This window comes from Pseudomonas quebecensis, from assembly GCF_026410085.1.
Lineage (GTDB): Bacteria > Pseudomonadota > Gammaproteobacteria > Pseudomonadales > Pseudomonadaceae > Aquipseudomonas > Aquipseudomonas quebecensis.
Map to the genome: position 1 here is coordinate 227,237 of NZ_CP112866.1, position 56,728 is coordinate 283,964.

The following is a 56,728-nucleotide window of genomic DNA, read 5'->3' on the forward strand; positions in this document are numbered from 1 at the left end:
GGTGATCAGCCTGGACGACGCGCCACGTGGGTACGGCGAGTTCGATGCGGGCGTGCCGAAGAAGTTTGTGATTGATCCGCACAAGTTGTTCAGCGCGGCGTAAGGCCCAATCACACGAAGACCCGAATGTGGGAGGGGGCAAGCCTCTCCCACATCGGGTTGTGGTATTTGGGATATCAGCGGTTGGCCAGGGCGCCCTGATAGACGGTGGGGCCGGTGGGTTGCTTGCTCACCGAACCGCCTTTGGTCTCCGAACTCACCATCAACTCCACCGGTTTGCTGATGGACGCTTGCTGACGTGGGTTCAGGCCAATGATGCCTTTGCCGTCCTCCGGCAACAGGCCCAGGGAGATCGGGGTGCCGTCTTTGGGGATCGCCCACAGTTCCAGGCTCTTATCCGGCTCCGCCGCGGCGGCGGCGATGGGTTGCACTTCAAGGTAATCCTTGTGCGCCATGATCTGCGCGGCCGGCTGCTGGGTGGTGGTCACCAGGGTGGCGGCGGATTTGACGCTGTCGTGGGTGTAGATCGCGCCGCCGATGCCGGCAACCACCACGACACAGGCGCCGACGAACAGGCGAGGGCGGCTCCAGAATGCAGGCTTGTGCTCAATCACTGGGGGTTGGATCGCAGTCATAAGTCTCTTCCTGACAAATTTTGTAGTCAGTTCATGGACCCGCTTTGGCTGGATCGGTTCCTCCCAGGGCTTGGAACAACCGACCGGTTACCCAGTCCAACGCCTGCTTTTGCCCTTATATCCCGAGGTTGGTCCAATGAAGATTTCACGCGGTTTCGCCCTTTCCTGCCTGATGACGCTGGCTGCCGGGCCCGCATTCGCCGCAGGCTTCAGCCTGGGCGACGCGGCCAATGCGATTTCCGGTATGCAGGGTGGCAACAACAAAGCCGCCGCTGCCGCACCGTCGTCCGAGACGGCCGACCTGCTGAGCGCGTTGACCTCGCAACTGAACGTCACGCCGGAGCAAGCCATCGGCGGCACCGGCGCCATGCTTGGCCTGGCGCGCAACCAGTTGAGCGGCAAAGACTACTCACAGTTGGGCCAGAGCGTGCCCGGGCTTGACCAGTTGTCGGGCAACAATGCTCTGGGCAGCCTCGGAGCCTTGAGCGGGATGCTCGGCCAGACCGGCGGCAGCAAGACCAGCGGCCTCGACGGCCTCTTGGGTAGCGTGAAGAACACCAACGACCTCAACACCGCGTTCAGCGCCCTGGGCATGGACAGCGGCATGGTCGGCCAGTTTGCCCCGGTGATCCTGCAGTTCCTGGGCAGCCAGGGCGCCAACAGCTCGGTGCTGGGCAAACTGGCTCAGGCCTGGGGTACCGGCAGCTGATTACCCCTGCGCGCGCAGGTGTTCGATGCGCGCGTCTTTCTCTTCCCAGAGCTGGTTGACCCAGCTCTGTACGGTCTGGCGAAACGCCGGATCGTTCTCGTAATCTCCCTGCCACAACGCCGGGTCCAGCTCGCGGGTCTGGATATCGATGATCACCTTCGGCACCGCGCCGCTGATCAAGTCCCAGAACCCCGGAGTGTGCTGCGACGGGTAGACCACGGTGACGTCGAGAACCGCATCCAGCTGTTCACCCATCGCCGCCAGCACAAACGCCACACCGCCCGCCTTGGGCTTGAGCAACCGCTTGAACGGTGACGCCTGCTGCGCGTGCTTGGCCTGGCTGAAGCGCGTGCCTTCCAGGTAATTGACCACCGTTACCGGCTGGCGCTTGAACAGCTCACAGGCCTGTTTGGTGATCTTCAAGTCCTGGCCCGCCAGCTCCGGGTGCCTGGCCAGGAACGCCTTGGTGTAGCGCTTCATGAACGGGTAATCCAGCGCCCACCAGGCCAGCCCCAGGAAGGGCACCCAGATCAGCTCTTTTTTCAGGAAGAACTTGAAGAACGGCGTACGCCGGTTGAGGGCCTGGACCAGCGCCGGGATGTCCACCCAGGACTGGTGGTTGCCGATGACCAGGTACGACGTGTCGCTGCGCAAATCCTCCCCGCCACGAATGTCCCACTGCGTTGGAATGCACAGGGCGAAGATCAGCTTGTCGATCTCGGCCCAGGTCTCGGCGATCCACATCACCGCCCAGGACATGTAGTCCCGATAACGACCGGGCGCCACCAGCTTGAGCAGGGCAAACACCATCAGCGGCCCGATCAGGACCAACGTATTGAGTAACAGCAGCAATGTAACCAGACAGCCGGTGAGCAGGCGGCGCATAAGCAACTCTTGGCAGGGTGTGGGCGGGCCATGATAAGCAGCTTGAGTCTAGAGGCCAAATCACAAAACGCCGGGGGATCTAACTAAGTAGCGCTTATGCGGTCTAGAATCCGCCTACTTCTTTTCCAAGGAATCACTTCGTGAAACTGCTCCTTGCCTCCCTCGCCCTGGTTGCCCTGCCGGTCATGGCCGCCGAACCGACCCTTTACGGTCGCTACGAATACATCCAGTTGCCGGAGATCGGCGAAACCTTCAAGGCCAAGATGGACACCGGCGCGCTGACCGCCTCGCTGTCGGCCCGTGACATCCAGACCTTTACCCGCGATGGCGACGACTGGGTGCGCTTCCGCCTCGGCGGCACGGGCGCATCCGACAAGGTCTACGAACACAAAGTCTCGCGCATCAGCAAGATCAAGAGCCGTGCCGACGAAGATGACGACAAGGACGAAGCCACCGTGGCCAAACGCCCGGTCATCGACCTGGAAATGTGCCTGGGCAACGTCAAGCGCACCGTCGAGGTCAACCTCACCGACCGCAGCAGTTTCAATTACCCGCTGCTGATCGGTGCCAAGGCCCTGCGTGAATTCGGCGCTGCGGTAAATCCGGCCCGTCGGTACACTGCTGACAAACCGGACTGCTGACGGACCGCCATGCCCCACATCCTGATTGTCGAAGACGAAGCCGCGATTGCCGACACGTTGATATTCGCCCTGCAAGGCGAGGGCTTCGGCACTACTTGGCTGAGCCTGGGCCAGGCGGCGCTGGAGCATCAACGCAAGACGCCGGCCGACCTGATCATTCTCGACATCGGTCTGCCGGATATCAGTGGCTTTGAGACCTGCAAGCAGTTGCGCCGTTTCAGCGAAGTGCCTGTCATGTTCCTCAGTGCCCGCGACGGCGAGATCGACCGCGTGGTGGGGCTGGAGATCGGCGCCGACGATTACGTGGTCAAGCCGTTCAGCCCAAGGGAAGTGGCGGCGCGGGTCAAGGCGATCCTCAAGCGCGTCGGCCCCGGCGTGGCGCCGGCGTTGTTCCAGGTGGACCTGGAGCGCATGCAGATCGCCTATCGCGGTCAGCCCTTGAGCCTGACGCGCCATGAATTTCGTCTGCTGCAGAGCCTGCTGGAACAACCTGAGCGGGTGTTCAGCCGCGAACAGCTGCTGGACGCCGTGGGCGTGCCCGCCGATGCCGGCTACGAGCGCAACATCGACAGCCATATCAAAAGCCTGCGCAGCAAACTGCGCGGCGTTGCCGCCGAAGCCGAACCGATCCAGACCCATCGCGGCCTCGGCTACAGCTACAGTCCGAGCCACGGCTGATGCGCCTGGGGCTGCGGATTTTCCTGGTGTACGCGCTGTTTATCGGCCTGACCGGCTATTTCGTGCTCAGCACCGTAATGAAGGAAATCCGCCCCGGCGTGCGCCAGTCCACCGAAGAAACCCTGGTGGACACTGCCAACCTGTTGGCCGAGATCCTGCGCGATGATGTGAAAAATGGCACCCTCGGCCAAAGCCACTGGCCCGAATTGCTCAAGGCCTACGGCAACCGCCAGCCGGGCGCGACCATTTGGGGGTTGCCGAAAAACCAGGTCAACCACCGTATCTACGTGACCGACGCCAACGGCACCGTGCTGCTCGATTCCAGCGGCGTGGCGGTGGGCCAGGACTATTCGAAATGGAACGACGTTTACCTGACCCTGCGTGGCGAATACGGCGCGCGCTCCACCCGCAGCAACCCGGAGGACGCCACCTCGTCGGTGATGCACGTGGGCGCGCCGATCCGCGATAACGGCCAGATCATCGGCGTGGTCACCGTGGCCAAGCCGAACAGCTCGTTGCAGCCTTACGTCGACCGTACCGAGCGGCGCCTGCTGTGGTACGGCGCCGGCCTGGTGACCCTTGGTTTGCTGTTGGGCGCCTTGTTGTCGTGGTGGTTAAGCGTTGCGTTAAGACGACTGACCGCCTATGCCGAAGCGGTCAGCGAGGGCCGGCGTGCCGAGTTGCCGCATTACCGCGGCGGCGAGTTGAAGCAGTTATCCACCGCGGTGGAGCACATGCGCACGCAGTTGGAGGGCAAGGCCTACGTCGAACATTATGTGCACACCCTGACCCACGAGCTGAAAAGCCCGCTGGCGGCCATTCGCGGCGCGGCGGAGCTGTTGCAGGGCGATATGAGCCGTGAGCAGCAGCAGCGCTTCGTCGGCAATATCGACAGCGAAAGCGCGCGCTTGCAGCAGTTGATCGAACGCCTGCTCAACCTGGCGCAGGTGGAGCAGCGCCAGGGGTTGGAAGAACAGTTGAGTATCCCGCTGGCGGCCCTGGTAGACGATGTGCTCAATGCCCAATGTGCGCGCATCGAAGGCGCCGGGTTACACGTCGAACAAGCGATTGCGGCGGATGTGAAAGTGTTTGGCGAACCCTTCCTGTTGCGTCAGGCGTTGGGCAATCTGCTGGACAACGCCCTGGATTTCACCCCGCCGGGTGGCACGTTGCGCTTCAGTGCGAGCAGCCGGCACAACGATGTGCAGGTGAGCCTGTTCAACCAGGCCGCGCCGATTCCCGACTATGCCTTGCCCCGCTTGAGTGAGCGGTTCTATTCATTGCCGCGTCCGGTCAGTGGGCGCAAGAGCACGGGCCTGGGTTTGAACTTCGTCGAGGAGGTGATGAAGCTGCACGGTGGCGCCCTGCAGATCGGCAACACGTCGGGCGGCGTGCAGGTGGTGCTGCATCTCCACACAGTCTCCACAATGCCCACATAAAACACCCACGCACGCGGCTCACGCTCTGCCCATCAAAACAGGGAGAGCCCCATGAACCGCAGCCTGCTTTTCAAACTTGGCGCCATTGCGCTACTGATCCTGCTGTTGCTGATTCCGTTGTTGATGATCAACGGCATCATCAGTGACCGCCAGCAACTGCGCGACGGTGTCGTGATGGACATCGCCCGCAGCTCCAGCTACGCCCAGCGCCTGACCGGGCCGGTGATGGTGGTGCCGTATCGCAAGACCGTGCGTGAGTGGAAGCTCAACGAGAAGCTCAACAAGCGCTACGAGGAAACCCGTGAAGAGCGCGGCCGCTTGTATTTCCTGCCGGACCGTTTTGAACTCGATGGCAAGGTGCAGACCGAGTTGCGCGCGCGGGGTATTTACCAGGCGCGGCTGTTCCATGCCGACACCCGTATCAGCGGGCGTTTTGAGCTGCCTGCGCAGTTGGGCATCACCGAACACTTTGAGGATTACCGTTTTGAGCCGGCTTTTCTGGCGGTGGGTATCAGCGATATTCGCGGCATCGAAAATGCGCTGAAGCTGGAGCTGGGCAGCCAGCGCCTGGAATTCGAACCAGGCTCACAAGTGGACTGGCTGGGGGAGGGCGTGCATGTGGCGCTACCGGAACAGGACAGCAAAAAGCCGGCGATGGTGGACTTCGCCTTCGACCTGCGCCTGCAAGGCACCGAACAACTGCAAGTGGTGCCGGTGGGCAAGACCAGTCAGGTTTCCCTCGCGTCCAACTGGCCGCACCCCAGCTTTATCGGCAACTTCCTGCCGGCCCAGCGTGACATCACCGACAAAGGCTTCACCGCCAGCTGGCAAACCTCGTTCTTCTCCACCAACCTCGAACAGGCCCTGCAAGCCTGCCTGGATCGCCAGGGCTGTGAGGACTTCAACAACCGCAGCTTCGGCGTGAACTTCATCGATCCGGTGGACCAGTACCTCAAGAGCGACCGTGCGATCAAATATGCGCTGCTGTTCATCGCCCTGACCTTTGCCGGCTTCTTCCTGTTCGAAGTGCTCAAGAGCCTGGCGGTGCACCCGATTCAATATGCCTTGGTGGGCGTGGCGCTGGCGTTCTTTTATCTGCTGCTGTTGTCGCTGTCCGAGCACCTGGGGTTTGCCCTGGCGTACCTGATTTCCGCAAGCGCATGCGTGATGTTGATCGGTTTCTATGTGTGCCATGTGCTGCGAAGCGTCGCCCATGGCCTGGGGTTCTCAGCGGGGCTCGCGGCGTTGTATGGCTTGTTGTATGGGCTGCTGAGTGCGGAGGATTACGCACTGCTGATGGGCTCGCTGCTGCTGTTCGGCCTGCTCGGGACGGTGATGGTGCTGACGCGCAACCTGGACTGGTACGGCGTGGGCAAGCGCAAGGCGACCGAGCCGCTGCAGTTTGATCTGGAGGCGGTGCAATGATCGGCTTGCGCGAGGATCGACAAGTAGGGGCGCAGTTAGCCACAAGGATCGCCACATTCCTTGCTGTCACCACCGTCCAAGGTGGGGGTGGGCTTGCCCGCGATAGCGGTGGTTCACAAACAGATGTACTGAATGACATACCGCAGTCGCGGGCAAGCCCGCTCCCACATCGGGTCGGTGTGCAGGTCAGGCCGGCGGCTGGGTTTCCAGCATCGAAGGCCGCTGGCTGACGTCGGCGTACCAGGCGGCAAGCTGCGGGTTGTCCACGCGCCATTGCATATCCGGATGGCGAAAATCCAGATAGCCCAAGGCACAGGCCACGCTGATCGCGGCGATGTCGAAATGGCTGGCCAATTCGGCGATGGCATTCTGTTCCAGCTCGGCGAGGGTGCGGCGGATTTTGTTGCGCTGTTCGTCGAGCCACTGATCCCAGTGTTTCTCCACCGGGCGCAGGGCGGTTTCATAGCGCACCAGCACGGCGGCATCCAGGATGCCGTCGGCCATCGAGGCCAGGGTCAGGCGACGCCAGCGCGCCGAGCCGTCGCGGGGGATCAGCGGGTTGCCGACGTGCTGGTGGTCGAAGTAATCGAGGATCACCCGGCTGTCGTGCAGCACGCTGCCATCGGCCAGGCGCAGGGCCGGGATCTTGCCCACGGGATTGCCGTCGACCAACTGCGCATCGGGGTTGACCGGCGTCGGCATGCAGGCGTGCAGGGCCACGCGGTCCTGCTGGCCGGTTTCGAGCAGCAGCACGCGGACTTTGCGTACGAACGGCGATGCAGGGTTGTGGAACAAGGTCATGTTGGGCGTGGACATGGGCATTCCTCTGGATTGACTGTGGCTAGCCTAGAGGGTCGCGCGGTGGCTGGCGAGGGGCAGGTTGAGGGCCTCATCGGGGGCAAGCCCCCCCACACTTTGAATGTGTTCACAAATCAAAAATGTGGGAGGGGGCTTGCCCCCGATGAGGCCCTCAGCCACGACGCTTGAACAACCCCCAACTACCAATGGCCGCCGGTATGCCCAACCCCACCCAGCTCAACGAATCCCATAGCCCATCCCCCAGCAACGCCGCAAACAACCCCGCGGCGCTGAGCACGCCAATCCCCAGCGGAATGCCAAATACCTTCCAGAAACTCGACTGGCGTGGCCTCATGCCTTGCCCGCCCTGCGCTTGGCGATCCACAAGTAGATCCCGCTGATCAGCACGACGATGGTCAGCCCGTCCAACAGCGCCCACAGGACTTTCATCGGCATGCCGCCATAGTCGCCAAAGTGCAGCGGCTGGGACAGGCCCATGGCGTCCATGTACCAGGGCCGCTCGGCGATGGCCGTGACCTGCAGGGTGCTGGCGTCGATCAGCACCGGGGTGAGCAGGTGCGAGGTCAGGTGGGTGCTGCCTTTCATGAACACCGCGTAGTGATGCTCGCTGGAAAAGCGCGTACCGGGGAAGGCGATAAAGTCCGGCTGCATGCCGGGTGCGGCGCGTGCGGCGATGTTCAGCAACTCGCTGGCCGGGGCGCGTGAGGTCAGCGGCGGCGCGTCCTTGTACGGTTCGATCAGGGCCGTCAGGCTGTCCTGGCGCCAGGCGGCGATGATCAGGTCGGCGCAGGCGCTGATCACGCCGGTCACGCCCACCACCAGCGCCCAGGTCAACGTGACTACGCCGATCAGATTATGCAGGTCGAGCCAGCGCAGGCGAGTGGTTTTGTCCCGGCGCACGCTGGCGAATTTCAGACGACGCATGAACGGCAGGTACAGCACCGTGCCGGAAATGATCGCCAGCACAAACAGCACGCCCATGAACGCCAGCAGCAGCTTGCCCGGCAGACCGGCGAACATATCCACATGCAGGCGCAGCAAAAACAAGGTGAAACCGCCATTGGCCGAGGGCATCTCCAGCGCTTCGCCGGTGCGTGCATCGAGCATGAAGGTGTGGGACGCGTTCGGCTCCGTGCCGGCGGTGGCGGCCATAATCGCGATCACACCGTTCGGGTCGTCTTCATCCCAGGCCAGGTATTGCAGGGCCTCTGCGGGGCGATGGGCCAGGGCCTTGTTCGCCAGTTGTTCCAGGTTCAATCGCGGCGTATCGGCCGGCATCTGCTGGAGCTGGGGTTCGTTGCCCAGCAGATGGTCGATCTCATGGTGAAACACCAGCGGCAGGCCGGTGAGGGCGAGCAGCAGCAGGAACACCGTGCAGATCAGGCTGGTCCAGGTGTGGACGAAGGACCAGCGTCGGATGGTTGTGCTTTTCATGCTTCAGCCTGCTGCCTGTGCGCCGATCACCATTGGTACGTGGCGCTGGCGACGACGCTGCGCTGGTCGCCGAAGTAGCAGTAAAAGCCATCGCAGGTCGAAATGTAGTCTTTGTCGAACAGGTTGGTGGCGTTCAATTTTACCGATGCGCCTTTGAGGCTGTTATCCAGGCGACCCAGGTCGTAATGCACTGCGGCATCGAACACCGTGTAGGCGTCGGCCTTGCCAAGCCAGGTATTGCCTTGGTCACCGTAAGTGTTGCCGGTGTAGCGCGCACCAAAGCCAACGCCGAAACCGTCGAGTACACCGGTATGCCAGGTGTAGTCCGTCCATAGGGAGGCTTGCTGGTTTGGCATCAGTTGCAGACGATTGCCTTTGTAGTCACCTTTTTGCACTTCGGATTTTGCCAGGGTGTAGGAGGCGATGACTTTGAGGTTTTCAGTCACATCTGACACTGCCTCCAATTCCAGGCCTTTTACTTTCACTTCACCGGACTGGTTAGTGACGGGGATACTGCCTGCCGTGGTTGTGGTCACCAGCACATTTTTCTGGGTCAGGTCGTAAATGGCGGCAGTCAGCAGCGTGTTCGAACCCGCAGGCTGGTATTTGATACCCAGTTCCCATTGTTTGCCTTCGGTGGGTTTATACGACTCAGTGGCGGAGACGCTGGCATTACTCGCAGGCTGAAAGGACTCGGCGTAGGAGATGTAGGGTACAAAGCCGGAGTCAAACACATAGCTGAGTGCCGCATTGCCACTGAAATGCTTAATGCGGTCGGTATTGGTCGCGTCGTTCTGGTTGAAATATGTGGTGCCTTGATGCACCCAGTCTTCACGGCCGCCCACGGTCAGGCGCCATTTATCCAGTGCCAATTGATCCTGGATATAGAGACCCGTCTGCACGGTTTTCTGGTTGTAGTCGTAATACGCACCCGAACGTGCGGGGCGCACGATAGGCTGGCCGTATATTGGATTGTTGACGTTAGTCTTCAGCCCGTCGCCGTAAATCGACAGGTAGGAGGTGTCGGTGCGTTGGTGATCCAGGCCCAGCAGAAGGGTATGAGTGAGGTCGCCAGTGCTGAAGTCGGCCTGAAAGTTATTGTCGAGGGCCAATTGGCCGATATTTTCATCCACATTGGTCGAGGTGCGGCCCACGTCGCCATTGGCCTCTACCTGCGTGAACGGATAGGCACCTACGGTCAGCGTCTGGAACGACAACTCGGATTTGGTATAGCGCAGGTTCTGCTTGAACTGCCACGTATCGTTAAAGCGATGCTCGAAGGCATAGCCCAGCGCGTAATAGGTGCGGTCGTAGAACTCATAGTCCGGATCGCCGAGGTTCTTGTGGTGAGACACCTCCCCCAGCGGCGATTTGATCTTGGTGCCCTGGATCGGCAGGAACTGGCTGGTGGCGCCGGTATCGTCGCGGGTGAACTGCGACAGCAAGGTCAGCCGGGTGTCGGGGTCGATGTTCCAGGTCAGGCTGGGTGCGATGTTGTAGCGCTTGTTGTCGATGTGATCGACCTGGGTGCCGGAGTCGCGCACCACGCCGCTCAGGCCGTAGAGAAACTGGCCATCGTCGTCGATCTTGCCGGTGCTGGAGAAGTTGATCTGGCGGTGGTTGTCGCTGCCGTACTGCACTTGCACCGCATGGCTGGTCTGCTCGCTGGGACGGCTGCTGACCATGTCCAGCAGGCCACCCGGCGGGGTCTGGCCGTACACCGACGAGGCCGGCCCGCGCAGCAGGGCCAGGCGGTCGAGGTTCCAGGTCTCGGCTTTTGGGTTGGCATACACGCCGCGTGGCAGGGGCAGGCCGTCGAGGAATTGGGTGGGTTCGAAGCCGCGTACCCGCATCCAGTCGTAGCGTGTGTCGCTGCCGTAGCTGGCGGACACGATGCCGGGCATGTATTTGACCGCATCATCGAGGGTGTGAACGCTGCGGTCCTGCATTTGCTGGCGGGTGGCGACGGAGATCGAGCGTGGCGCTTCCACCAGGGCGGTGTCGGTCTTGGTGCCGGCGGCGGTGCGTGTCGCCAGGTAGCCTTGGGCCGGGCCCCAGGCACTTTCATAGCTGCCTTGCCCGGTGATGTTGGTTTCCGGCAATGCCACCACGCCGTCCGGAATCGCCACCAGGGTAAACGTCCCGGCGCTGCTCTGTTCCAACTGCAATCCCGTGCCGCGCAGGGCCTGGCGCAGTGCGCTCTGGGCATCGAACTGGCCGTTTACGGGGGCGGAGGTTTTACCGGCGGCCAGGGCCGGGTCGAGGGTCAACGCCAGGCCGGCCTGGCTGGCGATCTGGTTGAGCGTGCTGGCCAAAGGCGCCGCCGGCAGGTTGTAGGCACGCACGCTGGAGGCCTGTTCGGCGGCCAACAGCTGAGGCGTAATCAGCGGTGTGCTGAGGGCAATGGCCACGGCCAACAGACTGGGGCGCAGCAGGGTATCTAGCGTGCGGGACATAAGGCGGCTCCTGAATGGAAGTAATTCGCAATTGCCTATGTGCCGAGCGAGATTCGAAAAGTGATAGGGCGAGATGAAAATATTTTTTGCCGGGGATTTCTCGGTGTGTTTGAAGGCCTATCGGGGGCAAGCCCCCTCCCACAGTTAATCGGGTTTTGTTCAGGTAAATGTGGGAGGGGCTCGCCCCCGATAGCCTCAGCCCAGGCATTAATGATGCCTAAGGCCTGGCACCCACCGTCACCCACCACGGCGTGCGCTGCCTGATCTGCACCGGCAATGTCGGCAGCAGCGCATTGAGCGCCAGTGTGGTGTCGTGCAGCGGGAAGCTGCCGGTGATGCGCAGGTCGGCCACGGTTTTATCCACACCCAGGTAACCGGGCCGGTAGCGGCTCAATTCCTCGATCACGTCGCCCAGGCGCGCGTTGTCCACCACCAGCATGCCGCGTGTCCACGCATCGGTGGCAGGGCTCACCGCCAGCAGTGGGCCGAGGCCGTCGCTGCGCATCAGCACCTGCTGGCCTTCTTTGAAGATCTGTTCCTGATGCAGTGCCTGCGGCTGCGCCGCCACGGCTGACTGCAGCACGCTCAGGCGCGTGGCGTCGTCTTCGCGCTTGACGATAAACCGCGTGCCCAGCGCCCGCAGGCGGCCGTCGCGGGTTTGCACGTAGAACGGGCGAGCGTCGTTGTGGCCGGTTTCGACGAGGATTTCACCGTCCTGCAACACGATCAATCGGCGCTTTTCATCGAAGCGCACGTCGATGGCGCTGTGCGTGTTGAGGTTGATCTGCGTGCCGTCCGACAGTTTCAGGGTGCGCTGCTCGCCGGTGGCGGTGCGTTGATCGGCCAGCCAGTAGTGGATCGGCACATAGCGCTCGCCCGCAAACAAAGCCAGGCCGCAGATGAGCGCGATGCTCGCCAGGCCGCTGCCGAGCTTGCGCACCCGTTGGCGAATGGCCTGGCGCGACTGCAACAGCGCCGCCCGCGCCGGGCCCGAGGCGACGCTGAAACGTTGGTCGAGCATGCCCAGCTGCCGCCAGGCGCGGGCGTGTTCTTCATCGCTGGCCAGCCATTTGCTGAACTCTTCCCGTTCCAGGGCACTGCCATCGCCCGAATCCAGGGACAACTGCCAGGCAATGGCGGCATCGAGCACGCGGGCCGAGACCGGTCGGGTGCCGATCGCACTCATGTCGGCTCGCCATACAGCGCGACGTAGCACTGGCGAATGCCCTGGGCCAGGTACTGGCGCACGCGCGGCACCGACACGCCGAGGCGCTGGGCGATCTGCGCATGGCCGAGACCGTCGAGGCGGCTGTAGAGAAACGCCGCGCGAGCCTTGCTCGACAGTGTGCCAAGCAGACGGTCGATGGCCTTGAGGTCTTCGAGGATCAGGTGCTGGGCTTCGGGTGAGGGGTGTTCGCTTTCCGGGATCAGCATCAACTCGGCCAGGTAAGCCTGCTCCAGCGCCGTGCGCCGGAAATAGTCGAACAGCAGGCCCTTGGCGATGGCCACCAGAAATGCCCTTGGCTCGCGCGGTTCCGGCAACGTGTCGCGACCCAGCAGGCGCATGAACGTGTCCTGGCTCAGGTCTTCGGCGCGGCTCGGGCAGGCCACGTTGCGCCGCAACCAGGCCAGCAGCCAGCCGCGATGGTCGCGATACAACGCACCAACCCGCTCACTGTGTGGGGTCTGGATCGACGACAAGGCATCACCGAATAAACAAGAGGTTTAAACTAACGAGAATTATTCGCGATTGTGTCAGAGGCGGTGGGTGGGCGCAATTGGCGTCTGTCGGGAGATGAGATTAAAACGATGGCGCCTGTTGGCGCCGTTTCCATTGGCTTACGCGCCCGTGCAATGCGTGCGGCGTGTCGATGAACTGCCGACGCGCACGGCTGAACAGGATCAGCATCAATTCCGCCGTGGCCAGGGCGTCAGCACTGGCGTGGTGGCGTTCGCCGACCTCCAGGTGGAAATACTTGACCCAATCGTCCAGCCCAGCCTCGCGAATAGGTGCTTCGGGGCATAGCAGCGGGGCGATGTCGGCCACATCCAGAAACGGGTGTACCAGGCGATACCCCAGGCTGTCCTTGAGCGCGCGGCCCAGCATGTGTTGATCGAACGGCGCATGGAACGCCAGCAACGGGCTGTCACCGAGGAACTCCATGAAGTCCAGCAGGGCCTCCACCGGGTCGCTGCCGGCGGCAATCGCACTGGGCCCCAGGCCGTGGATCAGCACACTGGGGCTGAGTCGGGTGTGGGCGCGGTGCAGGGTGCGTTCGAACAACTGGGAAAAATCCACCGCGCCATCCTCGATCACCACTGCGCCAATGGACAGCACCTGGTCACGGTTGAGGTTCAGGCCGCTGGTTTCCAGGTCCAGCACCACCCAGCGTTGGCTGCGCAAGGCGTCTTCACTCAGCGGCGCGGGTTTGCGCAGTTGCGCCAAGCGTCGTTGCTGCGTCGCATCAAGCTGGGGTTTGGCCGTGCGCAGCCAGCCGAACAGGCTCACAGCTGATACCGCAAGGTCAGGCTGCTTTGCAGGCGCTGGGCCTGGCGCAGGGATTCGCGCAGGATGCGCCGGTCCAGGTGGTTGAGACTGTCGGGGTCGACGCGGTTCGAATAGGGCTGGTTTTCGCGACTTTGCCGTTGATGCTGCTGCATGCGGGTTTGCTGGATAAAGTGGTAGGCCTCTTCGTACGCGGCGCCGTCCAACGCTTCGATGACCTCCCTGACCACCAATTGGCGCAGCCGCTCCAGCGTGTTGTTGGCGTGAATGCCATTGGCCAGGGCCAGCAGACGCGCGCCATCCACGAACGGGGTGAGGCCCTGCACCTTGAGATCCAGGGTGGCTTTTTCGCCGGCTTTGCGGCTCAGCACAAAGTCACGGAAACGCCCGACCGGAGGGCGCTGGCGCAGCGCGTTCTCGGCCAGCATGCGTTGGAACAGGCGGTTATCCGCGACCTGATCGAGAACGCCCTGGCGCAACAGCTCGCAGCCTTGCTCGTCGCCCCACACCACGCGCAAGTCAAAATAGATACTCGAACCCAGCAGGTTTTCCGGCGTCGCCTCGCGAATGAACGCCGCAAAGCGCCGTGCCCATTCGGCCCGCGACAGGCACAACTCCGGGTTGCCGGCCATGATATTGCCCTTGCACAGGCTGAAACCGCATAGCGCCAGGCTCTGGTTGATCTGCTGGGCCAGCGGCAGCAGGCGAGCACGGATCGCAGCCGCGTCGGCGGCGTCCCTGGCCTCGAACAGAATGCCGTTGTCCTGGTCGGTGTACAGCGTCTGCTCGCGACGGCCTTCGCTGCCGAAGCACAGCCAGCTGAAAGGCACGCCCGGGTCGCCCTTTTCAGCGAGGGTCAGCTCGATCACCCGGCAAACGGTGTGATCGTTGAGCAGGGTAATGATGTGGGTGATCTGGGTGGATGACGCGCCGTGGGCCAGCATGCGCTCGACCAATTGGCCGATCTCGCCGCGAATCGCCACCAGGTTGTCGATACGCGGGGCGTTGCGGATGGTGCGCGCCAGGTGCACGAGATCCACGCGTTGCAGGGAAAACAGATCGCGCTCGGACACCACGCCGCACAGGCGCTGGTCCTTGACCAGGCACACATGGGCAATATGCCGTTCGGTCATGGCGATGGCGGCGTCGAAGGCGCTGTGGTCCGGCGTCAGGAAGAACGGTGCCTGGGTCATGTGCGCGTCGATGGCCTGGCTGAAATCGCTGACGCCGTCGGCCACCACATGGCGTAGGTCGCGCAGGGTAAAGATCCCCAGGGGCGCCTTGTTATCGTCGACGATGACAATGCTGCCCACTTGCTGCTCGTGCATCAGTGTCACTGCTTCGCGCAATGGCGTGTGCGGGCTGCAGGTGACCGGATGGCGCATGGCCAAATCGCCCAGGCGGGTATTGAGCGAGTATTGGGTGCCGAGGGTTTCCACCGCTTTTTGCTGCACTTGCTGGTTAACCTGATCCAGCAGGCTGCTGACGCCGCGCAGGGCAAAGTCGCGAAATGGGCTGGAGAGGGCGAACAACTTGATAAAGGCTGGCTTGTTCAGTTGCAGGCAAAAGGTGTCTTCGGCGGCCTTGTGCTCGGTGCGCGTGGCGCGTTCGCCCAACAGGGCGGCCAGGGGGAAGCATTCGCCGGTGGTGATTTCGAAGGTGGTCTCGGTGGTGTCCGGCCGTTCGCCGATCACGCGGCCTTGTTTGACAATGTAGAAATGTTCGACCGGCCCGCCGGAGGGTTTGAGGATGCTGTCACCGGGAGCATAAAAGCGTAATTGGCATTGTTCCACCAGGTACGCCAGGTGCGCGTTTTCCATCTGGTTGAACGGCGGGAAGCGTTGCAGGAACTGCAGCGTGCCCTGGATATTTTGCAACACCGCAGTTTTCCCCGCCTGGGCGAAGGCATCAGCTTTACTCATTACAGTAACCGCGTTTTTTTGTCGTTATCGAGGTGCATGGTCGGCTCCTGCGCCACGGGTGCCCATTGGACGTAAGTCTAGGTCTATGAAAACGCAGCGGGACTAGGGAAAAACCTTACATGGTTATCGTCCAAACTCCGTAGAACGCCCACTAGGCAAACTTTCCGACGAAGTGCACATTGTTCGACCTTCCGCAGATGTCTGACGAGTGCTGGGAGATTGATTAGAACCGCTGAGAACCGTATGTCCGACCACGATATTTTGAGTGATGCCGAGCGCGAGGCGCTCAACGCCGTGATGCTGGAACCCGATCTACCGCCACAACGCGTGTTGATTGTCGACGACGACAAGGACGCGCGCGAACTGCTGGCGGAGATCCTGGGCCTGGACGGCATTCGCTGCATGACCGCCGACAGTGGTGAGCGGGCGTGGGACTTGTTGAAATCCAGCAGCTCCATCGGCTTGTTGATTACCGACCTGCGCATGCAACCCAGCAACGGGTTGGAGCTGATCAAACAGGTGCGCGAATCCACCCGCGCGGCGCTGCCGATCATCATCATGTCGGGGGATGCCGAAGCGCCCGATGTCATTGATGCCATGCATTTGAGTGTGGTGGATTTTCTGCTCAAGCCGATTGATAGCGTGAAACTGGCGAAGTTGGTGAAGCGGGAGCTGGGGATGGCTTCCTGATTTTGCAGTGAATGTGCGGGGCTCAACGGCGGCAGGCTTCTCACACTGTTGACCGCGTACTTCCTGTAGGAATGCGTTCACCGTTTGCTCGTTCACCCTCAAAGAAAAAGCCCTGATCTTTCGATCAGGGCTTTTTCATTTACAGGCCGTTTTTAGCCTTGAATTCCCGACGCCGACGGTGCAACACCGGCTCGGTATACCCATTAGGCTGCTTGGTCCCTTCAATCACCAGTTCCACCGCCGCCTGGAACGCGATGTTGCTGTCGAAATCCGGTGCCAAAGGGCGATACAGCGCGTCCCCGGCGTTCTGGCGGTCCACCACCGGCGCCATGCGCTTGAGGCTTTCCATCACTTGCGCTTGATTGACGATGCCATGGCGCAGCCAGTTGGCGATGTGCTGGCTGGAAATACGCAGGGTGGCACGGTCTTCCATCAGGCCGACGTCGTTGATGTCCGGCACTTTCGAGCAGCCGACGCCCTGGTCGATCCAGCGCACCACATAACCGAGGATGCCCTGGGCGTTGTTGTCCAGCTCGTTGCGGATTTCTTCCTCGGTCCAAGCGGTGTTCTGCGCCAGCGGGATGGTCAGGATATCGTCCACCGAGGCGCGCTCGCGCTTGGCCAGCTCGGCCTGGCGCGCGAACACGTCGACCTTGTGGTAGTGCAGCGCGTGCAATGCGGCCGCCGTGGGCGAAGGCACCCAGGCGGTGTTGGCGCCGGCCAGGGGGTGGGCGATTTTCTGTTCGAGCATCGCCGCCATCAGGTCGGGCATTGCCCACATGCCTTTACCGATCTGTGCACGCCCTTGCAGGCCGGTGCTCAAGCCGATATCGACGTTCCAGTTTTCATACGCCGCGATCCACTTTTCCGACTTCATCGCTGCCTTGCGCACCATCGCGCCGGCTTCCATGGAGGTGTGGATTTCATCGCCGGTGCGGTCGAGGAAGCCGGTGTTGATAAACACCACACGCTCGCTGGCGGCCTTGATGCAGGCTTTGAGGTTGACCGTGGTGCGGCGCTCCTCGTCCATGATCCCGACTTTGAGGGTATTGCGCGGCAGGTTCAGCACGTCTTCGATGCGGCCGAACAGCTCGTTGGTGAACGCGACTTCTTCCGGGCCGTGCATCTTCGGTTTCACGATGTACACCGAACCGGTACGGCTGTTCTTGCGGCTGGTATTGCCGTTGAGGCTATGGATCGCCGTCAGGCTGGTGATCAGGCCGTCGAGAATACCTTCGGGCACTTCGTTGCCGTCTTTATCCAGGATCGCGTCGATGGTCATCAGGTGGCCAACGTTGCGCACGAACAGCAGCGAGCGGCCATGCAGCGTCACGTCCTGGCCATCCACGCCGGTGTAGACGCGGTCGGGGTTCATGGTGCGGGTGAAGGTCTTGCCACCCTTGGCCACGTCTTCGGCCAGGTCGCCCTTCATCAGGCCGAGCCAGTTGCGGTAGATCACCACTTTGTCGTCGGCATCCACGGCGGCGACGGAATCCTCGCAGTCCATGATGGTGGTCAGCGCGGCTTCCATCAGCACGTCTTTGACGCCGGCGGCGTCGGTCTGGCCGACCGGGGTGCTGGCATCGATCTGGATTTCGAAGTGCAGGCCGTTGTGCTTGAGCAGGATCGCGATCGGTTGGGCGCTGTCGCCCTGGAAGCCGATCAATTGACTGTCGTCGCGCAGGCCGCTGTTGCTGCCGCCTTTGAGGCTGACGATCAGTTTGCCGTCGGCAATCTTGTAGCCGGTGGAATCGACATGGCTGCCGGCGCTGAGCGGTGCGGCTTCGTCGAGGAAGGCGCGGGCGAAGGCGATGACCTTGTCGCCGCGCACCTTGTTGTAGCCTTTGCCCTTCTCGGCGCCATCGGCTTCGCTGATGGCGTCGGTGCCGTAGAGCGCGTCGTACAGCGAACCCCAGCGAGCGTTGGATGCGTTGAGGGCGAAGCGGGCATTCATTACCGGCACCACCAACTGCGGGCCGGCCATGCGCGCGATTTCGTCATCGACGTTTTGGGTCGAGGCCTGGAAATCCGCGGCTTCTGGCAGCAGGTATCCAATGTCTTGCAGGAAGGCTTTGTAGGCCACCGGGTCGTGGGCCTGGCCGGCATGGGTCTGGTGCCAGGTATCGATCCGCGCTTGGAAATCATCGCGTTTGGCGAGTAGGGCTTTGTTCTTCGGCGCCAGGTCGTGGATGACCTTGTCGGCACCGGCCCAGAACTGGTCGGCAGTGATGCCGGTACCGGGAATGGCTTCGTGGTTCACGAAGTCGAACAGGACTTTGGCGACCTGCAGGCCACCGACTTGAACGTGTTCAGTCATTGCTTGCCTCACTCTGCGGAGCTTATGCGCTGTTTCAGATTTTCATTATGTAGTGCACGGTTGGGCATACTACATGATGACTTGCGGTTGTGAAAATTAGACTAAATACGTCGTTTAGCGACCCACTTTGGTCGTACGGTCACAGCGGAGAACGGTATGTTCTCAAAAACCTATTGGATTGTTCCAGATAAATATAAAAATGGTACACGATTTGTTTTCGAGGGCCCTCGGGTCCACCTTGTAGATTGATTTCCAGAGGGCTTCGCTATGGACCATCTTGTACTCACTATTATTGCCGCCGACAAACCCGGCCTGGTGGAACGCATCGCGCAGAACATCGCTGCCCACAGCGGCAACTGGCTGGACAGCCGCATGGCCCACATGGCGGGGCAGTTTGCCGGCATCCTGCGGGTGAGTGTGCCGACGGAGAATCGTCAGGCCCTGGTGGGGGCGTTGGAGGACTTATCCACCCACGGCATTCGCGTGCTGGTGGGCGAGGGCAGCACCGGGCAGGCACCGGCTTCCAAGCCCATCGTGATGACGTTGGTGGGCAATGATCGCGCGGGCATCGTGCGAGAGATCACGGCGCTGTTGAGCCGGCAGGGCGTCAACCTTGAGAGCCTGAGTACGGGCGTAAGCCCGGCGCCGATGAGTGGGGACCTGCTGTTCAAGGCCGAGGCGCTGTTGCAGGTGCCGTCGACGTTGCCCCTGGATGCGTTGCAAGCCTCGCTGGAAACACTGGCCGATGACCTGATGGTGGAACTGCACCACGAAGAGTAATCACAGGGTTATGCATGGAAATCTTGCATGGGCCTGTGGATAACCTGTAGAGACTGCTCGGCAGGCCACGTGGGCCGAGGCTCTTCGTCAACTGAGCAAAAAACGAGCAGTTTCAATGGCTTGTGCACAAATGGCGGGGATCAGGTTGTGGATAACCTTGGGGTGAATGTCTGCAAGCCACACAGACCGTGGCTTGCAGAGTTTTGTACATTATTTGATCAGCGTTTACGTACGCTCAGCCAGGCGTCCACGCTGTACACCAGCAGCCCGGCCCAGATGAACGCGAAGGCCAGCAGCGTGCTCGGCGCCAAATGTTCGCCGAACAGCAGCACCGCTTCCAGCAACACCAACGTGGGCGCCACGTACTGCAAAAAGCCCAATGCGGTGTAAGGCAAATGCCGCGCGGCGGCGTTGAAACACACCAGCGGGATCAGCGTCACCGGGCCCGCGGCCACCAGCCACCAGGCTTCGGAGGTGCTCCAGAATGCCAGTTGCGCACTGTGTGCGCTGGGGTTGAACAGCAGCCACGCCACCGCAATCGGCACCAGCATCCAGGTTTCCACCACCAGCCCCGGCAACGCCTTGACCGGTGCCTGCTTGCGGATCAATCCGTAGAAACCGAAGGTCAACGCCAGCGCCAGCGACACCCATGGCAAGCTGCCGACCTGCCACACCTGTTGCGCCACGCCCACGGCGGCCAATATCACCGCCACCCATTGCAAGCGGCGCAGACGCTCGCCCAACAGCAGCATGCCCAGCAGCACGTTCACCAGCGGGTTGATGTAGTAACCCAGGCTCGCTTCGAGCATGCGCCCGCTGTTGACCGACCACACATAGGTCAGCCAGTTGGCCGCAATCAGCGAACCGCTCAGTGCCAAAATCGCCAGTCGCTTGGGGTTGTCGTGCAGCTCGCGAAACCAGCCGGGATGTTTCCACACCATCAGCAGCAAGCCCCCGAACAGCGCCGACCACAGCACCCGATGCACGATGATCTCGGCGGCGGGTACGCTGGCGATGGCTTTGAAGTAGAGCGGGAACAGGCCCCAGATGACGTAGGCGCTCAGGCCCAGGATGTACCCCTTGCGGGGGTTGGCGGCGTGCATGCGGAATCCTTGCTTAGGCAGCTAACAAAGCGCGATTGTAAGGATATTTCTCAACCAATGGGACTGCTTGGTAATGAGTTGTGCTTTGTGTGGGAGGGGCAAGGCCCTCCCACCTTAAAAGCAATCAGAAGAGTTTCAGCGGCTCTTCGTTGAGGGCTGCGAGTTGCTCACGCAACGCCAGGACCTGATCGCCCCAATACCGCTCCGTGCCGAACCACGGGAAGCTGTGGGGGAACGCCGGATCATCCCAACGCCGCGCCAGCCAGGCGCTGTAGTGCATCAAACGCAAGGCGCGCAGCGGTTCGATCAGCGCCAGTTCTCGCGGGTCAAAATCGTGAAACTCCTGGTAGCCGTCCATTAATTCCGACAGCTGGCCCAGGCATTCCTGGCGATCACCGGCGAGCATCATCCACAGGTCCTGCACCGCCGGGCCCATGCGGCAGTCGTCCAGGTCAACGATATGGAACATCTCGTCGCGGCACATCATGTTGCCGGGGTGGCAATCGCCGTGCATGCGGATGTTCTTGTGCGGGGTGGCCTTGTACACCTCCTCCACGCGTTTGAGCAGGTCGCGCGCCACCGATTCGTAGGCCGGCAGCAGGCTTTTGGGAATGAAATTGCCCTCCAGCAGCGTGGTCAGCGAATCGTGCCCGAAGTTCTTCACTCCCAATGCTTCGCGGTGTTCGAACGGCCGCGTGGAGCCCACGGCGTGCAAGCGCCCCAGCAGTTGCCCCAGGCGATAGAGTTGGTCCAGATTGCCCGGTTCCGGCGCACGGCCGCCGCGCCGGGGGAACAGGGTAAAGCGGAATCCCGCATGCTCGAACAGGCTTTCGCCGTTGTGGATAAGCGGCGCCACCACCGGTACATCGCACTCGGCCAGCTCAAAGGTGAAACGGTGTTCTTCCAGAATCGCTTCGTTGGTCCAGCGCTGCGGCCGGTAGAACTTGGCGATCAGCGGCTCGGCGTCTTCGATGCCCACTTGGTACACGCGGTTTTCGTAGCTGTTGAGCGCCAATACGCGGGCATCGCTTAAAAAACCGATGCTTTCGACGGCGTCGAGTACCAGGTCGGGGGTGAGTGTTTCAAACGGGTGGGCCATGCGAACTCCTGCGCGCAGCAGGGCGCCGCGTCCGGCCGGGTATGGTAACGCACACGGCTTGAGATAGGGGGCGACTGTGCCATTGTCATCGGGGGCAAGCTCCCCCCACCTTTGAAGGTAATCACCGGTCAAAATGTGGGAGGGGGCTTGCCCCCGATAAGGCCGTGTCAGGCGCCGACGATCCCGCCGTCATCCCGCCGAATGGCCAGCACCGACGAGCGCGGTTTGCCGTTGGGCAAGTGCTCCGGCCAAGTCGAACCGCCGGTTTCGCCCGGGTGCTGGATGCCCACAAACAGCGTCTTCTGATCCGGCGCGAAGCTGATGCCGGTCACCTCGCACGCCACCGGTCCGACCATGAAACGGCGGATTTCGCCGGTGCTCGGGTCGGCGCAGAGCATTTGATTGTTGCCCATGCCGGCGAAGTCGCCGCTGTTGCTGTAGTCGCCGTCGGTGAGAATCCACAGACGCCCGGCCTTATCGAAGCCCAGGCCGTCGGGGCTGTTGAACATGTTCTGCGGGTTGATGTTCGACGAGCCGCCCTTGGGGGCGCCGGCATGCACCTGCGGGTTGCCGGCCACCACGAACAGGTCCCAGCTGAAATCGTCGGCACCATGGTCGTCGGCGTTGGCCTTCCAGCGCAGGATCTGGCCGTAGACGTTCTTCTCGCGTGGGTTGGGCCCGCCCACTGGCTGGCCGTCCTCGCCGCGCTTGGCGTTGTTGGTCAGGGTGCAATAGACCTGGCCGTCGGTGGGGCTGACCACGATCCATTCCGGGCGGTCCATGCGCGTGGCCTTGACCACGCTGGCGGCCAGGCGCGCGTGAATGAGCACTTCGGCCTGGCTGGCGAAACCGCTGCCGGCGTCGATGCCGTTTTTGCCATGGGTCAACTCCACCCACTGACCCTTGCCACGCGGATGGTCGGCGTTGCCATCGCCGGCATCGAAGATCGCCACGTACAAGGTGCCGTGGTCGAGCAGGTCTTTGTTGGCTTTGGGGTTCTTGTGGTTGATCTTGTCGCGGCTGACGAACTTGTAAATGAACTCACCGCGCTCGTCATCGCCCATGTACACCACGGCGCGGCCATCACGGGTTTGCGCCAGTGCCGCGTTCTCGTGTTTGAAACGGCCCAGTGCCGTGCGTTTGGCCGGGGTGGACTGCGGATCGAACGGGTCGATTTCCACTACCCAGCCATGGCGGTTGAGTTCGTTGGGGTTCTTGGCCATGTCGAAACGCGGGTCGTGCAGGTGCCAGTTGATCTCTTTGCTGGCCGCCACCACGCCGTAGCGTTTCTGCCCGGCGTCGAAGGCTTGCTGCGGGTTGCTGCTGCCGAAGCAGTCGGTGAAGTTTTCTTCGCAGGTCAGGTAGGTGCCCCAGGGGGTCATGCCGTTGGCGCAGTTCTGGAAGGTGCCGAGGGCTTTCTTGCCGGACTTGTCGGCGCTGGTCTTCAACCACTCATGGCCGGCGGCGGGGCCACTGAGGCGGATCGGCGTGTTGCCGTGAATGCGACGGTTGTAGCGTGAGTCCTGAACGAAGTGCCAGGTGTCACCCTTACGCCGAATTTCGATGACCGATACGCCTTCGCTGGCCTGGGCCTTGCGCACCTCTTCGGCCGATTGCGGCGCACCGCCGTGGGCATAGAGATAACGGTAGTTGGTGTATTCGTTGTTGATCGCCATCAGCGCGCGATTGTCGTCGCCGGGGAACGGGAACAGGCTCATGCCGTCGTTGTGATCACCGAACTGCTGCTCCTGCGCGATCGCCGTGCCGTTGCCGGACGGGTCGAAGGCCGGCGCGTTCTGGTGCAGCGGCTGGCCCCAACTGATCAGCACCGAGGCGCTGTAGCCTGGCGGCAGGCTGATGGTGTCGCTGGTGGCGGCGGCGATGCTGTCGAACCCCAGCAACGGGCTGGCGTTGGCGGCATTGACCGCCAGGGCGCTGCGGCTGAGCAGATTGCCGCCCAGGAACATCGCGGCGCCGCACAGGGCGCCGGCGCCGATAAAGCGGCGGCGGGTCAGGCCGACCATCTGTTCGAGGTCGGTGGCTTGGTTCTCTTCTAACAGGCTCATCTCAGGCTCCTTGAGTGCTTTTTGCCAACACCTTAAGCAGCGGCCGTGACGAAATTGTTGCAGTTTGAAGAAACGCCTCCCTTATACCGGCGTTCCCAGCAATACCTGGCTCGGCGCGAATTGCACCTGGATCGGCTGGCCGGTTGCCGCGCCCAGTGCTTCAAATGCATTGGCCTGGGCCAAAGCGCAGAGGACCAGGCCATTTGGCAAGATGATGCGCACTTCGGCGGGGCCATCGTCGGCGTGGAGAATTGTCTCGATTACGCCGTCCAGGCAATTGTTTCCAGGTGTTGCGGTTTGCCCTGGGCCCAGCAGCTCCAGCCACCCGGCCTTGATCAGCGCCACGGTTTCCACGCCCGGTTCCAGTTCCAGCCGTTGCGTGCTGTCGTGGGTGATCTGCGCCTTGAGCGTCAGGCCACCGGCCAACTGCAGATGGATCAGGTCATTGCGGCCCTGAGACTCGATGGCGTGGACCCGGCCATGCAACTGGTTGCGGGCGCTGGTGCGCAGCATCAGGCGGCCGAGCAGGTTGAAATCACTGGCCGCTTCGTCGGACGCCAGCACCTCGGCCTGCAGTAGTTGCAGGCGCTGATACAGGCGCAATACCCGCTCGCCCTCGTGGGTCAGCCGTGCACCGCCGCCGCCTTTGCCGCCCACACTGCGCTCGACCAAGGGCTGTTGCGCGAGGTTGTTAAGCTCATCGATGGCGTCCCACGCGGCTTTGTAACTCAGGCCCGCGCTCTTGGCCGCGCGGGTGATCGAGCCTTGTTCGGCAATATGGGCCAGCAGCGCAATACGCTGCGGGCGGCGGATGATGTGTTGGCTGAGGGGCGTCGGCAGAGGCATGGCAATACGCTTGAATGGGCTCGACCGAACGTTGCGGGCAAGACGGACCGCCGTCAAGTCACGCGCCGGGCCTGGGCGTGCGGGCCAGGCAATACACATCGACCTGGCGCGCGCCGGCACTGATCAGCAGGTGGCTCAGGCTGTGGGCGGTGGCGCCCGTGGTGAGCACATCGTCCACCAGCGCAAAGTGGCGGCCTTGCACCTGCGCATCGGGCGCCAGGGCAAAGGCGTTGAGCAGGTTGCGTCGGCGTGTCCGGGCGTCGAGGGCCTGTTGCGCGACGGTTTCGTGGGGACGCAGCAGCAGCTGTGCATCGCAGGCAATGTTCAGGTCCTGGCTGAGCCAGCGCGCAACCATCAGCGCCTGGTTGTAGCCGCGCTCGCGCAGGCGCTTGCGGGCCAGAGGCACCGGCAGCAGGCAGTCGGGACGCGCCAGGTCGGTGTTGTCGAAGCGATGCTGCACGTGCTGCGCGAGCAGTCGCGCAAGCATCTGCCCCAACGGCCAGCGCGCCTGATGCTTGAAGCGGCTGATCAGGCTGTCGACCGGAAAGCTGTAGGACCAGGGCGCGATCACCTGTTTAAACGCAGGCGGCTTTTTCTGGCATTGGCCACAGGTCAGTCCGTCCATCGGCAAGGGCAGTGCGCACACGTCGCACTGGTCCAGCAGCCACGGCAGCTCGGTTTCGCAGACGTTGCACACACACTGCGCCGATTCGGTGGTTTCATCGCAGATTAAACAGATTTGTTCGTTTTTTAACCAGTTGTAAACTTGGTGTTTGTGTCCAGGTTGACAGTGCATGAATCTTCCTTAAATATGCCGAGCATCCGTGTCGTGCCTGTGGGTATTGCCTGCCCGTAGCGCCTGCCGAAGCATAATCAAGGAATCGCCCATGAGCGCCAGCACCACCGCCACCTTGCGTCACGATTGGTCGTTAGCCGAAGTCAAAGCGTTGTTCGTGCAACCGTTCAATGACCTGTTGTTCCAGGCGCAGACCGTGCACCGCGCGCATTTCGACGCCAACCGCGTACAGGTGTCGACCCTGCTGTCGATCAAAACCGGTGCTTGCCCGGAAGATTGCAAATATTGTCCGCAGTCGGGTCACTACAACACCGGCCTGGAAAAAGAAAAGCTGATGGAAGTGCAGAAGGTGCTCGAAGAGGCCGCGCGCGCCAAGGCCATCGGTTCGACCCGTTTCTGCATGGGCGCCGCGTGGAAACACCCGTCGGCCAAAGACATGCCCTACGTGCTGCAGATGGTCAAAGGCGTCAAGGCCATGGGCCTGGAGACCTGCATGACCCTCGGTCGCCTCGATCAGGACCAGACCGCAGCCCTGGCCGAGGCTGGCCTCGACTATTACAACCACAACCTCGACACCTCGCCGGAGTTCTACGGCTCGATCATCACCACCCGCACCTATAGCGAGCGCCTGCAGACCCTGGCCTATGTGCGTGAGTCGGGAATGAAGATCTGTTCCGGCGGCATCCTCGGCATGGGCGAGTCCCTCGACGACCGCGCCAACCTGCTGATCCAACTGGCCAATCTGCCGGAGCATCCCGAGTCGGTGCCGATCAACATGCTGGTGAAGGTGGCCGGTACGCCGCTGGAAAATGCCGATGACATCGACCCGTTCGACTTTATTCGCATGCTGGCGGTGGCGCGCATCCTGATGCCCACCTCCCATGTGCGCCTGTCGGCCGGTCGCGAAGCCATGAACGAGCAGATGCAGGCACTGGCCTTTTTTGCCGGCGCCAACTCGATCTTCTACGGCGACAAACTGCTGACCACCGCCAACCCGCAGGCGGACAAGGACATGCAGCTGTTCGCCCGTCTGGGCATCCAGCCGGAGGCGCGCGAAGAGCACGCCGATGAGGTGCACCAGGCGGCGATCGAACAGGCCTTGGTGGAGCAGAAAAGCAGCGAGCAGTTCTACAACGCCGTCGTTTAATTGAAGTGCGATCCCAATGTGGGAGGGGGCTTGCCCCCGATAGCGGTGGGTCAGTCAACACATGCGCTGGCACACCCTCATCGGGAGCCAGCTCCCTCCCCTATGTTTGACCGAGTTAAACCTGCCAATCCGAGGCCTGCATGTCTTTCGATCTCGCCGCGCGCCTCGCTGCCCGTCGTGCCGAACACCTTTATCGCCAACGGCCGTTGCTTGCCAGTCCTCAAGGCCCGCAGGTAGTCGTCGACGGCCAGTCATTGCTCGCATTCTGCAACAACGATTACCTGGGCCTGGCCAATCATCCACAGGTGATCGAAGCCTGGCGCGCCGGTGCGTCCCGCTGGGGCGTGGGCGGCGGCGCTTCGCACCTGGTGGTCGGCCATTCGACGCCACACCATGAACTGGAAGAAGCCTTGGCAGACCTCACCGGTCGCCCACGCGCTCTGCTGTTCACCACTGGCTACATGGCCAACCTCGGTGCGGTCACGGCGCTGGTAGGCCAGGGCGATACCGTGCTCGAAGACCGCCTCAACCATGCGTCATTGCTGGACGCGGGGCTGCTGTCCGGGGCGCGTTTCAATCGCTACCTGCATAACGACGCCGCCAGCCTGGCCAGGCGCCTGGAGAAGGCCACCGGCAACACCCTGGTGGTCACCGACGGCGTGTTCAGCATGGACGGCGATCTCGCGGACCTGCCCGCGCTGGCTCGGGAAGCCCGCGCAAAAGGCGCCTGGCTGATGGTGGATGACGCGCACGGCTTCGGCCCCCTGGGCGCCAACGGCGGCGGGATTGTCGAGCATTTCGGCCTTAGCCAGGAGGACGTGCCGGTGCTGGTCGGGACCTTAGGAAAGGCGTTCGGCACCGCCGGTGCGTTTGTGGCGGGCAGTGAAGACCTGATCGAGAGCCTGATCCAGTTCGCCCGGCCGTACATCTACACCACCAGCCAACCGCCCGCGCTGGCCTGTGCCACTTTGAAAAGCCTGGAGCTGCTGCGCACCGAACACTGGCGCCGCGAACACCTCAATGCGCTCATTCGCCAGTTCCGCCACGGCGCCGAACAGATCGGTCTGGACTTGATGCCCAGCTTTACGCCGATCCAACCGATCCTGGTCGGCGACAGTGCCCGGGCGATGCGCCTGTCCCGGATGCTGCGCGAGCGTGGCCTGATGGTCAGCGCAATCCGCCCGCCGACCGTGCCCGCCGGCAGTGCGCGTTTGCGTGTGACGCTGACGGCCGCCCATACCGAAGCACAGGTGCAGTTGTTGTTAGACGCGTTGCAAGTGTGTTGGGAGCGCGACCATGCGTGATCGACTGATTCTGTTGCCGGGCTGGGGCCTGGGTATCTCACCGCTGGAGCCGTTGGCCGCGGCCTTGCGTGGCGTGGATGAACACCTGCAGGTGCACATCGAGCCGCTGCCCGCGCTGGACTCCAGCGACCTGAATGAATGGCTCGACGAACTCGACGCCACCCTGCCGGACAACGCGTGGCTGGGCGGCTGGTCCCTCGGCGGGATGCTGGCCAGCGAGCTGGCGGCACGCCGCGGCGCACGCTGCTGCGGCCTGGTGACACTGGCAAGCAACCCGTGTTTTGTCGGCCATGACGGCTGGCCCAACGCGATGCCCGCCGAGACGTTCGATGCCTTCCTCGCCGGTTGCCGCGCCGATTCCCAAGTCACGCTCAAGCGCTTCGGCCTGCTGTGTGCCAAGGGCGCCGCCGACCCGCGCGGTCTGGCGCGTTTGTTGGTTGGCGGCGCACCGAATACGCCTTCTGAGGGGTTGATGAACGGCCTCGAACTGCTCGCGCAACTGGACACCCGCGATGCGTTGCTGGCCTATCGCGGGCCGCAATTGCACCTGTTTGGCGGCATGGATGAGCTGGTGCCCGCCGAAGCCGCCAGTGAATTGCTGGCCCTGCTGCCCGAGGTTGAAATCGGCCTGATTGAGCAGGCCGGTCACGCTTTTCTTCTGGAGGACCCCCACGGTGTTGCGGCGGCCATCCAGGCTTTTTTGCATGAGTGCGTTGATGACTGACTTATCCCATCCCCCGCTGCCCGGCGCCTTGCCGGATAAACGCCAGGTCGCGGCGTCGTTCTCCCGCGCGGCGGCCAGCTATGACAGCGTTGCCGAGTTGCAACGGGCAGTGGGTGGTGAATTGCTGGCGCGTTTGCCGGCGGGCATCGCACCCGCGCGCTGGCTGGATATGGGCTGCGGTACCGGTTATTTCAGTCGGGCGTTGCGCGAGCGGCTGCCCCACAGCCACGGCGTGGCGCTGGATATCGCCGAAGGCATGCTCAATCACGCGCGGCCGTTGGGCGGCGCGGCGCACTTTATTGCCGGGGACGCGGAGCGTCTGCCGCTCAAAGACGACAGCTGCGGTCTGATTTTCTCCAGCCTGGCGGTGCAGTGGTGCGCCCATTTCGAGTCGGTGCTCAGCGAAGCCCGTCGCGTGCTGCAGCCGGGCGGTGTGCTGGCGTTCGCCAGCCTGTGCGTGGGCACGCTGGAGGAACTGCGTGAAAGTTGGCGCGCGGCCGATGGCCTGGTGCACGTCAACCGCTTCCGCACCTTCGACACGTACCAGCAACTGTGCGCCGCCAGTGGCCTGCGTACATTGAGCCTGACGCGTCACGCCCATGTGCTGCACTACCCGGATGTACGCAGCCTGACCCATGAACTCAAGGCACTTGGTGCGCACAACCTGAACCCCGGCCGGCCGGGTGGCTTGACGGGGCGCGCGCGGATTGCTGCACTGGTGCAGGCCTATGAGCAGTTCCGCCAGGCCCAGGGTCTGCCGGCGACTTACCAAGTGGTCTATGCCGTACTGGAGAAGCCTCTATGAGCGCCGCCTATTTCATCACCGGCACCGATACCGATGTGGGCAAGACCACCATCGCCGCGGGCCTGTTGTACGCAGCTCGGCAGGCGGGCAAAAGCACGGCGGCCGGTAAACCGGTGGCGTCCGGTTGCGCGGTGACGCCCAAGGGCCTGCGCAACGCCGATGCACTGGCGCTGCTGGCTGAGTGTTCGGTGCCGCTGACCTATGCCGAAGTCAACCCCGTGGCCTTCGAACCCGCCATCGCTCCGCATTTGGCCGCGCGTGAGGCGGGTGTTGCACTGACGGTGCAGTCGCTGCTCAAGCCAATGCAACAGGTCCTGGCGCGGCAGGCCGATTTCACCCTGATCGAAGGAGCCGGCGGCTGGCGCGTGCCATTGGCCGATCAGGCCAACCTCTCGGACCTGGCGATGGCGCTCAAGCTGCCGGTGATCCTGGTCGTGGGTGTACGCCTGGGTTGCATCAGCCATGCCTTGTTGACTGCAGAAGCGATTGCGCGGGATGGTTTGTCGCTGGCGGGGTGGGTGGCCAATATCGTCGACCCCAAGACCTCTCGTCTGGAAGAAAACCTCGCCACCCTGGCCGAGCGCTTGCCCGCGCCATGCCTGGGGCGCGTACCCAAGCTCAAGCACGCCAGCGCCGAGGCGGTCGCTGAGTACCTGCAACTGGACCTGCTTGACTGATTTTGGCTATCACTTGGGCATTGTGCCATTAGTGTTTTTAACGGGCGTTTTGCCACCAACTCTGCTTCAATCACAGCTCATGATTCTCTAAAGGCAGGTTTACGCCATGGAAATCTCTGGAAGCAGCGCGTTTTATTCGGGCCTGAGCAGCATTCAGGCCGGGCAGAGCCGTGTCGACCAGGCCGCCGGCAGAATTGCCAGCGCCGCCACGAGCCAGCCGTCGGATGCGCAGATCGACCGCCTGCGCGCCAACGACCGTGCCCAACCTTCCAACTCCGCCAGCAATATGGTCGAAATGGCCGAGGGCAAGTTTCAGGTGGAGCTGGGCGTCAAAGTCGCCAAGGCTTCGGATGAAATGCTCGGTACGCTGATCGACACCTACGCTTAGCCCGCGCTTTATTGCGCAGCGGGCCTGCCCCGCGCGGGCTGCTTGGCAGCCCGGACGCTCCTATCCACTCCCCCGATCCAACGCGCTGGTCCTGACCTCGGCCCGGCGTGTTTGTTTTGATTCTCTACACTCACCTCATGTGGCATTGCGCCGCAAGCGTAGTCGTGGGCGGCATTGATGTGCGTCATGACAAACGGCATCTGGACGGCGCTTGACATCCCCAGGTCGTAAACGTATGTTTCAAACACCTGTTTGACCGCCACAGCACATCCACGCGGTTGTTCATTCCAGATACATCAGCAGAGGTTTATCGCTATGCCTGACTACAAGGCCCCCTTGCGTGATATTCGCTTCGTTCGTGACGAACTGCTTGGCTATGAAGCGCACTATCAGAGCCTGCCGGCTTGCCAGGACGCTACCCCGGACATGGTCGACGCCATCCTCGAAGAAGGCGCCAAGTTTTGTGAGCAAGTGCTGGCACCGCTGAACCGCGTGGGCGACCTGGAAGGGTGCACCTGGAGTGAGTCGGGCGTTAAAACGCCAACCGGTTTCAAGGAAGCCTACAAGCAATTCGTCGAAGGCGGCTGGCCAAGCCTGGCCCATGATGTGGAGCACGGCGGCCAAGGCCTGCCGGAATCCCTGGGCCTGGCGGTCAGCGAGATGGTCGGCGAGGCCAACTGGTCGTGGGGCATGTACCCAGGCCTGTCTCACGGCGCGATGAACACCATTTCCGAGCACGGCACGCCCGAGCAGCAAGAGGCGTACCTGACCAAGCTGGTGTCGGGCGAATGGACCGGCACCATGTGCCTGACCGAGCCGCACTGCGGCACCGACCTGGGCATGCTGCGCACCAAGGCCGAGCCTCAGGCCGACGGTTCCTACAAAGTCACCGGCACCAAAATCTTCATCTCGGCCGGTGAACACGACATGGCCGATAACATCGTGCACATCGTGCTGGCTCGCCTGCCGGACGCACCGGCCGGCACCAAAGGCATCTCGCTGTTCATCGTGCCCAAGTTCCTGCCCAACGCCGATGGCTCGATCGGCCAGCGCAATGCGGTGAGCTGTGGTTCCCTGGAACATAAGATGGGCATCCACGGCAACGCCACCTGCGTGATGAACTTCGATGCGGCCACCGGTTACCTGATCGGCCCGGCCAACAAAGGCTTGAACTGCATGTTCACCTTTATGAACACCGCTCGCCTGGGCACTGCGCTGCAAGGCCTGGCTCACGCTGAAATCGGCTTCCAGGGCGGCCTGAAATACGCCCGCGATCGCCTGCAAATGCGTTCCCTGACCGGCCCGAAAGCCCCGGACAAGGCCGCCGACCCAATCATCGTGCACCCTGATGTGCGCCGCATGCTGCTGACCATGAAAGCCTTCGCCGAAGGCAACCGTGCGATGGTGTACTTCACGGCCAAGCAAGTGGACATCGTCAAGTACGGCACCGACGACGAAGCCAAGAAACAGGCCGACGGCCTGCTGGCCTTCATGACCCCGATCGCCAAGGCCTTCATGACCGAAGTCGGTTTTGAAGCGGCCAACCACGGCGTGCAGATCTACGGCGGTCACGGTTTCATCGCCGAGTGGGGCATGGAGCAGAACGTGCGCGACAGCCGCATTTCGATGCTGTACGAAGGCACCACCGGCATCCAGGCCCTGGACCTGCTCGGCCGCAAAGTGCTGATGACCCAAGGCGAAGCGCTCAAGGGCTTCACCAAGATCGTGCACAAGTTCTGCCAGGCCAACGAAGGCAACGAAGCGGTCAGCGAGTTCGTCGCGCCGTTGGCGGCGTTGAACAAAGAGTGGGGCGAATTGACCATGAAGGTCGGCATGGCGGCGATGAAAGATCGTGAAGAAGTCGGTGCCGCGTCGGTGGACTACCTGATGTACTCCGGCTACGCCTGCCTGGCCTACTTCTGGGCCGACATGGCACGCCTGGCCGCCGAGAAACTGGCTGCCGGCACCACCGAAGAGGCGTTCTACACCGCCAAGCTGCAGACCGCGCGCTTCTACTTCCAGCGTATCCTGCCACGCACCCGTACCCACGTGGCGACCATGCTGTCGGGCGCCAGCAACCTGATGGACATGAAAGAAGAAAACTTCGGCCTGGCTTACTAAGCCTTACCGGGTTACTTCCAATGCCGCCGCTTCCCCTGGGGAGCGGCGGTTTTTTTTGCCTGATAAAAAACGCAGCTTATCGCTCAGGGAATGCGCAGGCCTGCCGTTAAAGTGATGGCAATGTGATACATGTCGAACAGGGTGTGCTTAACTGTTCGCGCTAAGGCGAAGTGCCATTACTTTTCTGCGGGTCGGAGCTTTACCCTTGTCACGCGTGTCCGCTGTCCGTTTCAGCCATTTCCTTCCGTCATTGCTGCTATTGCTGGCCGGGCTCTCGGCTGCGTACGTCAAGGACCTCAACGTCTTCTTCACCTCGCTGTTCAACGTATTGCCGACCCTGGTGCTGTTGCTCGGTGGTTCGTACTGCGCGGTGTACCGCCGCCAGCGCGAACTGTTTTTGATGATCACGGTGTACGTCGCTTACTTCCTGCTCGACACCCAGACTGATTTTTATCGCGACAACGGCCGCGTGCGCGAAGACGCGGCGGTGGTGTTTCATCTGTGCTGCCTGCTATTGCCGTTACTGTTCAGCATCTACGCGCTGTGGCAGGAAAAAACCCACTTGTTCCGCGACTTTGTCGCACGTTGCGCGGTGCTGCTGGCTGTCGGCAGTGTCGCGTTGGCGCTGGAGCAAAGTTATCCCCAGGCGCTGTTGAACTGGCTGGCGGAAATTCGCTGGCCGGTGCTGCATGGCAACTGGATGAGCCTGATTCAACTGTCGTATCCGATGTTCCTGATCGGTTTTGTCACCCTCGCGGCGCAGTACTGGTACCAGCCACGTCCCTTGCATGCGGCGCAACTGGTAGGCGTGATGGGGTTGTTCTGGATGCTGCCGCAAACCTTCATCCTGCCGTTCACCCTGAACATCATGTGCAGCCAGGTCATGCTGATGATTGCGGCCGGCGTGGCCCATGAGGCCTATCAAATGGCATTCCGTGACGAACTGACCGGTCTGCCGGGGCGACGCGCCCTCAATGAGCGCATGCAGCGCCTGGGGCGCAACTATGTGCTGGCGATGACCGATGTCGATCACTTCAAGCGGTTCAACGACACCCACGGCCATGATGTCGGCGACCAGGTGCTGCGCCTGGTGGCGAGCAAGCTGTCCAAGGTCAATGGTGGCGGGCGCGCTTACCGTTACGGCGGCGAAGAGTTTGCCGTGGTGTTCGCCGGCAAGACCCTGGACGAATGCATGCCGCATCTGGAGGAGATCCGCGAGATCGTCGCCAACTACGATATCAAGCTGCGCAACTCGGACCGCCCGCAGGATGACCAGCAGGGTCGCCAACGCCGGGCGGGCAGTGGGGCGTCGAGTGTTTCGGTGACGGTCAGCATCGGCGTCGCCGAGCGCCAGGTTGAGCAGCGTACGCCCGAAGAGGTGCTCAAATCCGCCGACCAGGCACTGTACGCAGCGAAGGGCGCGGGGCGTAACTGCGTGGTCGCGGCCGGGCAGAACCGTCGTGGCGCGGTGCGCATGCAGAGCGCTGCCGGTTGACTGATGGCGGTGTATTCAGCGGCCCTACAGTGATTGAACGAGGCGCGGGCCGGCAGTAGGTTGGAGCCATCTGCCGCCGGAGACATCGCCATGCCTGAGTACAAAGCTCCCCTGCGCGACATGCGCTTTCTGATCGACAACGTATTTGATTTCCACGGCCACTACGCCGCATTGGGCGCGACGGACGCGAGCCCGGATATGGTCAGTGCAATCCTTGAAGAGGGTGCGAAATTCTGTGAGAACGTGCTGTCGCCCCTCAACCGCAGCGGCGATGAAGAGGGCTGCCACTTCGACAATGGTGTGGTGACCACACCCAAAGGCTTCAAGCAAGCCTTCGCCCAGTACGTGGAAGGCGGCTGGCACGGAGTAGCGGCCGACCCGGCCTACGGCGGCCAGGGCTTGCCGCAGTCCCTGGGCCTGGTGCTCAGCGAGATGATCGGCTCCAGCAATACCTCGTGGGGCATGTACCCAGGCCTGACCCACGGCGCCATGTCGGCGATTCACGCCCACGGCACGGCCGAGCAGAAGGACACCTACCTGAGCAAGCTCACCGCCGGCGAATGGACCGGCACCATGTGCCTGACCGAGGCCCATTGCGGCACCGACCTGGGCCTGATCAAGACCCGCGCCGTGCCCCAGGCCGATGGCAGCTATGCCGTCACCGGCAGCAAAATCTTCATCTCGGCCGGCGAGCACGACCTGAGCGCCAATATCATCCATCTGGTGCTGGCCAAGCTGCCGGACGCGCCGGCGGGCACCAAAGGTATTTCGTTGTTTATCGTGCCCAAGTTCCACGCCGATTCCGGCGAGCGCAACGCGGTGCACTGCGGCTCCATCGAACACAAAATGGGCATCAAGGCATCGGCCACGTGCGTGCTCAACTTCGATGGCGCCAAAGGCTTCCTGATCGGTGAGGCCAACAAAGGCCTTAACTGCATGTTCACCATGATGAACCACGCGCGACTGGGCACCGGCATGCAAGGCCTGTGCAACGGCGAGGCGAGTTTCCAGGGCGCCATCAAGTACGCCAATGACCGCCTGCAGATGCGCTCGCTGACCGGCGCCAAAGCCCCGGACAAAGCCGCCGACCCGATCATCGTGCACGCCGACGTGCGACGCATGCTGCTGACCATGAAAGCCTTCAACGAAGGCAATCGCGCACTGGCCTATTTCACCGCGCAGCTGCTGGACACCGCCCATCTGAGCGACGATGCCGCCCAGCGCCAGGAAGCTGAAGACCTGCTGGCCTTTCTGACACCGATCTGCAAGGCCTTCATGACCGATACCGGGTTGGAGGTGACCAACCTCGGCATGCAGATCTTCGGCGGCCACGGCTACATTCGCGAATGGGGCATGGAGCAACTGGCACGGGATGCACGCATCGCGCCGATCTATGAGGGCACCAACGGCATCCAGGCCCTCGACCTGCTGGGCCGCAAGGTGCTTGGCAGCCAAGGCAGGCTGCTGCGCGGGTTTACCAAAGTGGTGCATAAGTTTTGCGCCGCGAATGCCGAGCACCCGCAATTCAACGCGTCTGTGGCGCAGCTCAATCACCTGAACCAGGACTGGGGCGAGCTGACCACCAAGGTGGGTATGGCCGCGATGAAGAACCCGGACGAAGTGGGCGCGGCGGCTGTGGATTACTTGATGTACAGCGGCTACATCATCCTCGCCTATCTGTGGTTGCGCATGGCCATTGCCGCGCAGGCCCACAGCGACGGTGAGTTCGCCAAGGCCAAGCTGGCCACCTGCGAGTTCTACTTTAAACGCCTGTTGCCGCGTACCTCCACCCATCGCGCGGCCGTGGAAGCAGGCAGTGACTGCCTGATGAGTCTGCCTGCGGAGGCATTTCTGCCTGGATGACTTAAAAATACCAATCAGTCACAAGTGGACCCTATGTGTCTCAAAAGTTGTTCGGTTACACTCGGGGCCTGTAAAACCGATCCTACCGAATCACTTTTTACGTTCTAACGAGGTTTGCCATGGCTGATTACAAAGCGCCGCTGCGGGATATGCGCTTCGTCCTCAACGAAGTGTTCGAGGTTGCCGACACGTGGGCCCAACTGCCGGCATTGGCGGACAGCGTGGACGCCGAAACCGTTGAGGCGATCCTCGAAGAAGCCGGCAAAGTCACTGCCAAATCCATCGCCCCGCTCAGTCGCGGCGGCGATGAGCAGGGCTGCCGCTGGGCGGACACGGTGGTGTCCACCCCGGATGGTTTTCCACAGGCCTACAAAACCTACGCCGAAGGCGGTTGGGTGGGGGTGGGCGGCGATCCTGCGTTTGGCGGGATGGGCATGCCCAAGGCAGTGTCGGCCCAGGTTGAAGAGATGATCAACTCGTCGAGCCTGGCCTTCGGCCTGTACCCGATGCTGACCTCCGGCGCCTGCGTGTCGATTGCGACTCACGCCACCGAAACGCTCAAGGCCACTTACCTGCCGAAAATGTATTCGGGCGAGTGGGCCGGTTCCATGTGCCTCACCGAAGCCCACGCCGGCACCGACCTGGGGATTATTCGTACCAAAGCCGAGCCGCAGGCGGACGGTTCCTACAAGGTCAGCGGAACCAAGATCTTTATCACCGGCGGTGAACACGATCTGACCGAAAATATCATCCACCTGGTGCTGGCCAAGTTGCCTGACGCCCCGGCCGGGCCCAAGGGCATCTCGCTGTTCCTGGTGCCCAAGTTCATGGTCAATGCCGATGGCAGCCTGGGTGCGCGTAACCCGGTGAGCTGCGGTTCCATCGAGCACAAGATGGGTATCCAGGCCTCCGCCACCTGCGTGATGAATTTCGACGAAGCCGTGGGTTACCTGGTGGGCGAGCCTAACCGTGGTTTGGCGGCGATGTTCACGATGATGAACTACGAGCGCCTGGGCGTTGGTATCCAAGGCCTGGCATCCGGTGAGCGTTCCTACCAGAACGCCATCGAGTACGCGCGTGACCGCTTGCAGAGCCGCGCGCCGACCGGCGCCCAGGCCAAGGACAAAGTGGCTGATCCGATTATCGTCCACCCCGACGTGCGTCGCATGCTGCTGACCATGAAAGCGTCGAACGAAGGTGGTCGTGCGTTCTCCACCTACGTGGCGACTCAACTGGATATCGCCAAGTTCAGCGACGACGCCGCAGCCCGCGAGCGCGCCGACAACCTGGTGGCCTTGCTCACACCGGTGGCCAAGGCGTTTCTCAGCGACCTGGGCCTGGAAACCACCGTTCTTGGCCAGCAGGTGTTTGGTGGCCACGGTTACATCCGCGAATGGGGCCAGGAGCAACTGGTGCGCGATGTGCGTATTACGCAGATCTACGAAGGCACCAATGGCATCCAGGCCCTGGACTTGATGGGACGCAAGATCGTCGGCAGTGGCGGCGCGTTCTACCGCTTGTTTGCCGACGAAATCCGCCAGTTCACCGCCAACGCCGGGTCTGAGCTGGGCGAATTCATCCGCCCGCTGAATGCGGCGGTGGATAACCTGGATGAGTTGACCGCCTGGGTGCTTGATCGCGCCAAGACCAACCCCAACGAAATCGGCGCGGCGTCGGTGGAGTATTTGCATGCGTTTGGTTACATGGCGTATGCCTACATGTGGGCGCGCATGGCCAAGGCCGCGTGGGGCAAGGAGGGCGAAGACGATTTCTACGCCAGCAAACTGGGCACCGCGCGCTTCTACTTTGCGCGCCTGTTGCCGCGTATCCACTCGTTGAGTGCGTCGGTAAAAGCCGGGAGCGAATCGCTGTTTTTGCTGGATGAAGCCCAGTTCTAAAGGCGTGGAGGGCGTGTAAGCAATCTCTTACATGACGTGCTGCTAATCGTCCTCTATCGCCACATTGGATCCATCGATAATCTACTTCACATGGACGTCGCGCAGGAAGCGCAAAGCAACAACACGGACACGTAGGATTCTGCCAGGACGGCGGAGTGAAATGGATGTCAGGGAAACAGTCTGCAAAGCCCCGCTTCGGCGGGGTTTTCTTTTGCCCGCGAAAAAGTCAGGCCGGCGTCTGCGGGGCGTTCATCACGTCTTCGAGCAAGGTGCGCAGCAAGGCCATCGTTGCCTGCTGGCGCTGCACATCACGGCACACCAACCCGACTTTGAGCGGCACCCGTGGTTCGCTCAAGGGTTTCCATAGCAGTGACTGACTGTTGTGCTCATCCTGGGAGCGTCCCGGCAGCACCGTCGCCAGCCGCGTATGAGGCAAGCTGTCGAGAATCCCCACCATGGTATTGAGCTCGGCCTGCACCTGCGGACGCCGTCCGAGGTTGGCGAGCTGGCCTTGCCAGATCTGCCGAATCTGAAACTCCTCCCCCAGCAGCAACATCGGCAACTCAGCCGCCTGCTTCAACGAGACCTTTTTGAATTCCCGCAAAGGATGGTCCTCGGGGATGACCACTTTCAGCTCATCTTCGTACAGCAACACGCCTTGCAACCCAGGCTGACGTGGCGGCAGGTAGCTGATGCCGATGTCCAGCGAGCCGTTGAGCAGGCGCCGTTCAATTTCCAGCCCGGTCAATTCATAGATCTGCACCACCAGGTGCGGTTGGGCTTTGCGCACCCGTTCGAGCATCTGCGGCACCAGGCTGGTGTGCACGGTCTGCAGCACACCGATGGCCAACGTGCGCAATGCCTGGCCTTTGAAGTGACGCAACGCTTCGACGGCGTGCTGCATGCCATCGATCAACGGCAGTGCATGGTTGTAGAGCGTGTGCGCTGCCAGGGTTGGCAGCAGGCGTTTGCTGCTGCGCTCGAACAGGCTGACGTCCAGGTGCTGCTCCAAATGACGGATCTGCTGTGACAACGCCGGTTGGGAAATCGACAGGCGTTCTGCAGCCCGGCCCACATGGCCTTCTTCATACACCGCGACGAAATAACGCAGTTGCTTAAAATCCATAAGGTTTGCTTATCGAAAAAGCTGGAAAAACGAAATGGCCCAGGGCCCTCGAGACGCCTAGTCTAGCGCCTATTCGCAGGGCTTACAGGGCCGAATCGAGCAATGAACAGCGTTCACGTTGATAGCGTTTATATAGGCAACTCAAAAAACCTCCAGCCCGTGGGTGGGCAAGGTTCACTTGCCGCTGGAGGTGAAGTGTGAATCTGTTCACCTTGCGCCGTCCCGCGCCGAGCCTGGATGACCTGGTGCTCGAAGTGTCACCCGGTGAACCGTCCGGTGATGCGCTGATGCCCACCGTCGCCAAGCCCCCGCAAGTATTCGTGCGCGGACAGGGTTCCTGGTTATGGGACAGTGACGACCGCGCCTATCTCGATTTCAGCCAGGGCAATGCCGCCAATAGCCTCGGCCACAGCCCACAGGTGCTGATCAAGGCGCTTGCCGACCAGACCCAGGCATTGATCAACCCCGGCATGGCCCTGCACAACCGTACGCAACTCAGTCTGGTCGAACGCTTGTGCCATCGCACCGGCAGCGACCAGGCTTACCTGCTTAACAGCGGCGCGGAGGCGTGCGAGGCGGCGATCAAGCTGGCGCGTAAATGGGGCCAACTGCATCGCGGTGGGGCTTACCGCATCATCAGCGCGAGCAACGCGCGACACGGTCGCAGCTTCGCGGCGCTCGCGGCCTCCACCGGCGCCCAGGAAAACCGTTTCGAGCCGCAGTTGCCCGGCTTCAGCCACGTACCCTTCAACGACTTGCCAGCACTGCACGCCGCCGTGGACGCCCAGACCGTGGCCATCATGCTTGAGCCGATCCAGAGTGCCGGAGTGGTGCCGGCGACCGAGCACTATCTTAAGGGCGTCGAACGGCTGTGCCGGGAATTGGGGATTCTGCTGATCCTCGACGAGGTGCAAACCGGCATGGGGCGTTGCGGGACGTTACTGGCCGAGCAGCACTATGGGGTGCGCGCCGACATCATCACCCTGGGCAAAGGCTTGGGCGGCGGTGTGCCGTTGGCGGCGCTGCTGGCGCGGGGTAACGCCTGTTGCTTCGACCTGGGCGAGCTGGAAGGCACCCATCATGGCAATGCGCTGATGGCGTCGGCCGGTGCCGCGGTGCTCAACAACGTGCTGGAGCATGGTTTTCTTGAGCACGTGCGTGAGTCCGGCCTCTATCTGGGCGAGGGCCTGGCGCGCCTGGCTTACCGTTATGACCATGGCGCACCGCGCGGCCAGGGCCTTCTATGGGGGCTGACGTTGTCGGAAGAATCCGCGGATGCGGTGGTCAATGCGGCTTTACATGAAGGCCTGATCCTCAGCGCCCCGCAGCCCGACTGCCTGCGCTTCACCCCCGCGCTGACCGTGAGCAAAAGCAACATCGACGAAATGCTCCTGCGCCTGGCCCGCGCTTTCTCCCGCGTGCGCACCGCGCAATTGCAATGCCGCAAAGGCATCGCTGTTTAACCCGATTTCCTGAACCGTCTCGCGGTATACGCAGCACCCCCAGCCTGATTTTTTTGGCTGGGGGTGTTTTTTTACCTGATTGTTAACGCATGGCTCCGTGCCAGATCCCACTGAACCCTCACGAACACCCAAGGTCGATTAGCTACACGGCTCACACGAGCCGATTGATTGGAGCTGACCCATGGATTTCATTCGCATCATCATCGCCATTCTGCTGCCGCCACTGGGGGTGTTTCTGCAAGTGGGCTTCGCCGGCGCGTTCTGGCTGAATATTCTGCTGACCCTGTGCGGTTACATCCCAGGCATCGTGCACGCGGTGTACATCATCGCCAAGCGTTAAGGCCCTCAGCCTTTCGCGATCAGGCGTGAGTTGCGCTCATTGCGAAAGGCCAGTTGCTCGATGGTCTGGGTGGCGTGTTCGGCTTCTTCCCGCGCCTTGAGGATGAGGCCGTGATGCTCGGACTTGCTGCACACCGGGTCGGCATTGCTGGCATCTCCCGTGAGCATGAAGGCCTGGCAACGGCAGCCGCCGAAGTCCTTCTCTTTTTCGTCACATGAACGGCACGGCTCGGGCATCCAGTCGTAGCCGCGAAAGCGATTGAAGCCAAACGAGTCGTACCAGATGTGCTGCATGCTGTGGTCGCGCACATTGGGAAATTGCACCGGCATTTGTCGGGCGCCGTGACACGGCAGGGCAGTGCCGTCCGGCGTCACCGTCAGAAAGATACTGCCCCAGCCATTCATGCAGGCCTTCGGGCGTTCCTCGTAGTAATCCGGCGTCACGAAGATCAGTTTGCACGGGTGGCCTTCGGCTTCGAGCCTGGCGCGGTATTCATTGGTGATGCGCTCGGCGCGTACCAGTTGCTCCCGGGTCGGTAACAGGCCCACGCGATTGAGCTGCGCCCAGCCATAGAACTGGCAGGTGGCGAGTTCGACGAAGTCCGCTTCCAAGGCGATGCACAGCTCGATGATGCGGTCGATCTTGTCGATATTGTGCCGATGGGTGACGAAGTTAAGCACCATCGGGTAGCCGTGTGCTTTCACCGCGCGGGCCATTTCCAGCTTTTGCGCGAAGGCCTTTTTCGAGCCGGCCAGCAGGTTGTTCACCTGTTCGTCGCTGGCCTGGAAGCTGATCTGGATATGGTCCAGGCCGGCTTTCTTGAAGTCGCTGATCTTCTGCTCGGTCAGGCCGATGCCGGAGGTGATCAGGTTGGTATAGAAGCCTAGCCTGCGCGCCTCGCCGATCAGCTCGGCAAGGTCTTGTCGCACCAGCGGTTCACCGCCGGAAAACCCCAGTTGCGCGGCGCCCATCTCGCGGGCTTCGCGAAACACCTTGAACCATTGCTCGGTGCTCAGCTCTTTGCCCTGCTCGGCGAAGTCCAGCGGGTTGGAGCAGTACGGGCATTGCAGCGGGCAGCGGTAGGTCAGTTCGGCCAATAGCCAAAGCGGCAGGCCGATCGGCGGTTTTTCAGGCAAGGGTAATCCAGTGCTCTGCACGGGCGACCTCCATGAATTGCTCGATGTCGTCGCCCAGCTCAGGCACGCCGGGGAACTGTTCTTCGAGCGCGGCAATGATCGCCGCCACGTCGCGCTCTCCGTCGATCAAGCCACCAATCAGCGCGGCGCTGTCATTGAGCTTGATCATGCCTTCGGGGTAGAGCAACACATGGCCTTTCTGCGCGGGCTCGTACTGGTAGCGGTAGCCCTGGCGCCAGGTCGGTTTTCTGCTGCGATCAAAGCTCATAGGGTGATCCCTTTATGCCACACCCGCTGGTCGGTCACGCTGTGGTACGGCGGGCGGTTCAGTTCGTAGGCCATGCTCATGGCGTCCAGCATGCTCCATAGGATATCCAGTTTGAACTGGAGAATTTCCAGCATGCGCTCCTGGCCTTCGCGGGTGGTGTAGTGCTGCAGGGTGATTGCCAGGCCGTGTTCCACATCGCGGCGGGCCTGGCCCAGGCGAGTGCGAAAGTACTCGTAACCGGCCGGATCGATCCACGGATAATGCTGCGGCCAACTGTCGAGGCGCGACTGGTGGATCTGCGGCGCGAACAGTTCGGTCAACGAGCTGCTGGCGGCTTCCTGCCAACTGGCGCGACGGGCGAAGTTGACGTAAGCGTCTACCGCAAACCGCACGCCGGGCAAGACCAGTTCCTGGGAGCGCAGTTGCTCGGGGTCCAGACCCACCGCCTGGCCCAGGCGCAGCCAGGCCTCGATGCCGCCGTCTTCACCCGGTGCGCCGTCGTGGTCGAGCAGGCGCTGGATCCACTCGCGACGTATCTCACGGTCCGGGCAATTGGCCAGGATGGCGGCGTCTTTCAGCGGAATATTCACTTGGTAATAGAAGCGGTTGGCAACCCAGCCCTGGATCTGCTCGCGGGTGGCGCGGCCTTCATACATCGCCACATGGTAGGGGTGATGGATATGGTAGAAGGCGCCCTTTGCCCGCAGGGCCTGTTCGAAGGCGTCGCGCGTCATTGGTATGTCAGTCATTTGGCTTGCTCCTACAATTCAATGCTCATGCCGTCGTAAGCCACTTCCACATTGCGTCGCACCAGCTCGGCGCGCTCGGGGGAGTCTTCGTCGAGGATCGGGTTGGTGTTGTTGATGTGGATAAGTACCTTGCGCTGCGTTGGCAACTGCTCAAGCACTTCCAGCATACCGCCGGGGCCGTTCTGTGCCAGGTGGCCCATCTCGCGCCCGGTGCGGGTGCCGACGCCCCGGCGTTGCATTTCGTCGTCGTCCCACATCGTGCCGTCCACCAGCAGGCAATCGCTGCCGGCCATGATGTCCAGCAACGGCGCATCGACCTTGCCCAGGCCTGGGGCGTAGAACAGTTTGCCGCCGGTGCGCAGGTCTTCGACGATCAGGCCGATGTTGTCGCCCGGGTGCGGGTCGAAGCGGTGCGGCGAGTAGGGCGGTGCCGCGCTGCGCAACGGCAGCGGGGTGAAACGCAGGTTGGGGCAGGACGGGATGGTGAAGCCGGCATCCAGTTCGATGCGGTTCCAGGCCAGGCCGCCGTTCCAATGGGTCAGCATCGTGAACAGCGGAAAACCGGTGCTCAGGTCTTCATGGACCATGTCGGTGCACCAGACTTGATGCGGGCAGCCTTCGCGCAGGCTCAGCAGGCCGGTGGTGTGGTCGATCTGGCTGTCCATCAGGATGATTGCGCTGATGCCGGTGTCACGCAGGGCGCGGCCCGGTTGCATCGGCGCGAAGCCTTGCAGTTGCGCGCGAATATCCGGCGAGGCATTGCACAGCACCCAATTCACGCCATCGTCGGAGATTGCGATGGACGACTGGGTGCGCGCGTGGGCTCGTAGGCTGCCATCACGAAAACCTGCGCAGTTCACGCAATTGCAGTTCCACTGCGGGAAACCACCGCCGGCGGCGGAACCTAGAATCTGGACAAACATGATCGCTCCATCAAGCAAAGCTCAAAACAAAAACGCCCCGGGCGAACCGAGGCGTTGTCATACCCAGCCGATTAACGGCTGGCGAAGTACATGGTGACTTCGAAACCGATGCGCAGATCAGTGTAAGCAGGTTTGGACCAGGTCATATTCTTACTCCTACGAAGGGATGGGACGTTTACTACCAAGTAATACATATAGTCCACCTCCAGTCGGAGATGTTCAGATGTGTGCGTGGGAATGTTACGCAATTCTTTTCAAGTTAGCGCTGTCTTGGTGGAAAAAGGCTGTTGCAGGGTTGGCAATGATCAACCTTTAACCGTCCAGAGGTCCGTCGAAGGCGCGCCGTTGGCGACCCAGAGCCAGCCGCCGACGGCGTCCTTCAGGTGCTGGGCGGCATGCTGCAAATCGGCGTAGGTGCAGGCATATAGATGTTGCTGGAGGCGCTCCAGGTAATCCGACGGATGGCCCGCCAGGTGCGCATGCCACAGCAGTTCGGCTGCTTGCGATGTCGGCAGCGTGTCGACGTTGAATTGCTGCGCCAGGGCCGTGTTGCCCAAGTCTGTATCGCGCTCGATCAGCGTAGGCACTTGCGCCAGGAAACGGTGCAGGTGCTGCACAATTTCATCCAAAGACAGGTGCGGAGATTGCACACCAAACAACAGGCCGGTCTGCCCGTTGATCTGTCGGATACCGCTGAACACGGCGTAGCCGATTTGCTGTTCCACCCGCAAGCGTTGGTAAAACGGCCCCTGCACCCGATGAACAAGCAGGCGCCATGCGGCTTCATCCGCCAGGGAAAGACTAGGTGTCGGGCAGAACAGCAACAACGCGGCTTCGCTGGCGTCGGTTTTAACTGCATGCCACACGCACTGACCGTTGAGGTCACGGGGTTGGCGCTCAATGCCCGCCGGTTGCCCCGGCAAGCCGGCGGCAGCTGTTTTTATCAGCGCCTCGCATGTTGCCGGCAAGCCTATACCCAGCCCATGCCAACGGGCGGTATGCCAGGAAGCAGGCTGATGTGGGCGCTCGGCCGTGGTCTCTGCGCAGTATGCGGGCAATGCTTTAAGCAATGCGCGAATGGCGAGCGGTGGTGGCGTGGTGTCGGGTGTTGGGTGCGCCTGCGTAAGGCTTTGCGCCAACGCTTCGAGTACCTTCGGCATGAGCGCGTGAAGCCCGACCATGCTGATCCGCCAATCGTGGCCGGTCGTTTCAAACGTTAACGCCAGCCCAGCCTGGCGAGCGTTTTCGCTCAAGACGTGCAACGCACCTTCCAGTCCGGACGGCGCGGGTGAGTCAAACCGCCAGTTCAGGTACAACGCGCCTTCCTGGCGGTCTGTGGGTACAGCCTGGCTGATGAAGGTCAGCGCGGATGCTTCCCGGCGACCCCGCGAGCGGTCCTGGGCAAAGGTGCGCAAGCCGCGGTGGGCGCTGGTCTGGCCACGAATCAGGCCGGCACGCGGTTCTGTGTCGGAGGGGCGTAGGAAGGGGTTGTCGGGTGGCCGTTGCCACGTGTGCTTGGCGGCTGGCAGTTGCAGTGAATCCAGCAGCGTGTGCAGCGCCGCGATGCTGTGGTCTGACAGCGCTTCGCTGTCGTTGCGGGCCAGTGCCAGTGCGCCCTGGACCTGCCGCTGGCGCACGGTCAATCGGGCGAATTCTTCGCGCAGTGGCGTCCAGTCACTGTGTGCGAAAAAGCTCAGCCAATCGTGCAGCAAGGCTTCAACCGGTGTGACCGATTCGCCTGGCTGGTTGAGGGTAAAGTCGATATCCAACAGCGCCTGCCCGGCGAAGTGGTAGAGCACGCTGGCATGTAACGCGGTGGCCATGCCTTGGGCTTGCAGTTCAGCCAGCAGCCCGCCGGGCGCCGGGTTGTTGAGCCAGGTGCACAGAAACTCCAAGGTTTCGCGTGGCGCGTTGCAGGCGATGACGTGGTGCAGTTGCTGGCCGGCGACATGGCGATAAGCCTGGGGCTGGCCGTCCATCAGGGCCGGTGGTGCGGCCTGTGGATGTCCAGAGCCGGTGGGGATGATTTCGCCGAAGCGGTGCGCCAGGGCTTGGAGTTCGTCCAGCGGTTGGGGACCGGCCAGGCTCAATGTCATCTGCCCACTCTGGTAGAACTGTGCGTGAAATGCTCGCAAGGCTTGCTGAAAGGCTTCCGTTTCGACCGGCAGGCTGTCCCGGTTGCCGGCATGGAAGTCCCGAAGCGGATGACCGTTCGCGACACCTTCGAGCAATGCCACTTGCTGCTGGGCCTTGGCATCCCTCGACCAGGCGACAAACTCTGCCTGCAGCACTTCGCGCTCGCGTAGCTGATCGTCGAGTGCCAGGCGTGGTCGGGCGAGCATGTCCGCCAAGCGCTCCAGCCCTTGTGCAACGTTCGGCACCGGCAGTTCGAAGAAAAATTCGGTGATGCGCTCGCGGGTACTGGCGTTGACCTGTCCGCCATGCCGCTGCACGTAGGTCATCAGCCCTTCGCCTGTCGGAAAACGCTCGGTTCCCAGGAACAACAGGTGTTCCAGAAAATGCGCCAACCCCGGCCACGCCAAGGGCGCGTCATGACTACCGGCGGCCACCCGCACAACAGCGGCGCAGCGCTGTAAATGGGGCGCTGCGTGCAGGATGACACGCAGGCCATTGGCCAGAGTCAGAGTGGCAGAGTGAGGGTGGGCCGGGGCGGGCATGGGCACTTCCAGAACGTGGGGAGTGCCCATGCTAGCAAACCCGCGGGATCAGGGCTTGTGCAGCGTGCCGTACAACTCGGGGCGGCGGTCGTGCAAATAGTCATTGGCGATGCGTGCGTCGAGGATTGCCTGGTGATCCACGGTGCCGACAATCAGGGCTTCATCCAGGCCTGCCAGGGCAATGCGCTCGCCATTCGGCGCTGCCAGGCTGCTTTGCCCGCAGTAGTGAATGTCCTCTTCGTTCCCGCAGTAGTTGGCATACGCCACGTAGCACTGGTTCTCGAACGCGCGCGCACGCACGGTAACGTCGGCGATAAAGTCGAACGGCACCATATTGGCGGTGGGCACCAGGATCAGTTCAGCGCCGGCCAGGGCCAGGCGGCGGGCGTTTTCAGGGAACTCCAGGTCGTAGCAGATCAGCATCCCCAGCTTCCAGCCGTTGAGTTCCACCACCGGGAAATCATCCTCCCCGGCGCTGAACATCGAGTGGTCCAGGTCGCCGAACAAATGGGTCTTGCGGTAGTTGCACAGGCGCTGGCCGTTGGCGTCGATCAACTGCACGGCATTGTAGATATCCCCGTTTGCGGCGCGCTCCGGGTAGCCATAGAGGATGGCCAGGCGGGCGTTTTTCGCAAGCTCGGCAATCGCCTGCGCCGAGTCCCCGTCCTGCGCTTCGGCCAGGGCCCCGGCGGCTTCGGCACCGATGTTATAGCCGGTAAGAAACATCTCCGGCAGCACCAGCACATCGGCGCTGCCGGATGCCTCATGCGCCATGGTGTGCAGGCGCTTGAGGTTAGCCGCCACATCCAGCGGCAGGGGCGGGCATTGGTAGAGGGCGACACGCATGGCTTGGCTCCTTAATCGGCGAGGGCGATTGGCCCGATCTCGTCGAACACGTCACCTGGCCCTGGGTTTTCAGGATGAGTGCGGCCGCCGAAGTGATTCATGATGCCCCACACGGCATTCAACGAGGTCTGCACCGCGCCTTCCACCCAGGCGGGTGTCCAGGACACATCATCGCCGGCGATGAAAATCCCGCGTTGTTCGGCAGGCATGTCCTTTTGCATGAAGTGCGCGTACATGCGCTGGTTATAGCGATAGTGACCGGGCAGCGCGCCCTTGAAGGCACCGAGGAAGTGTGGATCGGCCTCCCAGGACACGGTGATCGGGTCGCCGATGATGCGGGCCTTGATATCGACTTTCGGGTAGATCTTGCTCAGCGCGTCGAGGGCCAGTTTCACCCGCTTATCGATTGGCTGCGGGAGCATTTTCAGTGCGTCGCTCATCCACGAGTACGACAGGCAGATCACGCCAGGCTTGTCGTCGCCGTTATCGAACAGGTAGGTACCGCGAGTCAGGCGATCGGTGAGGGTCATGCTCATCAGGTCGCGGCCCGTTTCAGGGTCTTTGTCTTTCCAGAACGGGCGGTCGACCATCACGAAGGTTTTCGAGGACTGCATGTAGCGGGTGCGGTCCAGGGCCATCCACATTTTTTGCGAGAACAGCGTTTCATCGCACTCGATCTGGGTGGTCAGCAGCCAGCTCTGGCAAGTGGTGAGCACAGCCGCGTATTCGCGAGTATCGCCGTAGGTGTCGGTGACGGCAAAGCGGCCGTCGGCGGCGTGGGCAATGCGCTTGACCCCGGCCCGTGGCGCACCACGGTGCAGCGAACTGAGGCTGGTGCCCGCCGGCCAGTGGGCGCAACGCTGCGGCACATGGCGCCAGATGCCCATGGGCACCTGGGCCACGCCGCCGACCACCAGATGCTGGTGATCGTCGCAGTTGGTCATCACCACGCGGAAGATCTCCAGCATTGAGTTGGGGAAGTCCGAGTCCCAGCCGCCGGTGCCGAAACCGACCTGGCCGAACACTTCCCGGTGGTGGAACGACAACTTGGCGAAGGCTTTGGAGGTGGCGACGAAATCGTAGAAGGTGCGGTCGTCCCACAACGGCACCAGCTTATTCCACAGGGCCTTAAGGCGTGGCACGTCGCGGTCGCGGATGGCTTGCTGGATATCGCCGAACTGCGAGCCGGCCTCCAACGCATCGGCCCAGGCGTCAGCCACTTCCTGAAACAGGGCCGGCAGATCCGACAGTTTCTGTGCGTAGTGGGTCTGGCCTTCGAGGTCGATCACGGTACTGCCGGAGGCGGGCGTCAGTGGGTTGGGGAATGGTTTGGTGTCCAGTCCCAGCTTGTCCACGTAGTGGTAGAACGCGGTGGACGACACCGGGAAGCGCATGCCGCCGAGTTCGGCGATGATACCTTCGGCCCCTTCAAACGCCTGAGAGCGCAGGCGTCCGCCCATCTTCGAGGCTTCGTACACCACAGGTTTGAGGCCCAGCTTCATCAGCTCGTACGCCGCGACCAGCCCGGCGATGCCCGCCCCCACGATCGCCACTTCGGCGCCATGCTGTTCAGCCGGGATGCTGCCCAGGCCGGCGGGGTGTTCGATCCAGTCATCGAAGGCAAACGGGAAGTCCGGGCCAAAAATGGTGATGGGTTTTTTCCCGTCTGCGGGGTGGCGATGGGGCTTGCTGACAGTGCTCGACGGAATGCTCATGGCTGACCTTACTGACGGCTCGGCGGGACGCGACCCGCTGAGTATAGGAAAAGATGGCAGCCAGTTTAGGCAGCGTTGCGCTCGTTAATAAGGCGCAATGTGTCGTCGAATTGGCTTCATTTCAGCAGATATGACGAAATCTTCGGTCAGATTGGCTGACCGCGATCCAATTTGTTACTGAGGATGATCGAGGTGGTGGTTTTCTCGACCCCGTCGACGCTACCGATCTGGTCCAGCAGTTGGTCCAGCTGCTCCGGCGAATCGGTACGCAGCCAGGCCACGTAATCGAACTCGCCGCTCACCGCGCACAGCTGTTGCACCTGGGCCATGGCGCTAAGCCTGCGCAGCACTTCTTTACCGGAGCGCGGCTGTACGGTGATGCCGACATAAGCCTGCAGGCCGCCATCCACCACGCGCTGGCCCAGGCGCACGCCATAACCGGTGATCACTTGGGTTTTTTCCAGGCGCGCCAGGCGCGAGGTGACCGTGGTACGCGCAATGCCTAAGCGCCTGGCCAGCATGGCCACGCTTTCGCGGGCGTTGATCTGCAGCGCAGCGATCAGCTGGCGATCGATTTCATCCAGGACAGACAAGGGCAGAACTCCGTGAGGCAGCGATGGATGCGCATGTTACAGGCTTGCATCGGCGGCAGGCAGCGCGCGAACAGTGGGGAACTGGCAAATCGGGTGGGCTGTAGGTCAAGGCGTTCAGGGATATTGGGCAGTTGTTTGCCAAGTGAGATGTGGACGTTTTTGCAAGGAATCAGGTTTTTAGAGATTGATTGCCCGCGACTTTCCAACTGCCAGAAACGCGAAAGCCGCGCAATGCGCGGCTTTGGAGTTGGTGGGCCCACACGGACTTGAACCGTGGACCAAAGGATTATGAGTTGCTGGGTGACCATGTATGCCTAGAGAAATCGTTCGTAGGTGAACGGAGGTTGGCATAGCTGGAGGCCCCGTAGCGTATGGTGTTAAACGTAGTTTTCAGTAGTTTGGTAAAGCTGTGCATTGTACCGTGGTTGTACCGCTTCGCCACCGCGACGCCTGAGCTAGCCCTTCGGCTTGGCTGGTTGCAGCACCAAGGATCCAGGGGTCGAATATGCGCCGAGGTGGACTCTAGCGTCACGAATACCACCATCGACAATTCAAAGCTCTGTGAGTCAGCTTATAGCGCGCTTACCCTCGACTAGGTCGAGGAGAGCTTCAAGATCACTGATCAGGTCACTATGATTTGGGCCGTACTCCAATACTTTTATGTTGTAAGCGGATGCTAGGTCGCTTTTAACAAAACTCGAGTGGGAGCCTTCTTTTAATAGCGCGTAATGGGGACGTTGAGGATTTGCTGTTATTCGGACCTCTTCCAGTAGGAGAAGTACATCAGGGTCATCCATCCCACAACCAATAAAAATGCAAGTATTAGTCAGCAATAGAGCTTTCAAAATTGTATAAAAGGAAGAGTGATTCTCCTTGGCGGCGTGATACTCCGCTTTCGTGAATACCATTTTTGAAATGTCATCGATGCTGCCGTGCGCTTTTATGATCAGGCGTGTGTCTGATCTTATCTCATCTCCTAGGGAAGAACTGTAATACGGAATTACTTTAAAACCCTCAGTAGAGGCAGTTAAGCAGTGTTTCTCATAAATCTTATCAAAGTTAGTGGTTATAACAAGTCTAGAGTCAAGGCTAAATATAATATTATGCAGGTCGCTAGGGATAAATGCTGCATTATTGAAGGATTTATCTAATAGCGCTCGATAATCACCAGCGTCTGCCTGATCACGAATTGCCTGAAGAGCAAGCAATAGCTTGTTGCTATCTATGAGTGATTTGATTTCAGGCTTATGCACCCTAGGCACAAGCTCGGCAGCTTCTGCCAAGAAATCTTTCCACGCAAGAGGACGTAAACCTGCTTCAGTTTTGGCTGATGAAGCTACTCCAGCCCCCAGAAACAATATGCATCGTCTGCGTGCTACTTCAGTCACCAACATTTGGGGCCAAGTTATCATGCTTGCTCCAAATTCTTGAGCAGTTTATCGCTAATTTTAGACATGAGTGAATCAAAGTCTTTGACCTGGCCATATTGACTGCCTACTACACCATCCTTATATTCAAGCGAATGCATCGGTGCTTTTGCAGCCTGAGCCATAGGTACTAGGCTGTATAAGTAAGGGATATGGCCCAGCTCCATGTCTTCTAGCGTTAGCCCGCCGACTGTAAGGTCTGCCATTGCGTCTTTAACGGTCGAAGGGATTTTTCGCATGATCTCATCATAGGATTTTACTGGTCGCGGGCCAGTCTTAAATTGCCGACTTACATACTGTTGAACTGAATACCCTAAGAAACGATGTTTTTTGGAGGTATCTTTGATTAGCGTGTACTGATCAAACGCAGCTGGATTTTCTAATAGTCCATCTCTGACAGAGCTCATGTATTGAGCGTCCCATTTCTTTATCCACTCTGAAATGTTTTTGATTCCGAGAAGGCTAAAGATATCGCACCCGAATGGGGTTACTATGTAATCACATGATAGGATAATTGATCTGTTCAGGGCGCCTAGGGATGGGCCAACGTCAAAGACGATAATATCATATTTGTCACTTAAGCTTTCCAGAAGCTGGTGGCACCAGTTTGTAATACGATACCCTCCAATTTCACGCCCTCTTACAGATGACCACGCGTCGCTTAACTTGTCCTCGATTATAGACATGTTTGGATGGCCAGGAATTATATCTGTGCCATATCTATTCTTTGTACCTAATATAGGTTCTGCAGGTAGTTCAATTTGTGGCTCGCCCATTTCAAATGGCGAAAGATACGAATAAAGAGTTTTCGCGGCAGAGGAACCTGTTAGGTAAATTTCTTCACACTGTTCGTCTGAAAGGAGAGCTTGGGTTGCGTTGCATTGAGGGTCCGCATCTACAAGTAATACACGCTTTCCCTTATAGATATTTATATAGGATACTAGATTACATGCCAGAGTGGTTTTACCTACCCCGCCTTTGTTGTTGAAAAATGCTATTGATTTCACTTGATATCCCTTCTGTGATGGCTCGTGCGCACAGGCGAGTCCGTTAAGTCTTGGCTGTCGTCTAGTGGGCCCTTATGTGGTTTTTTGTTTAAAGCATTAATGAGGTGCTATTAGGAAGAGTAACCCCTGTCGGTCGAAGTATTTCTTCACCGTCCTCTCCGATATAAATGTCAAAAGGAGGTGACTGTCTGCCTGTGTGCTGTATATCGTATAATGCACCGGTTCTGCCCAAGAAGGGAGCGTTGCTGTCGAAGCCATCAGGAGCAAACCCTATGCAAATAAGGGGTAATGAAATTTGCTTCATGAAATTTCGCTGCCGCAGTTCCTGGAATGATCCGTTTCGGTTTGAAACTGGCCAGATTCGGGTTGCTGAGCTACTTTTATCGGTACTGGTGACAAATATTCCTGCGTCGATGTGACCAGCTTGAAATAGAATAAATAACTTGTTTATAGCGCGGAACGAGCTGGCAACGTTTCCGGTCTCGAACTCCACCCCGAGTCTGAAAGTTTTATCAACAACTACTTTGTCAAATAATTGTTGGTCTTCGGGCGCGAGATGGGCGATGTCATAAATGTCACTTTGCACATACATGCCGTAAAACATTGGGAATAAAGTAAAGACTGAGTCGGGCGGTAGGCCTTTACATCTAATGTAGTTATGCAAGACTTCGAGAAGCTTATTCTTGTCGCGAATTTTATAGCCTATGCCCGAGTACTGGCATGTTACGATGCCGTCGATATCTTGCTCAATTATTTTTGTCTCACCTCGGCAGCCATCGAATGCTGCCAAGTTTGACTGGAAGCGTCTGGAAATGAAGTTGGCTGAATTCATTACACATGGGGTAACCTTGTTGTTTCTTTGTCTCCTAAAATGTATGGTATCATTTATAATAAAGCCTTTGTCACAAGTCGCAATTTTCTGAAGGCAGGTTGAAATAATTTCCATAGACGTATGCAATACGGCCGGTGGTATGAACTCGCCATCGTGCTCCAACTTAATTTTCATAGTTGGACGCCTCGTAGAGTCGAGTAACTATATCTCCAGGGTTTACGCCAAAGACTTGGCACACTTCAATAAGACGTACCACTGAGATCTTGCTTTGACCACTCTCGATTCTGCCGTAATGGCGGCGATCAACATTGAGTGATGCAGCAACGTCATCTTGGGTTAAACCAGCGCTATTTCTGGCTTGCCGTAAAAGCGCTCCGAGAATGTCATACGCCTTCTTTGCTTTCTTCGTGTCCATCGGTAGCCCCTGTCCGCAAAACAATGGATAGAAAGCTACCATTCAAGGGTTAAAGCTCGAGGGACCCAGGGGTCCCTTAATGTGCAACCCTAGAAAATTTCGGGTTTGGCGTGGTAAAATCTGTGGATAATTTCTCTGTTTATTTTGATAGGGCTTAAATGACGTACTCCAATCAATTTTTCGAGGCTTTAGGCGTTGACCATCGCGTAAAATCTGAAGTCAAATCTTTAGCCCTACGGACAGGGATTCCACTATCTAGACTGAATTTTTACAATCATAAAAACGTGGTTCCATCTGGTTTTGATTTAACGAAAGTCACGGAAATTTTTGGTGTTTCGGAAGTTCAACTTCGTCTGAAGATGGGTAGGCTCGATCGTGCTTTGATTGAACTTATCCAGAATAGTTCTGATCAGGTTCTCCGAGCTATAAATTCGTCTGCACCTGATGAAAGATTAGTATCAAATCTCAAAGAGGTGTTTGAAACTCCGTTAGGCAAACTTTATGAAGCGGACTGTTTAAAAGTTTTACGATCTATTGAAAGTGACTCTGTTGACTTGGTTTTTGCCGACCCACCGTTTAACCTTGACAAACTTTATCCCTCCAACATGGATGATAATATTAGAGAAGAGGAATATCTGAAGTGGATGGAGGAATGGCTTAAGGAGTGTGTCCGAGTGCTAAAGCATGGTGGGGCTTTGTTTACTTGGAATCTTCCAGTGTGGAACAGTAGTATTACTAATTTTCTTCATGGTTCTTTGACGTTTAAGCACTGGGTTGGAGTTGATATTAAGTACAGCTTGCCTATTCAAGGTAGATTGTATCCCTCGCACTACTCACTTTTGTATTTTGTGAAAGGTGAGAAAGCTAATAAGCTAGTGGCGGACCGTCTTCCTACTCCTACATGTCCTAGTTGTTATGGAGATATTAAGGATTATGGCGGATATAAACATAAAATGAATCCACTAGGTATTAGTTTGACGGATATATGGACAGATATTCCGCCTGTACGTCATGCAAAGTACAAGAAGAGAGTTGGGTCAAATGAGCTCTCGATTAAGTTGCTTGACAGGATTATTGAGATGTCAACTAACGAGGGTGACCTAGTATTCGATCCATTCGGTGGGTCGGGAACAACGTATGTTGTGTCCGAATTGAAAGGAAGACGTTGGATAGGATGCGAAATAGGTCCTTGTGAAGATATAGTCCAGAGATTTGAAAATATTAGTGACGATCAAGAACACCTAGAACGCATCCGCGCGAAGCTGAATCATCTCTTTGTTCCAGCTATTGCCCGGGAACGCGAGCTGCGTGGTTTGTGGACTGCCCAATCGGTTAGTAAGAAAAATGAATAATTCAGTCGGTATCGTAGGTTCGGCTAGGGAAATATGTCTCTAATCCGACAGAGATGCGGAAATGTGCATAAACCGAGATGCCCTTATATTTCAGCTGCGCAAAGTGATATATAAGGGCTGAGCCCATCTGCAAAATATGTCCAATCGGATTGTAGTCGAGTCAGGGCCGCGCGCGGCAACAATCTATATGGCATAAGTACCCCGCATAGCTGGGAAATACCTGGACGCCAAGGCAGACCGCTCTAGATCGTTGATGTAAACGTAAACGTAAACGTAAACGTAAACGTAAACGTAAACGTCTAAGGCTAATGCAATTGCGGCATGCATGATTCATCGAAAGCATCTGACCTACCTAGCTGTTGGCCACCGAAAGTCGGGATGGTGGGTGGGCCTTTGAGAAATGCATAGATAAAGAGGGTATCTTATAAATGCTCTAACAATCTAGTCTTTAGAGTGGCTGGAATAATGATCTAAGCTGCATCTTCAAAGCGGCACGACGAGTTACTATTGTAGTCCTTGTTTAGTTAAGTTTAGTCTGTAAGAGAAGTTTAAAAAACGTCGCGCCCTCCGGAATTAGCGTTGATCGTGCCCAACTCATCTACAGTGATTTGGTCAACGAAAGACCGAGTCGGTGTGTTGGAACCGATGCCTAGAAATAGCCCGACAGCAACGTGCCAGCCTCGTCGGTTTTGGTCGTAATAGGCGGTTACCTCTCATCACTAACCAGAACTCGATTGGGTTGCAGTGGCGAGCCGCTTTTTTTCTTTGGTGGCGCCTGGGATGATCTCTCCTGTGGTTACCTTTTTTACCGCTTATACGCGGTAGCGGCCGTGCGCCTCGCAGAGCAATATGTGTTGAGCCGAGGGCGAATAAATATAGGTGGTGGGGGGCAGGCGAAGCCTGTGGGCCCACAACACACATCTTGCCGTACGGCTGAATAAGATTGTATGCGATTACTGTTTACTAAGCTGTTAATTTATCGAAGTCGCACACAATCGCATAGATTCGCATAGATTCGCATTGAATCGCGTTAGCTTGCATTAGTATTAACTAACTTGCTTAGTGGTTGTTTTCGCGTTAGCTCGTCCGTGGTAAAACGCAATAAAACGCGTAGGAGGAGCACCAATGAAAAAAGACGATTCGAGAGTTATCTATAAGAGATCTGGTCGCTCGGAGTTTCTTTCAATACGAGCCGAGCTGGAGAAAAAAATTGCCCGAGGGCACACGCTAGCTGAAATATATGATCATCATGCAAGCGTCTTCAGCTTCGGATACTCACAATTTACTAGGTATGTAGCTCGCTATTGTCAAAGAGCTCGGCGGATTGTCACGTGCGGATCTCAGAGGGCTTCGAAATGAAGCAGTTGCCTAAAGTTTTCGTATCATTATTAATATTTCTTCTTTCAGGAAGAAACGCTTTCGCCATATATTGCACAAACTGTTCTACATTTTATCAACAGATGTTCGAATACGCTGAGGCTGTCAGCACTACGTTAAACACTGCTGAACAGCTAAAAACGCAAATTCAGCAGTACCAAAACATGGTTACTCAGGGCGCAGCCCTACCCAATTCAATGTTCGGTAGCATCGCGGCCGACTTGAAGAGCGTGGCTGACATCTACACCCGCTCGCAGGCCTTGGGCCGCCAAATTCAGAATATGGATTCACAGTTCAACACGGCTTTTCCCGGCTTTGAGTCCTACCTGAATCAAGCCGCGAACTCGGCGGAAGTCCCGGCGCGGGATCGCTATCAGAAGTGGTCGGAACAAGGCAGCGACAACGTAAAGACGGCACTCGAGGCGGTAAACCTCAATACCAGCGCGTTCGAGTCTGAAGACGTCCAGCTTGATCGCATGGTGGCCCGTTCGCAGTCAGCCGTAGGCCGCATGCAAGCCATACAGGCGGGCAACGAAATCGCCTCGCAGAACGTGCAGCAACTGCAGAAACTGCGCGATCTGATGGCCACCCAAATCAACATGCAGGGCAACTACATTGCCCAGCAAGGCGACCGGAAGGCCGTTAGCGAAGCCGCTGAACAGCAGTTTGAAGCGCGCAAAAACACACGCGGCGGCGTGAAGGAGTACTGAGAATGACTATTTCGAGATGGCTAATCGCATTGATGTGCGCCGGGGCTGCGATGGCAGGCTCCATAGTCACCGTGGTGGCTCTACTTAACAGCGAATGTGATGC

General features: G+C 60.1%; 53 protein-coding genes (1 of these 53 only partly in view). 23 read left to right on the forward strand and 30 right to left on the reverse strand.

Going from position 1 to position 56,728, the window contains the following annotated elements:
• Positions 1-103, forward strand: partial view of a formaldehyde dehydrogenase, glutathione-independent gene (gene fdhA, locus OSC50_RS01075; protein WP_005792122.1) — the final stretch only. Its footprint begins 1,097 nt before the window's first position; only the last 103 of its 1,200 coding nucleotides appear in the window; the start codon falls outside the window, past its left edge; it ends in the stop codon at positions 101-103.
• Between the two features lie 73 nt (positions 104-176).
• On the opposite strand, the gene OSC50_RS01080 is transcribed toward fdhA, so the two are convergent.
• The gene (locus OSC50_RS01080; protein WP_181080181.1) at positions 177-635 is read right to left on the reverse strand and encodes an anti-sigma factor domain-containing protein; all 459 of its coding nucleotides are present in this window, start codon (positions 633-635) and stop codon (positions 177-179) included.
• 136 nt (positions 636-771) lie between these two features.
• On the opposite strand from OSC50_RS01080, the gene OSC50_RS01085 reads away from it, so the two are divergent.
• Positions 772-1,344: a DUF2780 domain-containing protein gene (locus OSC50_RS01085; RefSeq protein ID WP_266247147.1), complete on the forward strand. Its 573-nt coding sequence runs from the start codon at positions 772-774 to the stop codon at positions 1,342-1,344.
• On the opposite strand, the gene yihG is transcribed toward OSC50_RS01085, so the two are convergent.
• The gene (yihG, locus tag OSC50_RS01090; protein WP_181080183.1) at positions 1,345-2,229 is read right to left on the reverse strand and encodes a 1-acylglycerol-3-phosphate O-acyltransferase, YihG family; all 885 of its coding nucleotides are present in this window, start codon (positions 2,227-2,229) and stop codon (positions 1,345-1,347) included.
• 140 nt (positions 2,230-2,369) lie between these two features.
• On the opposite strand from yihG, the gene rloA2 reads away from it, so the two are divergent.
• Genes rloA2 through creD form a run of 4 tightly spaced genes read left to right on the forward strand, consistent with a single transcriptional unit; the run spans position 2,370 to position 6,412 of the window.
• Positions 2,370-2,870, forward strand: a complete 501-nt coding sequence (gene rloA2, locus OSC50_RS01095; protein ID WP_181080184.1) for a retropepsin-like aspartic peptidase RloA2 — start codon at positions 2,370-2,372, stop codon at positions 2,868-2,870.
• Positions 2,871-2,879: 9 nt separating this feature from the next.
• A complete protein-coding gene (creB, locus tag OSC50_RS01100) occupies positions 2,880-3,548 on the forward strand; it encodes a two-component system response regulator CreB (protein ID WP_181080185.1) in 669 nt (222 codons plus the stop codon).
• Complete coding sequence (gene creC, locus OSC50_RS01105) at positions 3,548-4,987, forward strand: two-component system sensor histidine kinase CreC (RefSeq protein ID WP_266247144.1); 1,440 nt, start codon at positions 3,548-3,550, stop codon at positions 4,985-4,987. Before creB ends, creC begins: the two co-directional genes overlap by 1 nt.
• A gap of 51 nt (positions 4,988-5,038) precedes the next feature.
• Positions 5,039-6,412, forward strand: coding sequence for a cell envelope integrity protein CreD (gene creD / locus OSC50_RS01110; RefSeq protein WP_181080187.1), 1,374 nt, complete (start codon positions 5,039-5,041; stop codon positions 6,410-6,412).
• 186 nt (positions 6,413-6,598) lie between these two features.
• Here the strand turns inward: creD and OSC50_RS01115 are convergent, their stop codons facing one another.
• The 8 genes from OSC50_RS01115 to OSC50_RS01150 form a co-directional block, all read right to left on the reverse strand.
• Positions 6,599-7,228, reverse strand: coding sequence for a glutathione S-transferase N-terminal domain-containing protein (locus OSC50_RS01115; RefSeq protein ID WP_181080188.1), 630 nt, complete (start codon positions 7,226-7,228; stop codon positions 6,599-6,601).
• A 154-nt stretch (positions 7,229-7,382) separates the two neighbouring features.
• On the reverse strand, positions 7,383-7,565 hold the full coding sequence (locus tag OSC50_RS01120) for a hypothetical protein (RefSeq protein WP_181080189.1): 183 nt from the start codon (positions 7,563-7,565) through the stop codon (positions 7,383-7,385).
• A complete protein-coding gene (locus OSC50_RS01125) occupies positions 7,562-8,665 on the reverse strand; it encodes a PepSY-associated TM helix domain-containing protein (RefSeq protein ID WP_253509638.1) in 1,104 nt (367 codons plus the stop codon). The genes OSC50_RS01120 and OSC50_RS01125 overlap by 4 nt, the downstream gene beginning before the upstream one ends.
• Positions 8,666-8,691: 26 nt before the next feature.
• Positions 8,692-11,121, reverse strand: coding sequence for a TonB-dependent siderophore receptor (locus OSC50_RS01130; protein ID WP_266247140.1), 2,430 nt, complete (start codon positions 11,119-11,121; stop codon positions 8,692-8,694).
• Between the two features lie 217 nt (positions 11,122-11,338).
• Positions 11,339-12,307, reverse strand: a complete 969-nt coding sequence (locus OSC50_RS01135; protein ID WP_266247138.1) for a FecR domain-containing protein — start codon at positions 12,305-12,307, stop codon at positions 11,339-11,341.
• The gene (locus OSC50_RS01140) at positions 12,304-12,822 is read right to left on the reverse strand and encodes an RNA polymerase sigma factor (RefSeq protein ID WP_266247136.1); all 519 of its coding nucleotides are present in this window, start codon (positions 12,820-12,822) and stop codon (positions 12,304-12,306) included. The genes OSC50_RS01135 and OSC50_RS01140 overlap by 4 nt, the downstream gene beginning before the upstream one ends.
• Before the next feature lie 100 nt (positions 12,823-12,922).
• Complete coding sequence (locus tag OSC50_RS01145; RefSeq protein WP_266247134.1) at positions 12,923-13,630, reverse strand: 3'-5' exonuclease; 708 nt, start codon at positions 13,628-13,630, stop codon at positions 12,923-12,925.
• Positions 13,627-15,549 carry a putative nucleotidyltransferase substrate binding domain-containing protein gene (locus tag OSC50_RS01150; protein ID WP_266247132.1) on the reverse strand — a complete coding sequence of 641 codons (1,923 nt, stop codon included), beginning with the start codon at positions 15,547-15,549 and terminating at the stop codon, positions 13,627-13,629. The genes OSC50_RS01145 and OSC50_RS01150 overlap by 4 nt, the downstream gene beginning before the upstream one ends.
• Positions 15,550-15,792: 243 nt before the next feature.
• On the opposite strand from OSC50_RS01150, the gene OSC50_RS01155 reads away from it, so the two are divergent.
• Complete coding sequence (locus OSC50_RS01155; protein ID WP_181080196.1) at positions 15,793-16,239, forward strand: response regulator; 447 nt, start codon at positions 15,793-15,795, stop codon at positions 16,237-16,239.
• Positions 16,240-16,378: 139 nt separating this feature from the next.
• Here OSC50_RS01155 and OSC50_RS01160 read toward each other — a convergent pair whose 3' ends face one another.
• The gene (locus OSC50_RS01160) at positions 16,379-18,556 is read right to left on the reverse strand and encodes a malate synthase G (RefSeq protein ID WP_266247130.1); all 2,178 of its coding nucleotides are present in this window, start codon (positions 18,554-18,556) and stop codon (positions 16,379-16,381) included.
• 267 nt (positions 18,557-18,823) lie between these two features.
• Here OSC50_RS01160 and OSC50_RS01165 point away from each other — a divergent pair, with 267 nt between their 5' ends.
• The gene (locus OSC50_RS01165) at positions 18,824-19,336 is read left to right on the forward strand and encodes a glycine cleavage system transcriptional repressor (protein WP_253509632.1); all 513 of its coding nucleotides are present in this window, start codon (positions 18,824-18,826) and stop codon (positions 19,334-19,336) included.
• A gap of 218 nt (positions 19,337-19,554) precedes the next feature.
• Here the strand turns inward: OSC50_RS01165 and rarD are convergent, their stop codons facing one another.
• The 5 genes from rarD to OSC50_RS01190 all read right to left on the reverse strand — a co-directional run bounded on the left by rarD (position 19,555) and on the right by OSC50_RS01190 (position 25,246).
• Positions 19,555-20,439: an EamA family transporter RarD gene (gene rarD / locus OSC50_RS01170; protein ID WP_266247128.1), complete on the reverse strand. Its 885-nt coding sequence runs from the start codon at positions 20,437-20,439 to the stop codon at positions 19,555-19,557.
• A 124-nt stretch (positions 20,440-20,563) separates the two neighbouring features.
• Positions 20,564-21,538, reverse strand: a complete 975-nt coding sequence (locus tag OSC50_RS01175; RefSeq protein ID WP_266247126.1) for a serine/threonine protein kinase — start codon at positions 21,536-21,538, stop codon at positions 20,564-20,566.
• A gap of 167 nt (positions 21,539-21,705) precedes the next feature.
• Positions 21,706-23,604 carry a PhoX family protein gene (locus OSC50_RS01180; protein ID WP_266247124.1) on the reverse strand — a complete coding sequence of 633 codons (1,899 nt, stop codon included), beginning with the start codon at positions 23,602-23,604 and terminating at the stop codon, positions 21,706-21,708.
• An 81-nt stretch (positions 23,605-23,685) separates the two neighbouring features.
• Positions 23,686-24,450 carry a TOBE domain-containing protein gene (locus tag OSC50_RS01185; protein WP_253509629.1) on the reverse strand — a complete coding sequence of 255 codons (765 nt, stop codon included), beginning with the start codon at positions 24,448-24,450 and terminating at the stop codon, positions 23,686-23,688.
• Positions 24,451-24,508: 58 nt separating this feature from the next.
• Positions 24,509-25,246 (reverse strand): ComFC family protein, encoded by a 738-nt coding sequence (locus OSC50_RS01190; protein ID WP_181080202.1) that lies wholly within the window; start codon positions 25,244-25,246, stop codon positions 24,509-24,511.
• A 91-nt stretch (positions 25,247-25,337) separates the two neighbouring features.
• Here OSC50_RS01190 and bioB point away from each other — a divergent pair, with 91 nt between their 5' ends.
• The 10 genes from bioB (at position 25,338) to OSC50_RS01240 (ending at position 37,668) form a co-directional block, all read left to right on the forward strand.
• The gene (gene bioB, locus OSC50_RS01195; protein ID WP_181080203.1) at positions 25,338-26,393 is read left to right on the forward strand and encodes a biotin synthase BioB; all 1,056 of its coding nucleotides are present in this window, start codon (positions 25,338-25,340) and stop codon (positions 26,391-26,393) included.
• Positions 26,394-26,533: 140 nt separating this feature from the next.
• A complete protein-coding gene (bioF, locus tag OSC50_RS01200; RefSeq protein ID WP_181080204.1) occupies positions 26,534-27,697 on the forward strand; it encodes an 8-amino-7-oxononanoate synthase in 1,164 nt (387 codons plus the stop codon).
• Entirely contained in the window at positions 27,690-28,421 is a 732-nt protein-coding gene (locus OSC50_RS01205; RefSeq protein ID WP_266247121.1) for an alpha/beta fold hydrolase, read from the forward strand. The genes bioF and OSC50_RS01205 overlap by 8 nt, the downstream gene beginning before the upstream one ends.
• Positions 28,414-29,226 (forward strand): malonyl-ACP O-methyltransferase BioC, encoded by an 813-nt coding sequence (bioC, locus tag OSC50_RS01210; protein ID WP_266247119.1) that lies wholly within the window; start codon positions 28,414-28,416, stop codon positions 29,224-29,226. The genes OSC50_RS01205 and bioC overlap by 8 nt, the downstream gene beginning before the upstream one ends.
• The gene (gene bioD / locus OSC50_RS01215) at positions 29,223-29,903 is read left to right on the forward strand and encodes a dethiobiotin synthase (RefSeq protein ID WP_266247117.1); all 681 of its coding nucleotides are present in this window, start codon (positions 29,223-29,225) and stop codon (positions 29,901-29,903) included. Before bioC ends, bioD begins: the two co-directional genes overlap by 4 nt.
• Before the next feature lie 106 nt (positions 29,904-30,009).
• On the forward strand, positions 30,010-30,291 hold the full coding sequence (locus OSC50_RS01220; RefSeq protein ID WP_181080208.1) for a pyrroloquinoline quinone biosynthesis protein PqqE: 282 nt from the start codon (positions 30,010-30,012) through the stop codon (positions 30,289-30,291).
• Between the two features lie 315 nt (positions 30,292-30,606).
• Complete coding sequence (locus OSC50_RS01225; protein WP_181080209.1) at positions 30,607-32,412, forward strand: phenylacyl-CoA dehydrogenase; 1,806 nt, start codon at positions 30,607-30,609, stop codon at positions 32,410-32,412.
• Between the two features lie 205 nt (positions 32,413-32,617).
• The gene (locus OSC50_RS01230; RefSeq protein WP_253509624.1) at positions 32,618-33,907 is read left to right on the forward strand and encodes a GGDEF domain-containing protein; all 1,290 of its coding nucleotides are present in this window, start codon (positions 32,618-32,620) and stop codon (positions 33,905-33,907) included.
• 90 nt (positions 33,908-33,997) lie between these two features.
• On the forward strand, positions 33,998-35,770 hold the full coding sequence (locus OSC50_RS01235) for an acyl-CoA dehydrogenase C-terminal domain-containing protein (RefSeq protein WP_266247115.1): 1,773 nt from the start codon (positions 33,998-34,000) through the stop codon (positions 35,768-35,770).
• 119 nt (positions 35,771-35,889) lie between these two features.
• Positions 35,890-37,668 carry an acyl-CoA dehydrogenase C-terminal domain-containing protein gene (locus OSC50_RS01240; protein ID WP_266247113.1) on the forward strand — a complete coding sequence of 593 codons (1,779 nt, stop codon included), beginning with the start codon at positions 35,890-35,892 and terminating at the stop codon, positions 37,666-37,668.
• Positions 37,669-37,894: 226 nt separating this feature from the next.
• Here the strand turns inward: OSC50_RS01240 and OSC50_RS01245 are convergent, their stop codons facing one another.
• On the reverse strand, positions 37,895-38,794 hold the full coding sequence (locus OSC50_RS01245) for a LysR family transcriptional regulator (RefSeq protein WP_181080213.1): 900 nt from the start codon (positions 38,792-38,794) through the stop codon (positions 37,895-37,897).
• Between the two features lie 197 nt (positions 38,795-38,991).
• Here OSC50_RS01245 and OSC50_RS01250 point away from each other — a divergent pair, with 197 nt between their 5' ends.
• Positions 38,992-40,257, forward strand: coding sequence for an aspartate aminotransferase family protein (locus OSC50_RS01250; protein ID WP_253509621.1), 1,266 nt, complete (start codon positions 38,992-38,994; stop codon positions 40,255-40,257).
• Between the two features lie 181 nt (positions 40,258-40,438).
• Complete coding sequence (locus OSC50_RS01255) at positions 40,439-40,597, forward strand: YqaE/Pmp3 family membrane protein (protein WP_007904205.1); 159 nt, start codon at positions 40,439-40,441, stop codon at positions 40,595-40,597.
• Positions 40,598-40,602: 5 nt separating this feature from the next.
• Here the strand turns inward: OSC50_RS01255 and pqqE are convergent, their stop codons facing one another.
• From pqqE to OSC50_RS01320, 13 genes are all read right to left on the reverse strand, one after another.
• Entirely contained in the window at positions 40,603-41,733 is a 1,131-nt protein-coding gene (gene pqqE / locus OSC50_RS01260) for a pyrroloquinoline quinone biosynthesis protein PqqE (RefSeq protein WP_253509620.1), read from the reverse strand.
• Positions 41,726-42,001, reverse strand: coding sequence for a pyrroloquinoline quinone biosynthesis peptide chaperone PqqD (gene pqqD, locus OSC50_RS01265; RefSeq protein ID WP_027605935.1), 276 nt, complete (start codon positions 41,999-42,001; stop codon positions 41,726-41,728). The genes pqqE and pqqD overlap by 8 nt, the downstream gene beginning before the upstream one ends.
• On the reverse strand, positions 41,998-42,750 hold the full coding sequence (pqqC, locus tag OSC50_RS01270; RefSeq protein ID WP_253509619.1) for a pyrroloquinoline-quinone synthase PqqC: 753 nt from the start codon (positions 42,748-42,750) through the stop codon (positions 41,998-42,000). Before pqqC ends, pqqD begins: the two co-directional genes overlap by 4 nt.
• Before the next feature lie 11 nt (positions 42,751-42,761).
• Complete coding sequence (gene pqqB, locus OSC50_RS01275) at positions 42,762-43,673, reverse strand: pyrroloquinoline quinone biosynthesis protein PqqB (protein ID WP_253509618.1); 912 nt, start codon at positions 43,671-43,673, stop codon at positions 42,762-42,764.
• Positions 43,674-43,744: 71 nt separating this feature from the next.
• Positions 43,745-43,819, reverse strand: a complete 75-nt coding sequence (gene pqqA / locus OSC50_RS01280; protein ID WP_003194766.1) for a pyrroloquinoline quinone precursor peptide PqqA — start codon at positions 43,817-43,819, stop codon at positions 43,745-43,747.
• Positions 43,820-43,978: 159 nt separating this feature from the next.
• Positions 43,979-46,351 (reverse strand): pyrroloquinoline quinone biosynthesis protein PqqF, encoded by a 2,373-nt coding sequence (gene pqqF, locus OSC50_RS01285; protein ID WP_253511939.1) that lies wholly within the window; start codon positions 46,349-46,351, stop codon positions 43,979-43,981.
• Between the two features lie 48 nt (positions 46,352-46,399).
• Entirely contained in the window at positions 46,400-47,197 is a 798-nt protein-coding gene (locus tag OSC50_RS01290) for a carbon-nitrogen hydrolase family protein (protein ID WP_253509617.1), read from the reverse strand.
• Positions 47,198-47,208: 11 nt separating this feature from the next.
• Positions 47,209-48,912, reverse strand: coding sequence for a flavin monoamine oxidase family protein (locus tag OSC50_RS01295; protein ID WP_181080219.1), 1,704 nt, complete (start codon positions 48,910-48,912; stop codon positions 47,209-47,211).
• Positions 48,913-49,058: 146 nt separating this feature from the next.
• Positions 49,059-49,505 (reverse strand): Lrp/AsnC family transcriptional regulator, encoded by a 447-nt coding sequence (locus OSC50_RS01300; RefSeq protein ID WP_181080220.1) that lies wholly within the window; start codon positions 49,503-49,505, stop codon positions 49,059-49,061.
• A 566-nt stretch (positions 49,506-50,071) separates the two neighbouring features.
• On the reverse strand, positions 50,072-50,917 hold the full coding sequence (locus tag OSC50_RS01305) for an SIR2 family protein (RefSeq protein WP_266247103.1): 846 nt from the start codon (positions 50,915-50,917) through the stop codon (positions 50,072-50,074).
• Positions 50,914-51,939, reverse strand: a complete 1,026-nt coding sequence (locus OSC50_RS01310) for a ParA family protein (RefSeq protein ID WP_266247102.1) — start codon at positions 51,937-51,939, stop codon at positions 50,914-50,916. The genes OSC50_RS01305 and OSC50_RS01310 overlap by 4 nt, the downstream gene beginning before the upstream one ends.
• Positions 51,940-52,027: 88 nt before the next feature.
• Positions 52,028-52,945, reverse strand: coding sequence for a PDDEXK family nuclease (locus tag OSC50_RS01315; protein WP_266247100.1), 918 nt, complete (start codon positions 52,943-52,945; stop codon positions 52,028-52,030).
• On the reverse strand, positions 52,935-53,186 hold the full coding sequence (locus OSC50_RS01320; RefSeq protein ID WP_266247099.1) for a helix-turn-helix domain-containing protein: 252 nt from the start codon (positions 53,184-53,186) through the stop codon (positions 52,935-52,937). Before OSC50_RS01320 ends, OSC50_RS01315 begins: the two co-directional genes overlap by 11 nt.
• Positions 53,187-53,344: 158 nt before the next feature.
• Between OSC50_RS01320 and OSC50_RS01325 the strand changes: the two genes are divergently transcribed.
• From OSC50_RS01325 to trbJ, 3 genes are all read left to right on the forward strand, one after another.
• A complete protein-coding gene (locus OSC50_RS01325) occupies positions 53,345-54,538 on the forward strand; it encodes a DNA-methyltransferase (RefSeq protein WP_266247097.1) in 1,194 nt (397 codons plus the stop codon).
• A gap of 1,125 nt (positions 54,539-55,663) precedes the next feature.
• Positions 55,664-55,897, forward strand: coding sequence for a TraK family protein (locus OSC50_RS26040; protein WP_350355775.1), 234 nt, complete (start codon positions 55,664-55,666; stop codon positions 55,895-55,897).
• Positions 55,894-56,625, forward strand: coding sequence for a P-type conjugative transfer protein TrbJ (gene trbJ, locus OSC50_RS01330; RefSeq protein ID WP_266247095.1), 732 nt, complete (start codon positions 55,894-55,896; stop codon positions 56,623-56,625). The genes OSC50_RS26040 and trbJ overlap by 4 nt, the downstream gene beginning before the upstream one ends.
• Positions 56,626-56,728 lie beyond the last annotated feature (103 nt).

What these genes read in the sequence shown, in the direction of transcription:
- OSC50_RS01080 (WP_181080181.1), bottom strand. Translation starts at nt 635, where the DNA reads ATGACTGCGATCCAACCCCCAGTGATTGAGCACAAGCCTGCATTCTGG.
- OSC50_RS01085 (WP_266247147.1), top strand. Translation starts at nt 772, where the DNA reads ATGAAGATTTCACGCGGTTTCGCCCTTTCCTGCCTGATGACGCTGGCT.
- yihG (WP_181080183.1), bottom strand. Translation starts at nt 2,229, where the DNA reads ATGCGCCGCCTGCTCACCGGCTGTCTGGTTACATTGCTGCTGTTACTC.
- creB (WP_181080185.1), top strand. Translation starts at nt 2,880, where the DNA reads ATGCCCCACATCCTGATTGTCGAAGACGAAGCCGCGATTGCCGACACG.
- creC (WP_266247144.1), top strand. Translation starts at nt 3,548, where the DNA reads ATGCGCCTGGGGCTGCGGATTTTCCTGGTGTACGCGCTGTTTATCGGC.
- creD (WP_181080187.1), top strand. Translation starts at nt 5,039, where the DNA reads ATGAACCGCAGCCTGCTTTTCAAACTTGGCGCCATTGCGCTACTGATC.
- OSC50_RS01115 (WP_181080188.1), bottom strand. Translation starts at nt 7,228, where the DNA reads ATGTCCACGCCCAACATGACCTTGTTCCACAACCCTGCATCGCCGTTC.
- OSC50_RS01120 (WP_181080189.1), bottom strand. Translation starts at nt 7,565, where the DNA reads ATGAGGCCACGCCAGTCGAGTTTCTGGAAGGTATTTGGCATTCCGCTG.
- OSC50_RS01125 (WP_253509638.1), bottom strand. Translation starts at nt 8,665, where the DNA reads ATGAAAAGCACAACCATCCGACGCTGGTCCTTCGTCCACACCTGGACC.
- OSC50_RS01130 (WP_266247140.1), bottom strand. Translation starts at nt 11,121, where the DNA reads ATGTCCCGCACGCTAGATACCCTGCTGCGCCCCAGTCTGTTGGCCGTG.
- OSC50_RS01135 (WP_266247138.1), bottom strand. Translation starts at nt 12,307, where the DNA reads ATGAGTGCGATCGGCACCCGACCGGTCTCGGCCCGCGTGCTCGATGCC.
- OSC50_RS01150 (WP_266247132.1), bottom strand. Translation starts at nt 15,549, where the DNA reads ATGAGTAAAGCTGATGCCTTCGCCCAGGCGGGGAAAACTGCGGTGTTG.
- OSC50_RS01155 (WP_181080196.1), top strand. Translation starts at nt 15,793, where the DNA reads ATGTCCGACCACGATATTTTGAGTGATGCCGAGCGCGAGGCGCTCAAC.
- OSC50_RS01160 (WP_266247130.1), bottom strand. Translation starts at nt 18,556, where the DNA reads ATGACTGAACACGTTCAAGTCGGTGGCCTGCAGGTCGCCAAAGTCCTG.
- OSC50_RS01165 (WP_253509632.1), top strand. Translation starts at nt 18,824, where the DNA reads ATGGACCATCTTGTACTCACTATTATTGCCGCCGACAAACCCGGCCTG.
- rarD (WP_266247128.1), bottom strand. Translation starts at nt 20,439, where the DNA reads ATGCACGCCGCCAACCCCCGCAAGGGGTACATCCTGGGCCTGAGCGCC.
- OSC50_RS01175 (WP_266247126.1), bottom strand. Translation starts at nt 21,538, where the DNA reads ATGGCCCACCCGTTTGAAACACTCACCCCCGACCTGGTACTCGACGCC.
- OSC50_RS01180 (WP_266247124.1), bottom strand. Translation starts at nt 23,604, where the DNA reads ATGAGCCTGTTAGAAGAGAACCAAGCCACCGACCTCGAACAGATGGTC.
- OSC50_RS01185 (WP_253509629.1), bottom strand. Translation starts at nt 24,450, where the DNA reads ATGCCTCTGCCGACGCCCCTCAGCCAACACATCATCCGCCGCCCGCAG.
- OSC50_RS01190 (WP_181080202.1), bottom strand. Translation starts at nt 25,246, where the DNA reads ATGCACTGTCAACCTGGACACAAACACCAAGTTTACAACTGGTTAAAA.
- bioB (WP_181080203.1), top strand. Translation starts at nt 25,338, where the DNA reads ATGAGCGCCAGCACCACCGCCACCTTGCGTCACGATTGGTCGTTAGCC.
- bioF (WP_181080204.1), top strand. Translation starts at nt 26,534, where the DNA reads ATGTCTTTCGATCTCGCCGCGCGCCTCGCTGCCCGTCGTGCCGAACAC.
- OSC50_RS01205 (WP_266247121.1), top strand. Translation starts at nt 27,690, where the DNA reads ATGCGTGATCGACTGATTCTGTTGCCGGGCTGGGGCCTGGGTATCTCA.
- bioC (WP_266247119.1), top strand. Translation starts at nt 28,414, where the DNA reads ATGACTGACTTATCCCATCCCCCGCTGCCCGGCGCCTTGCCGGATAAA.
- bioD (WP_266247117.1), top strand. Translation starts at nt 29,223, where the DNA reads ATGAGCGCCGCCTATTTCATCACCGGCACCGATACCGATGTGGGCAAG.
- OSC50_RS01220 (WP_181080208.1), top strand. Translation starts at nt 30,010, where the DNA reads ATGGAAATCTCTGGAAGCAGCGCGTTTTATTCGGGCCTGAGCAGCATT.
- OSC50_RS01225 (WP_181080209.1), top strand. Translation starts at nt 30,607, where the DNA reads ATGCCTGACTACAAGGCCCCCTTGCGTGATATTCGCTTCGTTCGTGAC.
- OSC50_RS01235 (WP_266247115.1), top strand. Translation starts at nt 33,998, where the DNA reads ATGCCTGAGTACAAAGCTCCCCTGCGCGACATGCGCTTTCTGATCGAC.
- OSC50_RS01240 (WP_266247113.1), top strand. Translation starts at nt 35,890, where the DNA reads ATGGCTGATTACAAAGCGCCGCTGCGGGATATGCGCTTCGTCCTCAAC.
- OSC50_RS01245 (WP_181080213.1), bottom strand. Translation starts at nt 38,794, where the DNA reads ATGGATTTTAAGCAACTGCGTTATTTCGTCGCGGTGTATGAAGAAGGC.
- OSC50_RS01255 (WP_007904205.1), top strand. Translation starts at nt 40,439, where the DNA reads ATGGATTTCATTCGCATCATCATCGCCATTCTGCTGCCGCCACTGGGG.
- pqqD (WP_027605935.1), bottom strand. Translation starts at nt 42,001, where the DNA reads ATGAGCTTTGATCGCAGCAGAAAACCGACCTGGCGCCAGGGCTACCGC.
- pqqC (WP_253509619.1), bottom strand. Translation starts at nt 42,750, where the DNA reads ATGACTGACATACCAATGACGCGCGACGCCTTCGAACAGGCCCTGCGG.
- pqqB (WP_253509618.1), bottom strand. Translation starts at nt 43,673, where the DNA reads ATGTTTGTCCAGATTCTAGGTTCCGCCGCCGGCGGTGGTTTCCCGCAG.
- pqqF (WP_253511939.1), bottom strand. Translation starts at nt 46,351, where the DNA reads ATGCCCGCCCCGGCCCACCCTCACTCTGCCACTCTGACTCTGGCCAAT.
- OSC50_RS01290 (WP_253509617.1), bottom strand. Translation starts at nt 47,197, where the DNA reads ATGCGTGTCGCCCTCTACCAATGCCCGCCCCTGCCGCTGGATGTGGCG.
- OSC50_RS01295 (WP_181080219.1), bottom strand. Translation starts at nt 48,912, where the DNA reads ATGAGCATTCCGTCGAGCACTGTCAGCAAGCCCCATCGCCACCCCGCA.
- OSC50_RS01305 (WP_266247103.1), bottom strand. Translation starts at nt 50,917, where the DNA reads ATGATAACTTGGCCCCAAATGTTGGTGACTGAAGTAGCACGCAGACGA.
- OSC50_RS01315 (WP_266247100.1), bottom strand. Translation starts at nt 52,945, where the DNA reads ATGAAAATTAAGTTGGAGCACGATGGCGAGTTCATACCACCGGCCGTA.
- OSC50_RS01320 (WP_266247099.1), bottom strand. Translation starts at nt 53,186, where the DNA reads ATGGACACGAAGAAAGCAAAGAAGGCGTATGACATTCTCGGAGCGCTT.
- OSC50_RS01325 (WP_266247097.1), top strand. Translation starts at nt 53,345, where the DNA reads ATGACGTACTCCAATCAATTTTTCGAGGCTTTAGGCGTTGACCATCGC.
- OSC50_RS26040 (WP_350355775.1), top strand. Translation starts at nt 55,664, where the DNA reads ATGAAAAAAGACGATTCGAGAGTTATCTATAAGAGATCTGGTCGCTCG.
- trbJ (WP_266247095.1), top strand. Translation starts at nt 55,894, where the DNA reads ATGAAGCAGTTGCCTAAAGTTTTCGTATCATTATTAATATTTCTTCTT.